This window comes from Roseovarius sp. MMSF_3350 (assembly GCF_030733425.1).
Taxonomy (GTDB): domain Bacteria; phylum Pseudomonadota; class Alphaproteobacteria; order Rhodobacterales; family Rhodobacteraceae; genus Roseovarius.
In genome coordinates this window covers 1-57,148 of the sequence record NZ_JASHIZ010000020.1, presented here as the reverse complement: position 1 = coordinate 57,148, position 57,148 = coordinate 1, and the positions used below count along the sequence as shown (strand labels likewise).

Here is a 57,148-nt window from a genome sequence, read left to right as displayed (position 1 = left end):
TATTCATGAAATGCCGCGCATTGAGGTTCTCGGTGATCGAGTTGCCGGCCCAGGTGCCGCCACCCATGGACAAGGTGAATTCCAGCGCGTTTTCGAAACTGCCTCCATTGCCCATGGTGTGCGCCTGGTTAACCAATACGCGCACCACGTCGATCCGCTCGGCCAGCATCTGCGCGTGGTCCGGCGTGGCGGTGTGGATGCCCACCGAATGCCCCTTGCCGCAGACATCGAGGATGCTGCTTAGCTGATCCACCGCGTCCTCCATGTCGGTGATCCGATAGACCGTCAGCACCAGCGACAGCTTCTCGTCCGTAAACAGGCTGTCGGGATCAGGGCGGCCCTCCTCGACCATAAAAAATCGTGCGCCTTTGGCCGCGTCGTCCAGTTCGAAGACCTCGCACAGGGTTTCCGCATCCTTGGCGATCACCCGGCGGTTCAGACTGCCGTTCGTCCAAAGCCTTTCGCGCACACGCTCCTTTTCCTCAGCCGAGCAGACATAGCCCCCCGCGCGGGCCAGTGCCGCGATGGCCTCGTCATAAACCGCCTCATGGATCAGCACCGAGTTTTCCGAGGAACAGGATGTGGCATTGTCAAAGGTTTTTGACTGGCAGATCTTGGCCGCCGCATCATCGAGATCGGCACTTTCGTCGATCACCACCGGCACATTGCCCGCGCCCACGCCGATCGCCGGGGTGCCCGAGGAATAGGCGCGGCGCACGTTGTTCTGCGACCCGGTGACGACCACGAGGTCCGCCTGCTCCATCAACTCCTGCGTCAGGGCCTTGTTAACCGGCTTGGGCAGGATTTGAACCAGGTCGGCCGGGAAGCCGCATTTTTCCAACTCCGCCCGCATGTGCCCGACCGCGGCGTTGGTGGCGCCCCAAGCCGAGGGGGAGGGTGCGATAATAACCGCATTTCGGCTTTTGACCGCGAACATCGCCTTGTTCACCGGCGTCGCAGTGGGGTTGGTCGAAGGCGTCACGGCGGCCACGACGCCCACGGGCTTGGCATATTTCACCATCCCGCGGTCGGGGTCGTCCTTGATCACGCCCACGCTTTTGACACGGGAAAGGTCACGCAGGCAGCCGAAGGTCTTGCGCTGGTTCTTGATGACCTTGCTTTCGATGTCGCCGAGGCCGGTCTGCTCCACCGCCAGTTCGGCCAGCGCGCGGGCGCGACGCGGTTCGTAGATGGCCCAGGCCAGCGCGGTGACGGCGGCGTCGGCGTCATCCTGAGTGGCGTTTGCGAACTTTGCCATGGCGTCGCGGGCCTTGGCGACAAGGCCGTTGATGATCGGTCCTGGATCGGATGCGTCCATTCTCTCCGTCCTCCTGATTATCACGCGAAGGCGCGGATGCCGGTCTGCGCGGCCCCCAGCACCAGCGAGTGTATGTCATAGGTGCCTTCCAGAGTGTTCTCGACCTCGAGATTCAGCATGTGGCGCACCACGTGGTACTCGTCGGATATGCCGTTGCCGCCATGCATGTCCCGCGCCGTTCGGCATATCTCCAGCGCCTTGCGCGCCGCGTTGCGCTTGACCAGCGAGAACATCTCGGGCGTGGCGCGCCCCTCGTCCTGCAGCCGCGACAGGCGCAGGGTGGCGTGCAGCGACAGGGCGATCTCGCTCTGCATGTCCGCGAGCTTGGCCTGCACCAGCTGGCTTGCCGCCAGCGAGCGGCCGAATTGCTGGCGCTCCATCACGTAGTCGCGCGAGGCCTGCCAGCAGAATTCGGCGGCCCCCATCGAGCCCCAGCAGATCGCCAGCCGCGCCCGGTTAAGGCAGGTGAGCGGCGCCGACAGGCCCTTGGCATGGGGCAGCATCTGGTGAGTCGGAACGAACACCTCGTCCATCGAAATCTCGCCCGTGGGCGACGCCCGGACCGAGAACTTGCCCTCGATCTTGCGCGTCTCCAGCCCCTTGGCACCCTTTTCCAGGATGAAGCCGCGCACCACGTCTTCGTCATCGCGCGCCCAGACCACCAGCACATCGGCGATCGAAGCGTGCGTGATCCACACCTTGTTGCCCGACAGGCGGTAACCACCATCGACGGGCCGGGCCCGCGCCCGCATTCGCGATGGGTCCGAGCCGGCGTCGGGTTCGGTCAGGCCGAAACAGCCGATCAACTCGCCCCGCGCCATGGGCGGCAGGTACTTTTCCTTTTGTTCGTCACTGCCGAAGCGGTGGATCGGCGTCATCGCCAGCCCGCCCTGCACCCCACACGCCGAACGAAAGGCGGCATCGACCCGCTCCAACTCCCGCGCGACAAGGCCATAGGCGGTGTAGCTTGCACCGGCACAGCCGTAGCCGTCGATCTGCATACCCAGGAACCCCATCTCGCCCAGTTCGCGCATGATCGCGGGATCGAAGGTCTCGTGCCGGTGCCAGTCGCGAATGAGAGGCATCAGGCGTTCCTGCGCGAAGTCATGGGCGGAATCGCGGATCATCCGCTCTTCCTCGCTCAGCAGGTCCTCGATCAGCAGCGGGTCGCGCCACTCGAAATGGGGTTTGCCGCCATCCGCCATCACAGCACTTCCATGACGACCGCGATACCCTGGCCCATGCCGATGCACATCGACGCCAACGCGTATTTCGCGCCGCGGCGCCTGGCCTCGTGAATGGCGGTCAGCGCGATGCGGGGGCCGGATGCGCCGAGCGGGTGGCCGATGGCGATCGCGCCGCCGTTGGGGTTCACCCGGTCGTCGTCTGACGACAGGCCCATGCCCTTCATGCAGGCCAGCGCCTGCGCGGCGAAGGCCTCGTTGATCTCGATCACGCCCATGTCGTCCATGCCGAGGCCTGCACGCTTCAGCGCCAGTTCCGAGGCCGGAACGGGGCCATAGCCCATCGTGCGCGGCGGCACGCCAGCAACACCGCTGGCTAAAATGCGGGCAATCGGGTCGCGCCCGATTTTCTCGCCCGCCGCCTTGTTACCCATCATCAGCGCCACGGCGCCGTCATTGAGGCCCGAGGCGCTGCCCGCCGTGGTCACGCCGTCCGTGTGGATGGCCCGCAGCTTGGCCAGCCCTTCCATATCGGTCTTGGGGCGGGGGTGCTCGTCGGTCTCGACCGTGACATCCTCGCGCCCACGTCCGCCGGGCACGGTGATCGGCGTGATTTCCGAGGCAAAGAAGCCGTGCGCGTGCGCCTTGGCCCAACCTTGTTGCGAGCGCAGGGCATAGGCGTCGCTGTCCTCGCGGCTGATGTCATGCTCCTTGGCCAGGTTGTCGGCAGTCTTGGGCATGGAATCGTTGCCGAATTCCTTTTCCAACTGCGGGTTGGGAAAGCGCGCACCCACCGCGCTGTCGAACCATTCGAGGTTGCGGGCAAAGGGGCGGGCGTGCTTGCCCACTACGAAGGGCGAGCGGCTCATGCTTTCGACACCACCCGAGATCAACACTTCGCCCTCGCCACATGTCAGAGCATGAGCGGCCGAGACCATCGCGCCAAGGCCGCTGCCGCAGTTCCGCTGGATCACCGTGCCCGGCACCGTTTCCGGCAGTCCAGCGCGAAGCAGGGCGTGGCGCGCAACACAGCGGCTGTCCTCGCCCGCCTGATTGCCGCAGCCGACGATGACGTCATCGATGGCGGCGCCGTCAATGTCGGCACGCTCCATCAGCGGCTTGATCACCTCGGCCAGCAGGTCATCTGGGCGGATGCCGGACAGCGCGCCGCCCGAGCGTCCGAAGGGGCTGCGCAGACCGTCATAGATATAGGCATCGAGCATCGTGGAGTTCCTTTCGAATGTCTTCTTTGTCTTGTCTGTTCGTCAGGGCGCAGGGCGGCTCAGCCCCGCGCCGGTGTCTCTTCGGTCGTTGCTGACATGCCGAGGGCGGCGCGGCGGCGCAGCCATGGACCGACGCGGTGGCGCGGATCGCCCGAGCATTCGGCCATCCCGTCGAGAATCTGCACGATCCGCGACACGCCCAGCACATCGGCGAATTCCAGCGGGCCGTTGGGATAGTTGAGGCCCAGCTTCACCGCGCGGTCGACATCTCCGGGCGTGGCGATCCTGTTCTGCGCCACGCTGGCGCCGATGGCGCAGATCATTGCGAGGATCCGCTGCGCGACGAAGCCGGGGCTGTCCTGGATGCGAGTGACAGGTGTGCCGTCTTGGGCCAGCATGGCATGCGCCTTGCGCATCGGCTCGGCGCCGGTGACTATGGTTTTCATCACCGTCCGGCGGCCCTTGAAGTCGAAAATGGGATCGACGGCGACCGTGCGCGCGGCGTCCAGTCCGGCCCGCGCTGCGTGAGTTGTGGCATCAAGGCCAAGGGGCATGATCAGAATGACTGCGTCCGCGCCGGGGCTGTCGCCGGTTTCCAACTCGGCGCCCGATGCAGTGACGATCTCTTTCAGGGCGTCGGCATCCTCTCCGGGTTCTACCCAGAAGGTGCCGCCCTCGAACTCCGGCGCGGCGGGTTCTTCGGGGCGTTGCTGTTTGCCGTCCTCGTAGACATAGTGACCCTGCTTGGTCTTGCGGCCCAAAAGGCCCGCCTGCATCCGCTGCCCCATCAGCATCGCGGGGCGGAAGCGCGGTTCGTGATAGGATTGCTCGTAGATCTCGACCGTCGCTGGGTGAGTTACGTCGAGCGCGGTCAGGTCCAGCAGTTCGAATGGCCCCATGCGAAAGCCCGCGGCGTCGCGCATGATGGCGTCCACGTCGGCGAAGGTCGACACGCCCTCGTCCACCAGGTTCGTGGCCTCCAGCGTGTAACCTCGCCCCACCTGATTGACCAGGAACCCCGGCGCATCGGCCACGCGAACAGGTGTGCGGCCCATGACCTTGCCCAGTTCGACCAGTCGGTCGATGATGGCGGGCTCGGTGCGGATGCCCGCGATGACCTCGACCAGCGGCATCAGCGGCACCGGGTTGAAGAAGTGAAAGCCCGCAACCCTGTCGGGCCGGTCGCAGGCCGCTGCCAGCCGGGTGATCGACAAGGACGACGTGTTGCTGGCCAGGATGCAGTCGGGACGCGTGGCTTTTTCCAACGCCGCAAAGACCTCAGATTTCAGTGCCATGTCCTCGCTGACCGCCTCGATCACCACGTCGGCCTCGGAGAAATCCGTCATGTCCCTGGCCGGCATCAGCCGGTCCTTTGCGGCGCCGGCCTCATCGGCGGTCATGCGCTCTTTCTTTATGGCGCGGTCCAGCATTCCGTTGATGAACTCGATCGCCTCGGTGGTGGCTTCGGCTCTCGCATCGTAAAGGATCACGCGGCAACCGCCAGTCGCCGCCACCTGTGCGATGCCGCGCCCCATGGCGCCTGCGCCGACGACGCCTACGGTTCGGCTTTCGCTGTCTGCTGCCATGGTCATTTTCCTTTGAAGTTCGGTTTGCGTTTTTCGATGAAGGCGTTCATGCCCTCTTCCTTGTCCTCTGTGTCAAACAGAGTGTCGAAGGTGCGCCGTTCCAGCATAAGCCCTGCGTCGAGCGACGTATCCTGACCGGCCAGCACGACCTCCTTGATGCGGCGTGCGGCCAGCGGGGGCAGGGCGGCGATCTGCTCGGCCAACTCCATCGCGCGGTCCAGTACCGCGTCATCGGCCACGCATTCGCTGGCCAACCCCATATCGAACGCCTCGCGCCCCGTTATGGGGTCGCCCGTCAGCATCATCTTCATGGCTTTGAACTTGCCGACCGCGCGGGTAAGGCGCTGGGTGCCACCACCGCCGGGCATGATGCCGACCTTGATCTCGGGCTGTCCGAACTTGGCACCTTCGCCCGCGACGATGATGTCCGCGTGCATGGCCAGTTCGCAACCGCCGCCCAAGGCAACGCCACGCACCGCAGCGATGAAGGGGATAGGGCAGTGCCCGATTACCTGCCACATCCGCCGGACGTTAGAGCGGGTAATCTCGGCCGTGCCCATGCGGGCCATGTCCTTCAGATCGGCCCCGGCGACGAATGCCTTGTCATCGCCCGTCACCACGACGCAGCGCGCGTCCAGGTCGTCGTAGAGCGCGGCAAACCGGTCGGTCAGGGCCTTCCGCAAATCCGGGCTCAAGGCGTTTCGGCTGTCAGGTTTGTTCAATGTCAGCAGGATCACGCCGCTCTTGCGGCGGTCTTCCAGGATCAGGTCCGGCATTCGTCTCCTCCCCTAAGGCCCGCATAATTAGGTGAAAACATCCTAATATTGGAATGACATAAAAACAATCACAATTTTCTGGACGGGTCGATCCTTTGTTTGCTAGCGTGATAGCAGCGATACACTGGCGGTGTGCCGGAGCAGCGCGACGAAACAAGGGATCGAAACGATGGACGTTCTGCGGAAAAGTCCCGGCAAGCTTTACCTCCACGTGGCGGATATCTTGCGCCAGCGGTTGCGCTCCGGCGAGTTGTCCCCGGGCGACAGGCTCAAACCGATTTCCGAATTGGCCGAAGAATTCAAGGTGGCCACTGTCACCATCCGTCAGGCGGTCGCTATTCTCGAGGATGAAGGCCGTCTGATGCGCCAACAGGGTGCAGGGACCTTTGTCACCGAGAGCGTGGGGGCCGAGGATACGTTTGCAGTCGGGCTAGATTGGCCAGAGCTCTTGGACATGGTTACCAAGACCGACCCGCGGCTCATTGAAAAGCGCGAGAACGTGGAGCTGAAGGCAGGCGACCTCAAGGGAGGAAACGCTGCCGACTCGTATGTCTTCCTGCGGCGTGTGAACGCTCTGAAGGGGCTCGATTGCCTCGTGGCCGATGCCTACATCGCCTCGGATCTCTACGCGCAATGCCCTGAGCGGTTCGATCACGAGACGATCATCCCGGTGATCGAGTCGCTGCCCGGCGTGACCATCGCCAAGTGCCACCAGACCCTGACCATCGGGCAGGCGGACATGGACAAGGCGTCGCTTCTGGGCTTGCCGCTCAGCTCTCCGCTTGGCGACATCCGCCGGATCCTGACGGACCCTTTGGGCCGCGTCCTTTACTTCAACGATGTCTCCTATCGCGGCGACATGGTGAAATTCGAGATCAGTCTCGATTTGACCGCAGGCAAGGCGGAGGAGCCGAACCGGCGGTCCTGACGGCACGCGCCTCTGGCGGGTGTCGACGAACGGGCGAAAACGCCCACGACAAATGTATTGGGAGGATACACATGACCAAGACCAGACTTCTTGCCGGGGTGGCCATAGCGACCGTGGCCGCATTGCCAGCGGTGGCGCAAGACTACCCGTCGCAGCCCGTGCAACTGACCGCACCTTACGGGCCGGGCGGCGCATCGGATCTCGCGGCGCGTAACCTCGCCAACGTGGCACCCGACTATGTGGGACAGCCTGTGCTAGTTACGAACCGTGCGGGCGCAGGCGGAGCTACCGGCTCGGCCTATGTCAAGAATTCCGACCCCGACGGATACAATCTGCTGTTGGCGCGTATCGGCTCGCACAGCATCTCGCCGGCGCTGAAGACGTCGATGCCCTACAACTGGGACGATTTTACCTATCTCAGCCTGCTCGAGGTCAACCCGGCGGCCTGCGCCACGGCGACTTCGAAACCCTACGAGACCCTCGATGACCTGAAGGCGGCGATCGAGGAAAGCCCTGGCGCCATCACCTACAGCTCGGCGGGCGTGGGCACGCTGCACCACTTGGGCGGCATCATGCTGCTGGACGAGTTGGGCTTTGAGAATCCCGGCACCGATGCCACGCATATCCCGTTCCAGGGCGGCGGTGCAGCCGCGGCTGCCGCGGCCACCGGTCAGGTAGATTTCGTCTGTTCCAACGTCTCGGCCATCATCAGCCAGATCGAGGGCGGCCAACTTCGTCCGTTGCTCGTGACCACGCAGGAACGGCTGGACTCGATGCCCGATGTTCAGACCGCGTCCGAGCTGGGCATTCCGGGGATGGAAGCCCTTGTGGGTTGGTCGGGTCTCGTCGGGCCGCCGAACATGGACGAAGCGGCCGTCGAAGCCTGGACCGAGGCGCTGCCGAAGATTGGCGAGGATGAACGCTGGGTGAACCAGACCATCTCGCTGGGGTCGATCCCGAAGATGCTTTCGCCCGAGGATACGGTGGCGTTCGTCGAGAACCAGTACAACACGTTCAGCAGCCTCGTCGACAAGCTGGGCCTGCAGATCGACTGATCTATTGACCGATCCGGGCGGGGCCATCGGGCGCCCGCCCGGCAATATCCACACCCGCCCCATCCGGAGGATTCTTCCCGTGAAGACCGCTCACAAGCGCGACTTCCTGCTCGGGCTCTTTGCCTGCGCGCTGGCGTTGATCATTCTTTTGGGTATCCTGCCCTGGGCCGTCAAGTCGCCAAAGGTAGTGCCCAATTTGGCCTTGTCGCCCACCTTCTGGCCGCGCATCATTCTAGTGAGCGTCGCTGGGTTCGGCGCGCTTCTGGCGGTTCGCGCCTTCTATGACAAAGTGCAGGACAACCAGCCGTTGCGCAGCGACGCCGAGGAGCCTCCTTTCGGCGAGAGCGACCTGCGCGTGATGCTCGCCGGAGGGCTGATGATCGCGTTCTGCGCGTTACTGAAACCGCTGGGCGTGGTGCTGCCCGGCATCGCGCTATTGCTTGCGATGATCATCCTGCATGAACCGCGCCAGTGGCCCAAGGCCATCGTCGTCTCGGTGATTTTCGTCGCGGCGCTCTACACGTTCTTCCGGTTCGTGGCCAAGGTTCCAGTGCCCCTCGGGCCGCTGAACAGCGTGTTTTGAGGTGCTGACGTCATGATCGAGAACCTGTCGGACGCTCTGGTCCTTTTTCTGAACATCTACAACGTGATTGCGCTTGCCGGCGGCATCGCAATCGGGGTGATCGTGGGCGCGATCCCGGGCATGACTTCGACCATGGCGGTCGCGCTTACGCTGCCCTTCACCTTCACGATGCCGCCTGTCACCGGCATCCTGTTGCTTCTGGGGGTCTACAAGGGCGGCGTCTACGGCGGCTCGATCCCAGCGATCCTGGTGCGCGCGCCCGGCACGCCCGCAGCTTCATGCTCCGTGCTCGACGGCTATCCGCTGGCGCAAAAGGGGCAAGCAGGCAGGGCGCTTGACATGGCGCTTTACGCCTCGTGCTTCGCCGACCTGGTGTCGAACCTGTCGCTGATCCTGCTGGTGGGGTGGCTGGCCGCGCTCGTGACCAGCTTTGGCCCGCCCGAGAACTTCACGCTGATCTTCTTCTCGTTGACCATTATCGCGTCCGTGTCGGGGGACAGCCTGTTACGCGGCTTCATTTCTGCCGGGGCGGGGCTCCTTCTGGCCACCGTGGGGCTCGACCTTATCTACGGAACGGACCGGTTTACCTTCGGCAATTCCGACCTGCTGGGCGGGCTGGCCTTCATTCCGTTGCTGATCGGTCTCTTTGCCATCCCCGAGATTCTAAACGGCTATGCCCGCCGGAATGAAACCGGCAAGATGGCCTCCGACCCGGCTGGCTCTCGTGCGACATGGGCCGACTTCAAATCCTGCTTCCGCTCGATCTTTCGAGGCAGCATCATCGGCGTCATCCTTGGCGCCATACCTGGTATCGGCGGCGCGCCCTCGGCCTTCGTGTCCTATTCCGAGGCCATGCGCCGCTCGCCCAACCGCAAAAATTTCGGCAAGGGAGAACTCGAGGGCGTCGCCGCCGCCGAAGCAGGCAACAATGGCGTGGCAGGCTCCACTATGATCCCGCTGCTGGCGCTCGGTATCCCCGGTGACGTCATCACCGCCGTCATTCTGGGCGCATTCATGGTCCACGGACTGCGGCCCGGGCCACTGCTTTTCGAGCAGAATATCGACCTGATCTATGCGCTCTTCATCGGTATCTCGATCAGTTCGCTGTTTCTGCTGATCATAGGCAAGACCGCGATTCACTTTTTCAAGCATATCGCCTCGATCCCTGCGACGTTCCTCTACCCTGTGGTAATGATCCTCTGCGTGTTTGGCGCTTATGCTGTGAACAACTCCTATTTCGACCTTTACGTCATGGTCGCCTTCGGTTTTCTCGGCTTCCTGATGATGCGGATGCACGTGCCTTCGGCGCCCTTCCTGATCGCCTTCATTCTGGGGCCGATGCTGGAGGACAGTTTTCGCCAGTCGTTGCTGATGTCCCAAGGCAGCATGACGATCTTCGTGCGAAGCTGGATCACCTGGATCTTCTGGGCGCTGACGTTCCTGTCGGTGGGGCTGATGATCCGGCGGCACATGGCCGGCAACGCACCCGAGGCGGCACTGCCTGACCCGGAGGCCGCGAAAGAAGAACGGCGATGACGGACAGCCTGCGGATCGACAAACGGGGGCGGGTGACGATCTTCACGCTCAACCGTCCCGACAAGATGAATGCCATCGACACCATACTGGCGCAGGCGCTGCAGGACGGTTTCGCCGCCTTTGACGCCGATGACGACCAGCGCGTCGCGATCCTGACCGGGGCGGGCGAGAAGACTTTTACCGCCGGTGCCGACCTTGCCGATTTCCCCGAGCTTTGGCGCTGTTTGCCCGGAATGGGCATCACCACCATGAAGCCAGTGATCTGCGCCGTTGACGGGCTTTGCATCGGCGGCGGGATTGTGATGGCAGCGCTGTCGGATCTCTGCGTCGCGTCCACCCGCGCGAAATTCGTGTATCCGGAGGGAAAGGTGGGCGTCACCGGCGGCTTCATCGCCACGCTGGCCGCCCGCCTGCCGCACAAGATGGCCATGGAAATCATGCTGCTGGGCCGTGCCGTCAGCGCAGACAGGGCGTTTCAGATGGGCCTCGTCAACGAAGTGACGAAGCCGGGTCAACATCTTGAAGCGGCACTCGCCATGGCGGAGGAAATGGCCGAGATGGCCCCGCTGGTTTTGCGAACCCTGAAACAGGCGGTGGTGGCCGAGATGCTGACGCCGGCGCCGGCCGAAACCATGGGCCGCGCCATTCGGGATCTCGACCGAGTGGAGACTTCCGAAGACAAGCGCGAGGGCCTCGCGGCCTTTCGCGAAAAGCGCAAGGCCGAATTCCGGGGCCGCTGACACGGAGCGCCCCCGGCGTGCTCCGTCAGTCCAGCGGCGCGTGCAGCTTGGTTTCCTTTGTGACGATGCCGCCGCGATTGCCGATCTCGATCGAGCCGTAGCGCTGCTTAAAACAGGCGGGCAGAGGGCGATCGCCCTCCAGCGACAGCCAAAGGCGCAACAGATGCCGCCGCTCGGACTTTTCGGGCCAGTCGAGGAAGCCTGTCCGGTCGTGCAACTGTGAATGGTTGTAGACGAACTGCATGTCGCCCGGCTCCAGGTCCATCGAGAAATTCAGCTCTGGATCGTCGGCCAGCGCGTCGAACATGTCCAGCGCCTCGACGTGCTTTGGCGTCAGCCGCATCGCGTCGTCAAACCGCTGCGCACTGTCGATATATTGCCGCTGGTAGAACACGGTCAGGTAGCCGTCCTTCCAGTTCAGCACCGGGATTTCCATGAAGGGCTTCTCGCCCTCGGGTACCTCGCCGCGCCGGTCGGTGGCAATGGGATCGAACAGCTTTTCCAGCAGGTCCGGCCGCTCGGCCCGCATCCGGTTATAGATGGTCTCGGCGCTCACCAGCAGGGACCGTCCGCCTTCCTTGGCCTTCTTCAGGCACAATAGGCCCACCACATCTGCGCTGTCGGTGTGAAAGGTCTGCCGGTCCGAGGTCTGGTAGATCCGACTGTTGGGATCGTTGGGGTCCGCGCCGATATCGCGAACATGACCCAGGATATGGCCCTGAGCGTTCTGCGACCGGGCGCTTCCGACATGCGCGCCGATCCCGCAGAAGACCGCGGCAGCGAATTCCTGGCTGTAGCCCTCGACCGGCAGGCCTCGCAACACTTCGACGCCGACACCGTCCAGCATCGTTTTGCGCAGTTCCTTCAGGTGTTCGGCAAACTGACCAAGCGGAAACGCTTCTTTGCTGATCTCGCCCACGTCTTTGCCGGTGTCCAGAAAGGCCTCAGCCGCCTGCTCCAAGTCGACGATATCCTCGTGGCTCAGCCGATACAGCCATTTTTCTGGGCTCTGAGCCATTTCACGACCAATCCAGGCCGACGGGCCCTTCAATTTCTCGGGTAGCTCCTGCAGGTCGATTACGGGCACTGTCATGGTGGCCTCCTCTGTTCTTCTATTCGCTGCATCATTCTCTAGACTAATTTACATGCACATAATAATGATTTGAAATCATGATGAGTTCTGCCCCCTCTCTAACCGTCCTACGGGCGCTGAAAAGTCTGGCCGTAACCGGCAACGTCTCGCGCACGGCGCAGGCGCTTGGCCTCACGCAGTCGGCGGTCAGCCGTGCTATTGCCAATTACGAAAAGACCATTGGCCTCACGCTTTTACAGCGAGAGGCGCGTCCCCTTACCCTGACAGAGGCGGGCCAACTCGTCGTCGCTCGGGCAACCGAGATCGACCATTCGCTGGATATGCTGAACGAACAACTGCTGGCGCTGAGGCAGAACCGCACCGGCTATCTGCGCATAGGCTCCTTCGGGCCCACCGCCTCGACTCGCATCCTGCCGGACTTGTTGAACCGGGTCGCCCGCGCCCATCCCGGCATCACCATCAGTATCCAAGAAGCCTCAGACGACACCACTCGGGAGGAGGTTGCACGCGGCCTGACCGACCTTGCAATTCTTTCCAACCCGGTGGACGAGTTCGACGCCATCGCGCTCGCTACCGACGAGTTGGTGGCCCTTGTGCCCGAGAATTCGGACACGCCGCCCTCGATGAGCGCTGCCGAACTCGCTGCCGCGCCGTTCATCATGACGCTGGCCGGTAGCGCGCCCACGATCCTTAGCTGGTTCCAAGCGTCCGGTCTGCAACCCGAGATCCAGCATCGCATTCAACAGACTCATTCGATTCTCGAGCTGGTCCGGTGCGGTCAGGGATTGGCTGTCGTCGCTGCGCTCGCGCTGCCGAGGCAGATCGACGGCGTGCGCGCGCTGCCCTTGCAACCGCCCTCAGAACGCGAAGTTTATTTGGTGAAGAAAACCGGTGTGCCTAGGTCGCCGGCCGTAACCGCGGTGTGGAATATTGCGACATCCTTCAGTACGCTTTGATTTGCGCAGAGACAAATAAGGCTCAACCGGCCAAGAACTCCATATCGCTTTAGATGTGGTGATAAGGTCACCTGCCCGGCAGGATGGGAACCCTTCTTAATCGAGGTAGAGGCCGCTATTGCCGCGGATTTTCTCGATTTCCCTGAGCCGGCCATCTGAACGTTCATCGCCGACTGACGCTGCTGTCGCCAGCAGCGTTTCAATCATGAAAAGAACGGAAACCAGAGAAGGGTAATAATGGGGGCTGGTTGTAGGTGCGTAGAAGACTGTGTCCGCGTAAGGCACGAGCGGCGAACTGGGCCGGTCGGTCACCGTGAAAATCTGTGCGCCCTTGGAATGGGCATATTCCACGGCGCGGATCGTCTGCAAAGAATAAGGCGAAACTGAAAATACCAACAAGCTATCGGACTCGTCGATCACGGCCAGGCGCTCTGTCAAATCCACGAGGCCCCCGTGCAGTGCTACGAAGTTCGGCAGCGCCATGCTGCCGGTGACTTCCATGAGGCCGGAAAGCCAGTAGAGAGATCCGGAAGCAAGCAAATAGGTGTACCTGCTTCGGTGTACCGATTTGGCGAAAGCGTCAATGGCTTCGGCGTCGAGAAGGTCGGCGGCAGTGGCGAGGTTGCATTGCACCGACTGCGTGAGCTCTCGGATCAGCTCGCTGCTGGACGTACCGCCGAAAGAGTTTCGAAGCCTGCCGACGCGGGCTCCGAACCCCGTATTGGCGGAAATGCTGGCCTGATATGCAGACCGCAGTGCGGCGTAGCCGTCGTAACCCAGTGCCTTGGCCAGCCTCTGCATGGTTGCCGGAGAAACGTCGCAATCTGACGCAATTGCGCGCATCGAATCGAAGGCCATTCTGTCAGGATTATCGAGAGCGAAGCGGGCGACTTGCGTCAGTTTCTTCGATAAATCGGATAGACGATCGTGAATAAGCTCCGTTGGGTTTTCCAAGTTCGGCCTCCTCTGATGCGAAAAAATACAAAACGATTTTCTCTGCTAAAAATATTACATTTGTTACACGTGACGGGTAGACAAAACATTTGGAATCACCTTCAGTGCTCTTAATGTCACGGCTTAGACCGTGCTCAATTACAACAGGAGGACGTACCAATGGGTCGTTTCATCACCACGACGTTGGCCGGCGCGGCGCTGGCTCTGATCTGCAGCCAGGCGCAGGCGGATCAGCTGGAAGACATCAAGCAGGACGGCGAGATCGTCGTCGGCGTCAAGCAGGACTATAAGCCATGGGGCTATCTGACGTCCGACGGCGAACTGGCCGGGCTGGAGATCGACCTGGCCCGCGACGTGGCAGAGCGTCTTGGGGTCGAACTGGAACTCGTCCCCGTGGTTGCATCGAACAGGATGCAGTTTCTCAGCCAGGGACGCATCGACCTGATCATTGCAACGATGGGTGACAACGAAGATCGCCGCGAGGTCGTCGGTATGATCCAGCCGAACTACTATGCCGGGGGCACAAATGTTCTGGCGCCGAAGTCCGTTGGGCTCGAAGAGTGGTCGGACCTGGACGGGCGTGACGTCTGTGCGCTTCAGGGCTCCTACTACAACAAGCGCGTGACGCAACTTTATGGCCCGAACCTCGTCGCGTTTGCCGGTATTCCCGAGGTTACCTCAGCACTGCAAAACGGGAACTGCGTGGCGTTCCTTTATGACAACACTTGGATCGAGTCACAGCTGGCTTCCGACGAACAATGGGCTGACTATGAGATGCCCTTCGAGACCGAGGACCCGCAGGCCTGGTCCATCGCCGTTCCGCTTGAAGAACTGGATGGGCCCTACGGCCAGAAAATGAGCGAGATCGTCACGGATTGGCACAAGACCGGCTTCCTGATCGAGCGGAACGAGGCGAACGGTATCGCGCCGAGCCCGTTCCTCCAGGAAATGCACGAAAAGTTTAAATAGCCCTTTTCGCCATTTGATCTTCCGGCGGCGAGTGCTTCGCCGCCGGTTCCATTTCAGGACGACGGCGGGCAATGGATTCTGCAAGCATCATAGAGTGGTTGAGGCCGGACTGGTTTTTTGACCTCACAGTCGTCAGCGATGAGTACAATCGCGGGCGTTACCTGGCAGGCTTGTGGATGACCGTGCAACTTTCGGTCATTTCAATTTTCCTGTCGCTAATCGTCGGAGCCGTGGGTGCGGCAGCGCAAGGCGCCCCGTCTCGGACCCTGAGGGTACTGGTCGGTTTCTTCGTGGCCTTTTTCCGCAACACGCCGCCGCTGGTCCAACTCTACTTTTTCTACTTCGCAATCGGCACCGTTCTGCAGATCACTGGCGACGATGGTCGGCCTGAACCACTTGTCAGCAATTTTGGCTGGGCAATCATTTCTCTTTCGCTCTTTGCCGGCGCCTTGAATGTCGAGATCTTCCGGGCCGGGATCGAGGCTGTTCCGAAATCTACTGTCGAGGCGGCTGAGGCACTTGGGTACAAGAGGTTGCAGATCTACAAGGACATCGTGCTGCCCTTGGCGGTGCGCATCTCGCTGCCCGCGCTTGGGACGAATCTTGTGAACCTGGTCAAGACGACCACGCTTGCCTACGCCATCGCGGTTCCGGAACTTCTTTATGTCGCGGCACAGATATGGTCGGAAGATCTGAATGTTCAGGAAATGATGAACGTCCTTTTGCTCTCGTACGTGGGGATTGTCGCCATACTCGTTTGGGTGCTGCACCACTGGGAGAAGAGATTGCGGATTCCGGGCTACGGGAGGTAAACATGCAGTATCTGAAAAAGCAGCCCGCACCTGTCAACGGGCACCTTCCCGTGCTCCTCCCGATGCGCAGTACAGGAGAGCCGCTGCCGCTCACTGACAGAATTTTCAATCTCTGGACAGCGTCGCTGCTCTTCGTGGCATGTGCTGCTGCGTTGGTTACGCCTGCGCTGGCACAGCAAGATGGCGAAAGCCAGCGCAGCATTCTCGAAATCCTTCTCGAGTGGACGCCGACGATTGGCTCCGGGTTCGCCTTCAACGTACTGATCTCGATCTGCTCGATGGCCGTCGGAACGGTGCTTGGTGTCGGGCTGGGCATCCTGCAGGTTTCGCCACTGAGGATTGTGCGCCAGGTTTCCTGGACCATTACGCAGTTCTTCCGGAATTCGCCTTGGCTGGTGCTTTTGTTCTACTGCATTCTGCTGATCCCGTTCCAGATCGAGATATTCGGTGCCGAAGTGCCGTTTCCAGGCTGGATAAAGGCTGTGCTGGGGCTTTCCCTTCCGGTCATGGCCTACATGTCGGAATATGTCCGGGGTGCGATCATGTCGATCCCGGTGGGGCAATGGGAGTCGGCGGAGTCTCTTGGTTTCAATCGGGCGCAGACGATGCGGGAGATCATTCTTCCACAAACCGTCAAGCGTATCCTGCCGTCCTGGATGAACCTATACGCCGTTCTTACAATGGCCACACCATTGGTTTCGATCGTAGGCGTGAATGACGTGATGGCGCTGACGCGCGCGGCCCTCAGTGCCGAAGGCCGCGTGGACCTGCTGATCCCGATGTATCTCTACATCCTTTGCTGGTTCTTTATCTATTGCTATCCGATCAGCGCGTTCACGCGCCGGCTGGAACGCAAATTCTCCGTGCAACTCTGAGGCGAGGCTCTTATGGCTTGGACAAGTGATCGACCGATCATTTCCCTGAAGAACGTTCACAAATCATTTGGGAAAACCGAAGTACTTCGCGGGATCACAATGGACGTCCGGAAAGGCGAAGTCGTCTGCATAATCGGGCCTTCCGGCTCCGGCAAATCGACCCTCATCCGATGCATAAACGCGCTCAACGACATACAATCGGGCTCCATCACCGTCGAGGGGCAGGAGGTCAGTGACCCGAAGCTGGACAAGCTCGAGCTTCGTAAAAAGGTCGGCATGGTATTCCAGCAATACAACCTCTTTCCACACAAGACGGCGCTTCAGAACGTGATGATGGCGCCAATCAAGGTGCTCAAACAGGATCGCAAGGCTGTCGAGGAACGTGCGCGTGCCTTGCTCAAGAAGGTGCGCCTCGAAGGCAAGGAAGACAATTATCCCGGCGAGCTGTCAGGGGGGCAACAGCAGCGGGTGGCGATTGCTCGCTCGCTTGCCATGAATCCGGATGTGATGCTGTTCGACGAGGTCACTGCGGCGTTGGATCCCGAAACGGTCAAAGAGGTGCTCCAGACCATTAAGACGCTCGCTTCGGAAGGGATGACCTGTATCCTTGTCACCCACGAGATGGGTTTTGCCCGCGAGATTGCGGACTGCGTCTATTTCACTGACCGGGGCGTGATTGTCGAGTCTGGTCCGCCTGCCACTTTCTTTGACGAGGCAAAAGACCCGCGTACGCGCGAGTTCCTCAGCCAAATCCTCTGACAGACGATAAGATGCTGGAACATGACGTCATGATGAAAGAGGTCGCCGACAGTCTCGGTCGGCTCGAGGTGCCCGTAGAAGCGCTTTACGGAGCAAGCGCGGCGCGCGGGGCGGAGAATTTCTGCGGGTTCGGTCCGGCCTTGTCGACCTATCCGGAGTTCATTTGCGCCGTGGCCAAGGTCAAGCGGGCCGCCGCACTCGCCAACCGCCGGGCCTCTGGTTTGTCCGTGCGCGAAGCGGACGCCATTATTGCGGCATGTGATGAAATCGTGGCCGGAGAGCACTGGTCACAATTCGTTGTCCCGATGGCGGAAGGCTCCGGCGGAACCTCGTTGAACATGAACTTCAACGAGGTCATCGCAAGTCGAGCGAACCAGATACTGGGCGAAGCGCAGTCCGACCCGATCCGATCCAACGATCACGTAAACCTTAGCCAGTCGACCAATGACGTAATCCCTACTGCGATCAAATTGGCCTGCGTGCTTCTTATGCCCGGTTTGAAAGACGCGGTTTCAGAACTGGTTGCGGAATTCCGCGCGAGGGCAGATGAGTCACGGAACGTGTTGAGAACAGGCCGGACCTGCATGCAAGCGGCCCAACCGATGACATATGGCCAATTGTTCGATGGCTATGCGGCGCTTTTGGAAATGTCTCTGAATACTCTGGAGCGTGCGGTTGACGATCTCAGGACTGTGCCGATGGGGGGTACTGCCATTGGGACTGGGCTTGGCCGTGTCGATGGATATGAAGCGCAAATCGTACCCGCTCTCGCGGAAAGCTTCGGCTTCGATGTCCAGGGACCAATTGACATGTTTGCCGCGATGCAAGGCACTGATGGGTTCCAGCGCCTGTCGGGTGAACTGACAGGTCTTGCCACCAATCTTGGACGCATCGCCGCCGACCTTGTCATCCTCAGCAGCGATGCGGCATCCGGGATCGGTGAGATTAATCTACCGCCCGTCCAGCCGGGTTCATCCATTATGGCGGGCAAAGTGAATCCGGTCGTGCCGATGCAGGTTCAGCAGGTCTCGTTTCAGGTGCACGGTTTGAACACCACTGTCGCGATGGCCTGCCAGGCCGGGCAGATGGAAATAAACCATTTCGAAACGGTCATCGCCCAATCACTGTTCGACCAGTTCGCGCTTTTGGCGCGTGCCAGTACTCTTTTTGCGCAAAAGTGTATTTCCGGATTGAGCGTTGATGAAGACCGTTCTTACGAAAATCTCGCTTCGTCATTTGGCGTCTCGACCATATTCCTGCACCATCTTGGCTACGAGAAGGTGGCGCAACTTGCCAAGCGCTCTCTAGAAGAAAAAACGTCATTGGCTCAAATTGCGATCGCGGAGGGTCTGTTGGCCAGGGGTGAAATCCGAGACGTTTTAATGGATGCAACCCAACCCTGATCCAACTTTAACGTGAAGTAAGATGGCTTTCTTCGCTGAACAGTTCATGCAAGGCGCGTTCGTAGAAGCGTTTCTCTGACGTTGGTCTTACGCCTTGAGAACGGTCGACACTTTCTGTGCCGGCAAGTTCGTTGCCGTTTTGCAGTTCCGCTTCGAGTTGCTGGACCGCAGTGACGGATTTTTCAATCGCACCTTTGGCTGCCGTTCGAGACAGCAAGCGCATCGATACAGGGTTGCTGAGCAGTACCTCTATGCGATCGTCATCGATGTAATGCCGGATCCGGGCCCCGAACAGTTCTTCGAGGTTCTTTGGTTTCAACGAATTGTCGGAAGTTCTCGTGCTGTGAACCAAGATGAGGAAGATCCCGCCGCCACGATAGGAAAAGACGCAGTCAAATTCCTCAGTGGCGCGCTGGATGGAATAGGCCAGGCTTTGGATCGCTTCACGAAACTTCGTGCTGCCAGCAAGGTCGAAAAAAAGTTTCGCGTCGCGCAACATCACCGAAACAGCGTACGATCCGAAGATCTTCGCGCGCGCCAGTTGGGAAATGTAGTTATCAAACTCGATATAGCGCAGAAAGGAGTCCGCGTCGCCAATTGAAATAGGGTCATCGAAGCTGAACTGATGAACCGTGGCGGACTTGAGCGTCAGCTTGCTCAGGACTTCAGTGCTTTTCGCGGCCGCTCGTCGTGCCTGAACAAGTTCGTGCGCACATTTGATGCGGCTGCGCAATTCGTGAAAATCGAACGGCTTGTTGATGAAGTCGGATGCGCCGGCGCGAAATGCGGCATCAATGTATTCTCGATCATTCATTGCCGTAAGCATTAACACGGGCGTTTCCGCGTATTCCGGTAAGGCACGCAAATCAGCGAGCAGTTCGATGCCGTCGATGTCGGGCATTTGGATATCCAGAAGCACGCAATCGAAGGGCACGTCTTCATCCAGGATGATTTCGAATGCGTCCGCGGCAGAGCTTGCTATCAGTACGTCATAGTCTTCCAACGTCTCAAGCGCGGTTTTGACCAATTCCAGAATGCTGGGTTCGTCGTCGACGACGAGCACGCGAAATACCGGCTCTTCATCAGCCGTCTTGTGCAGCAGTCGCTGAAAAGCGTCTTTGTCGTGATCTGAAATTGACATGTTTCATGCTCGCTGGGTTGTGATCTGCACGAACACCTTCCTCAATCAATTTGATCAATTTGGGGCATAAACACCGAAAAAATTAGACTAATGTGCCAGAATTAAGATGACAGATCGGCCCGTATCTGATGCTGAAGCGGCAATTATTACAAGGCGTGGTGCCCAACGCGCCTATACCGCGGGACCATTTACCGAGGATACGTATGGCATATTTGTGGCTGATATTTCAAAGCTTTGATATCTACGCAGCATGTCCAGGATATAGCTCCGTAACTCAGGTTTCTTTGCGGCGGATAGCAACGGATGTTCAGCGTTCTGATGCTTGGAAGACCTGTCGCCATGCGCGTATAGCCGTGAAAGCGCCCGAGTTTGGAAACGCAGCGAAAATCCGGTCGTTGCCGTCCTCTGCAATCAATGCCTGAACGTCCTGCGTGAGCGCGAAAGCCGAGCAGGATGGGCACGCCGTCTCAATGCGACAGGCAGTTTTGCGATTTTCGGCTTTCGACAAGACGATGTCTCGGAGGCTCTGCAGCTTTTCCATGAGTTCGACGTCAGAGCCATGTGTCAACATGCGACCATCGCTTGCCTGATAGATCCACCCCAAGCTCTGCGCATGCGACATCTTGAGAAAGGTCTTCAGTCGGTTTTCGAAACCTGGTTGATGGCTGAATTGGCCCATGTGCGTTGCGGTACAGGTCGTGCCTTGTGCCATTATGGCGGGCGCCCGTCCGGCAAGGCGCAACCGTATCGGGCCGGATCGAAGGAATAAGGCTTTGATCGCCTTTGCGTATTCTCGCGCGACGGCGCCCGCGTCGCGATATCGCTCCGCGTCGAGTTCGATCTTCTTCTCGCCGATCTTCAACTCGATCAAGCGTCGGTTGGAGACCACGATAGTTGCTTCTGTCCCGGTATCGGAACACAGGGCAAACGTGCGCGGCAGCACCGTTTCATCGATTTCCTGCGTCAGGCGGCGGATCAACCCGGTAAAGTCCCTCGCAGGCAAATCTTCGCTTTCGCGCAATGCTTCGCTTGGTGTCATCACACGGTCAAGCATGCTGCGCAGTAGGTGCGCCGTCACTTTGTCAGTCTTCGTGGGCGCGGTTTTCGAATGTCGTTTCACATCGCCCCCGCCATTTCCGTCAAGATTTTCTGAGCCGACCGAGTGGCAAGCGGAACGTCCGACACGTCTCCGCAAACGCAACACACGATGTCGGGACTACCCGCTTGGTATCGCACGAATATCCGGATCTCATCCGGCGTGGCCAGAACCACGAGATCGTTGTCGTTTGACATCAGATCCGATAGCTCGAAATTTGCCGACGCTTGGCGCATCACTTCGTCCAGGTATTCTTGCTTGTAAAGGTCGGACGCACTTGTGCGCAGAGCGAGCCCCGTCGAGATGTCGCCGAACGAGGCAAGCGTGCAGCTTGGCACCACCTGCCTCAGTTCATCGAGGCGCTCCGAAAGGTACATCGAGTGATCCATAGGGCTCTGGTGCTAGCCGGTTGCCATTTGGGACTTGGTGGGCCTTTCGGTCCGACCGCGCATCTGGGTCAGGACACGCACGCGCTTGGGCACTACGCCTACCGTCTGTCCGGTGGCTGACGAGGCCTCGGCCGCTTGGTTGCTATCGTCATCAGGCGACGTCTCTGCAGCGTTGCCATCGGACGCGAAAGGTTTTGCAGACTTGTCTTGCGACTGGACCAAAGCCGGTTCGGCAAATGACAACGCGGGGGCTTTCATCAGGTTTTCGACCAGATCATTGATGAAATCCGCGGCACCGCTGGCTTTCCACTTCGCCTCGTCCTCTCCGGCGGCAATCGCCTCGGTGATTGAAATGGGGAACGTTCCGCGGAACAGCCCTTGCGTTTCCTTGCGCACACGGGTCATCACACGATTGAGGTCTCTTTCGGAATGAAGCTTGTCGACTTGAGTCACAAGAAGAAAGTTCTCTCCATTTGTGCGTTCCGCAATCTGTTGCCACGTCGCGGCTTCCGATTGACGCCACGCCTGTGTCGCTTGCGTACACCACACGACGCTATCCACCTCGTCCATTACGGACATCCAGACTTCCGACGACATACTTGGATCCGAGATGCCAGGCATGTCGATCAGGTCGCAGATCTCCAGCGTATCGCACGGCTTGTAGAGCCGGATGAGGCGCGTCTCTTCCAATCTGACCTGTTCGATCTGGTCGATGTCGATGGGTGTCTCGACCCCGTCGTGACCCACGGCGTAGACAGCGTCCTCGCCGTGGCTGATGAGCACGGGGGGAAGGCGCGTCGCCGTGACCTTGATCGGAAGGGGGTTCTCGCCGAGAAAGAGCTTGATCAAAGTACTTTTGCCGGCACTGAACTCGCCCATAAGGGCCAGACGGGTCTTGCGGGGCTGTTTGAAAGATTGTTCGTGGGTCACCGGTTTCTCCTTCGTCATGTCGCATAGCGCCTGAACGTCTTGAGCGTGTCCTCGAGCTGTCGTTCGTGGCTTTCATGTTCCGACGCATCGAACAGGCGTTTGGCATTGCCTTGGCGTTCCGCGTCGGAGGTCAGGCTGGTCAGTATGCTTCTCTGCTCATCCAGAAAATGCTCCAGTTCTCCGAGTAGTTCTACTTTAATATCAGCGGTTTGGACGTCCTTCATCTGGATCATGAAGTCTTCGGTTTCTGCGCTGATGAGGTCGCCGAACTTCTTTGCGAAGGCCTTGTAGCCGCGCATCCTGCGCCACCAAAGCGACCACCAGCTATCATTGAAATCCAGCGCGATCGTTTGGCTTAGCGAGACAGGTGCGGGCACCTGGGGGACGTCCGGCACGGCAAGCTGGATGCCTTCCACTGCCGGGCCAAAGCTGCGGAACAAGAGTTGAGCGGTCTCGGTCACGGCTTGTTCGTAAATTGCCTTGGCGGATTTACGCGCCTGGATGCCCATGGCGGAATAGGCCGATCGCAGCAGCATGCGAAGACCGGTCGGATCGTATTCCCAGACATGTTCGTCGCCGTAGGTTTCAAGGTGGCCCAGCAACGAGTGTGTCGCGCGTTCAACGAAATTCGCATGGGCACGATCTGCGCGGAGCCTGTAATCGTCGAAGATGCCTGACAGCTGCGACTCAAGCGTGGCGACATTGTCCTGTGCCATGCGCTCGAACGCTGCCAGTATCTGCTCCGAACTCAGTTCGCCCGCGCTGCCTTCGCCCTCGACCCGCACCGTCCGGACCGCCTGTTGAGACGTTGCGATGGTGGTTGCGGAGGAGGCAACGCGTTTGAGGAACGGCGCGCCGAGGCTGGTCACGATTTGATCTGACACCGCCGCCATCAGTTGCGGCAGGCCCGACATTTCCCAGATCACGCCCACGGGTGTGTTGCGGGTGAACTTTTCGCCCAGCACCGCCCTGCTGAACGAGACGAGAGCATCGGCACTGGCCTTGTGCATGGACTGCAACTCGCCTGTAAGCACCATGTTTGCCCAGTACGCGCTTCCGAAAACAAGCTGCGCGTCCTCAGGACCGCCATTGAGCTTGAGCGTTGCACGGATGCTGTCCTCGATCTCGGACATCTGGCTTGCCGGGTCCGAAAGCTCGTCGATCCGGTTCACGAAAATTATCACGTCGCGCGATCTCAGGTTCGAGATCATGCGAAGAAGCGCCATGTCGACAGAAGTCAGGGCTTGGGTGGCCGACAGGACAACGACGCAGACACGGCTGTCGCGCAAAGCCTGTATAGTGACCAGTTCGCGCACCATGAAGGTGTCGTTCACACCGGGCGTGTCGCGAATGCACATGCGGAACGGAACGCTCTGACAATTGAGAAACAGATCGGCAGAACGCGTGATATCGGCAAAGCGCCCCTGGTCGTCGGAAATAGCGTCCTGTGTATCAACGTCGAAATCGTCGCCAAGGCAGATGTAGCGTTCCAGCAAATTCTTGTCGAAATAGCTGTAATTGTGCTCTTGGCCCATGAGCAGCTCGAAATTTCGGCCAAGACGAGCTTTCGACATCGCGCGCATCCGCTCGATCTGTTCCTGTATCTTGGCAAGTTCGCTGTCTGCCCCGGCCCGGTCTGCAAGTTCACCGATGCGTCCCCCCTTGGTGGTCAGACGCGCCCATTCGCCTTCAGTCATGAACCGGAACCGAGCGCCTTTCTCGGCGCGTTCTTTCGCCGGGGTCAGGTGAAGGGATGTCACCACGGAGGTCCAGGGGTTGACGTCAGACGGCAAAAGGTCGGACCAGCCGGCGATCGCGTTGATCAACGCCGTCTTGCCGGCTTTGACCTGACCGAGAACGGTCACGCGCGGCTCGAACGTGGCCAGCTCGTTCTTCAGGCGATCTATAGGTTTCCGGCTTTCTTCGCCTACGAGAGCGCCAAGGGCATCGATGGCGTCCTGAAGTGTCTCCGCCTCATGCGCAAAATCCGCGAGTTTCTCCATGCCAGCCCGCAGGTTGGACGGGCCCGTGGAGGCCCGGATTTCTGTCGCGGTATCAAACTTCGCTTCTATGTTCATCTAGGCACCTGTTGTTCGCGTCTTCACGGCGTTGTCTTTTGTGTCATCTCGCTCGGTGATTGTGCTCGGATAGAAATTGACCAATAATTGTGGTCTTAGTTGGACGCGGGTGCGAGAAAACATCGGTTCTCGCTAACCCCGGCCAGCCATTTTGCCTGTCAGTTCCTTACGCAGTTGAAGCACCAGCGCGACGGCGTCGACGGCTGCTTCTTCTCCCCGTTCAAGTTGAAAGAGCATGAGCATTTCCTCGCCGTCCTGCAGGTCGCCCTGCAACGCGTCCGTTGCGGCATTCCCTGTACCCGATCCCAAAAGATTGCCTACGGAACGGATGGCGTCGCTGCAGCAATCAATTATTTTCTTGCTGTCAACATCTTCGCTTTCATTGAGCGCATCGAACATCTGGTCCGCGTGGCGTTGCAGCACATCGACGGCCTCGGACAGAAGACCGATCGTCGCTTCGTCACGCGCCCCTCCATCAGGGGGTGTTTCATTCTGGGGTGCCCTGGCCGTGTGTGTTTCGGGCGCGCCCACAGGCTTGGGCGGCGCATTCGGGATCTCCGAAGGCTGCTCTGCGTCTTGTGGCATCTTCAGCGCGAGGCGATCGAGGAAGACTCGCGCCTGGTCGATGTCAGCGGTTCTGCCCTGCCGGATGTGCCGCGACACCAATTGCATCAGGCTCTTGCCCCCGCTGGCCGCCCACAAAGGGTCATTGACATGCTCTGCGCCGGTTTGTGCGGTGACACCCTGAATGGTCGCAACGGGGAACAGCCCAAGGAACTCGTCGCTGACGATGGGTTCCAGTCGCGCGATGTTGTCGTTCAACATATCACGCATCAACAGCTGATCCGCCTTTGTTAAAGCAAGAACACTGTGATCCTTGATATGATCCGGCACCGTGGACCAAAGCCTTTGCTCTTCCTCGGTGAAATCCTGGCTACACCAGATCACGAGGTCAGCACGCGCAATCACGGCTTCAAGCGCGCTTAGGCGTTCCGGCTCCGTGCTGCCCAGACCGATTTCAATATAATCCTGCTGAATGAGGTTCGGATCGGGCAGCTCCTGGCGAACGCGCACGGCGTCTTTGGGTATCTCGCAGTGCTTCAGAAACCCCCGCACCATCGACACGGAGCCGTCCGCGCGTTCGATCAGGGCCTGTTCGGTGTCGCCATACGAAAGTTCGAAGATTGGGACCGTTTGAGCATGTGCGACATCGGGATGTGCCGACATCATTTCAAGCAGCTTGGTTTTTCCGCTTCCCGCGAAACCGGTTACGACAACCTGCACCGGCCTGGTCAGGAGCGACAAAAGCCGCGCACCGCAGCGCGCGTAGGGAGGTGGCAGATTGCCACGGTCAAGCACGCGTCCAAGACGATCAATGACGGGGTCCAACTGCTCGGCGGTGTTCATTTTCTCTCCGATCTGCCTTACCCGGCCGCGGTCTTGGATCGCCTTACGCGAGCCAGGATCGTAAGTGTTTCCGTTTTGCCGTTATCGAGGCGTTCGACGGTTTCCTGCACGTCAGCAGGATCTGAAAATGCACCTTTCTTCAGCACTTTCACGACGCAGATCGCCAGATTGTCCTGAGCGGGATCATCCAGGTTCTTGATCTCTTCGGCCAGTATGGCGCTGATCCTTTGGGCAGAGTTCTTGTGCTGGAACCTCAGCAAGCTCTCGATCTGTTCTTCCGAGATGAACTGAAGCCCGTCACTCGCCGAGATCAGGATATCATCCTCGAAGAGCGTGAAAGGTACCTCGGGGCAATCTATCTGATTGATTTCCCTGCCGATGAGAACCGAGGTCAGACAGTTTTGGTCAGGGTGCTGCATCGCGTCCTTGCGGCTCATGAGCCCGGACTTGACAAGAAATTCGACCTGCGACGACAGCGCGTGGTTATCATTGAGGCGTGTCAGAGTTCCGTTGCGGAAAAGGTACAAAGGTGAGTCTCCGACGGACACCCAGTACAAGCGATCCTCTATGAAGATCGTCGCGAGCAGCGTTGCCCCCATGCCGGACGTTTCGGGATGGGAACGCGCGTAGAGGCCCACGCATTCATTGGCGTTCGATGCCGCCCCCTTGAGCGCGTCGCATACTCGGGCCTCGAGAAGCTCCGGGTCGCCGGACTGCAATTTCAGGCCACTGAAAACCTCGGTTACGACGATCTTGCTGGCAATGTCCCCAGCCTCGTGTCCGCCCATGCCATCCGCCAGCACGACAAAGCCGAATGGTTGGCCCGATGGGAAATCCGAGGCGAGCGCATCCTCTTGACGCTCGCGGCGGCCGAGCTCGATGACCATCGCGGAGTCGTAGGTGAAATCAGCCCTGGTTGGCATAGGCCCGGCCCGCACCTGTTTCCTGATCCCAGGAAAATTCCTGGCAGCAGAGAGGAACAAACCGCAGCGACGTTTCACCGATCGTGATCGTGTCGCCCGCGGCCAGTTCCTCGGTGCTCAAGACAGGTCTGTCGTTTCGGCGAACGATGTTCGCCTTGCCGCCGTGTCCGATGAAGAAGCCTTTCTGACGGGCATCGTACGCAATCGAGGCGTGGCCGGCGCGCGAAATGCTGTTGTCGCCAAAGTCGAGACGCACGGTCTGATCTTCGCCCCGGCCGATCGTGCTGACACCTTGAAACAAGGTGAACGCAGATCCGCGCCCGGGCCCGTCGACGACAATCAGCCAGCCAACCGGGAATGACGTAAAGGGCGCCACACCCGCCTTGTCGTTATCCGACATCGGATCCGCTTCTGTATCCATGCCTGTGTTGAAACCGAGCAGTCTTGTCTTGACGCGTCCATGACGGCTGGCGCCGCGGCCGACGGCCGGTTGCGGAACCTCGACAGCCGCGCGCGGTTCGGCGGCGGGTTGTGGGTTGCGAACGTCCTGCATCGTCGGCTCGGACGGAACGGCAGGAGGCGTGGGATGTCCGGGCATTTGCGCACTCGGGCGCGGCGCCGCATCACTGGCCCCCATGGGGACGGGGTCTTCATCGAATTGCCCTGCGCTGGCAATGGGTTCGGCAAGAGATGGCGTTTCGGTTTGCGTGACGTCATTCGCGCCGGTGAGACCCGACTGGTCCAGGTCCCTCATGAGTTTGTCGATCTGACCCGAAGTGACCTGCGTGGAGGACGCGTCCGCTGCCTTGTCGTCCTGAATGGACGGCGTCGGATCCGCGTCTGCAATATGGTCCGGTGTTGCCGTTTGGCCGGAATGCACGTCTGCGGCAGTTGTGCTGACCTCGGGACCGAAGACGTCCTCCTCGGCGTCCTCATATTCACCGAAGGAGTCGTCGTATTCGTCGAGAAAGAGGTTCGATTCATCGGTGGTGGCAAAGAACTTTGCGACCTCTTCGCTCATGCCGAGATCCGGATCGGTCGCGTCCTGCGGCAGTGCCGGAGGCTCAACCTCCGTGCCGGACCCGGACGCGTCGTATTCGGTATCAATGCGGGGCCTCGAAACAGCGGCGGAGGCGTCGGAAGATACGTCTGGCACCTGCGCCTCGGTTGCGGTGGCGGTCGCCTGGGGCATCCCGGAAAACGAGCCGTCCGCCTGCCGTTTCTCGCCGATGATATCGCGAATGAATTTCATGTTTTTTTTCCTTTCTTTTATCTTCTCAAGCCAACCTGCTGTTGCGTCTCTTCGCGAGTCGTCTCAATGCGCGCAGTAGCCCACTGCCTGTTTTCCGACGCGCGTTCGTATCCTCGACTGGGGCCGACTGAGGGGGCGCCGAAGCATCGCCTGATGCGGCTCGAGCCTGGTTGCGTATGTTTCGACCGTCGTTTTCTTCGAGCCAAACCTGCAGATCCTCGATCGGTTGCCCGAAGATATCGACCAGCGGCGAGGGTTCCTCAGGGACCTCGGCCACTGGTTCCACGTCCTGCTTCGAGGTTTTCGGTTTGACCTTGGTATTGGTGTCCTGAACCAGCCACGAGATCGTCGAAGCCAGTTCACGGTCATCTACAATCGCATTTTGACAGGGTGGGGCGGCCATCGTCACAGGCCGAGCAGGCGCCGCAATTGTCTGCAAACCGGCATCTCGATCGGTGGAGAAGTCCGGCTCAGGCTCGTTTACCGGGCCTCGTTCCAACCTGTCCAGCCATTCCTTCGCAGATTGGAAGCGATCTTTCTGCGCTACGGAAAGGGCCTTATCGATGGCCGACAGAAAGACCGTGTCAAACGCCCAGTTTCCTGCCGCGAGGGGCGTGTAGGGATCCGGCATGTCCGATGTCAGCGCTGCGACCCGCTTCTGACAATCGGGCGGCGCGCTGCCGGTGATCAGGTGATAGAACGTGGCTCCGACGGAGTATATGTCGCTTGACGGTTTCTGATCACCGTCCGTGTAGTAGAACTCATGCGGCGAATAGCCATCCTTCACGGCCATCATGTGTGACAGGGCCCGGGTCTGTCGGATCTTTTCTTCGCGCGCGGCCCCGAAATCGATCATGGTCAGCTTGTTGTCTGCATCGACCAGCAGATTGTCGGGAGATATATCGCGATGCAGCATGCCCATGCCGTGCAAGTAGTCCAAGGCACTCAGTGTTTCGCGGATAAGGCTTTCGACCAGCGCGTCGGTCATCCGTTCGGGTTCAATCTCGAGCAACGTGAGAAGGTCCATACCGTCCACGTAATCCATCGCGATGTAGGCGGTGTTGTTCTCCTGAAACACCTGATGGATCTTAACGATGTTAGTATGGTCGAACTTGGCCATTCGTAGCGCCTCACGCAGGAAGCTGCGAATGACTTTCTGGAACTGTTGCTGAAACTCGGGCTTGTGAGGTCGCACCTCACCATTCACTCGGCGACATATGATGCTGGGAAAACACTCCTTGATCACCACAACCCGATCCAGGCTATCGCGCGCAAGATAAGTCATTCCGAAGCCGCCGCCGATAAGGTGCCGCTCTATCTTGTACTGGCCGAGAAGCAGGGTCTGACCCGGCGAAAGATCGTCGGATTCGCAGTGACTCAAATTGGTCGCGTTGTTTTGCACGTAAGGACTTTCCCGGGGCTCTCGAAGACGTCGAAGAAATTCAAAACATTCGGACAGACGCGCTCACGTTGAGCGGTCATTGTGATGAAAACATGGCGCTAGTTGTCCAAAGACTTGGCATTACGCAGAAATACGTTCGATTGGCGGGCTGTTGTCGGCTCACAGACACGAGCGGCGTTTCAGAGAACCAGTATGAAAAACAGAAACGCGATGAGCGGCATAGTAAAGGCAGCTAGCCGCCATCGGATAGTAAGCCTCCCGAGTTCTATGGCCCCGGTTTGTCATGGCCCTCTGTTTGTCAAAGGCATGCCACGAACAGGAACAGCGCGCACTTTGCGAGACCGTGGGGCAGCGCCACCACCCACCGGCCAGGCCCAGTAAAATTAGCGTGGTGCCGAAGGCGCTTTCCGGCACGAGAACAATCAGGCCGAACAACCCGTGACGATAGCTCCGGACAGCACCGCAGAGCCTAACATCGAGTAATCTGGTCGACTTTTGCGGAGAATATTCCCAAAAGATGGGTTTAAAAGCTCTTGCCAGTCAGACCGAAGCGGAACTGCACCTAGCCTGATCAGAGCTGTTCGACCTCAAATGTCCAAGCTCCGGGAGCCATTTCGTTTCGCACGAGCTGCACGATGCGCGGGTCGATCTGATCGGGCTCCATAAGGCCGCATTGCGCCATAGCGCGGCGCGCATCGACATTCTGGCCGACGTAGTCAAGCACCACCCGTGACGCGGCGGGCTTGCGCCCCAATCGCAGCGGTCCGCCGGTCTGGATTCCGAGAAGATAGTCGATGCCTGACTGTAGGACGGGTAGAGGATCATCTGGGTGATCGAGGAGGACAGCGTCGCCTCGTTTTCGACGACGTTAATGCGATCCCCGAGGAAGAACGCCAGCCCTTCGTACTTGTATACTTCGTGCGCGCCGCCGTGCGGAACCGCGTCGCGTTCGATGTTCTTCCAGAGGTAATAGCCGTCCCTGCGAGTGATCTTGGCGTAGGAGCGTATGATGCGGCCGGGGTTGCTGTACGAGTGGAAGTACCTGAAATAGCTTCCACAATAACGTTCCAGCGGTTCCGAGAACTGGTTGAGCCGCCGCAGGGTCGGACCGACGGGCGTGGTCTCGACCTCGCCGCCCGGAAGGCGGCGCAGCGCGATCAGATCGGCAAAGCGTGCAGGTTCCATCAGCAATTCGCCCTCGGTGATGCCGAAGAACTCGCAGATCTTGCGCATGTTGTACCGCGAGGGGCGTACGCGGCCCGAAAGGTACTTGTTGAACTGCTGCCGGTTGATGCCGATCCGGCGGCAGACATGCGCGATGGAGGGCAGGAACGTGCAGGCGAAGGTGAGATTTGTGGAAAGAGGGTCGGACGTCATGCGCTGACGCTACCTGACGCACTTTCCATGTCAACATGCGTCATGCAGCGAAATTGTGAGGAGGCAACGCGCATGGCACGATATGCGCCGGAACCATGTAAGGATGCGCTGCATGAATCAATCTGGCCCGACGCCCGGGGTCATCGAGGAACGCCACGTCGAGATCCCGCTGTCCGATGGCTGCATCTTGGCGGCGCGTATCTGGCGCCCGGCCGATGGCACCGCGGTTCCCGCTATTTTCGAATTTCTGCCCTATCGCAAGGGCGACGTGACGCTGCCGCGGGATGCGGTGCGCGCGCCTTACATCGCGGCGCGCGGCTATGCCTATGTGCGCGCCGACCTGCGGGGCACGGGCGAATCCGAAGGGGTGATGGAGGACGAGTATACCGCGCAGGAGTTGCAGGACGGCTGCGACGTGATCGCATGGATCGCGGCCCAGGACTGGTGCGACGGTGCCGTAGGCATGGTGGGCATTTCCTGGGGCGGGTTCAACGGCCTGCAGGTGGCGGCGTTGCAGCCGCCCGCGCTGAAGGCGGTGGTCTCCGTCGCCTCGACCGACGACCGCTATGCGGATGACGTGCATTACATGGGCGGCACGATGGTGGTCGACCAGATCTCGTGGGCGTCGCACATGTTCGCCATCAACACGCTGCCGCCCGACCCCGACCTGGTGGGCGACAAGTGGCGCGAGATGTGGATGCAGCGGCTGACCGGCTCTGGCCTGTGGCTGAAGAACTGGGCCGAGCACCAGCGCCGCGACGATTTCTGGAAACACGGGTCGGTCTGCGAGGATATCGGCCGGATCCAGGTGCCGGTCTATGCGGTGTCGGGCTGGGCCGACGGGTATTGCCGGACGGTGTTCCGGCTGATGGAAAACCTGCAATGCCCGAAGAAGGGCCTGGTCGGTCCCTGGTCGCACAAATATCCGCATATCGGCGTTCCGGGGCCTGCGATCGACTGGCTGGGCGAGGAGTTGCGCTGGTGGGACCAGTGGCTGAAGGGGGTCGAGACCGGCATCATGGACGAGCCGCAGTTGCGGCTTTTCATGCAGGACCACGCCGAGCCTGCCAGCTATTACGCGGAGCGCGAGGGCCGCTGGGTGGAAGAGCCGTCCTGGCCGTCGCCCAACGTGACGCGGACGCCGTTCGCGCTGGGCCGCGACGGGACGCTGGGGCAGGACGATGCGCCCAAGGGGGCGCTGAAGATCCGCTCGCCGCTTGGAACCGGGATCGCGGGGGGCAAATGGTGTTCCTATGCCAATCCCGGTGACCAGCCGGTGGACCAGCGCCGGGACGACGCCGGGAGCCTGGTGTTCGAGACTGAGCCTTTGGAGACGCCGCTGGAGATTGCCGGCGACGCGCAGCTTGAGATCAGCTTCTCGGTCGATCAGCCGGTGGCGCAGGTGGCGGCCCGCCTCGTGGACGTGGCCCCCGATGGTGCGGCGACGCGCGTCAGTTACGGGTTGCTGAACCTGACCCATCGCGACAGCCACGAGACGCCGGAGGCGTTGGTGCCGGCTGAGACCTACACCGCCACGGTGCCGTTCAAGCACGTGGCGCAGACGTTCCGCGCCGGGCACCGGCTGCGGCTGTCGGTTTCAACCAGCTATTTCCCGGTGGCCTGGCCCGCGCCGGAGCCGGTGACGCTGCATCTCGATACCGGCGCCAGCCGTCTGGTGCTGCCGGTGCGCGACGGGGATGCGGTGACCCAGCCGCGCGATCTGGGCACGCCCAAGGGCGCGTCGCCGATGGAGAAGGAGGTGCTGGAGCCGGAGCACGCCGAATGGATCGTGCGCGAGGACCTGGGCACCGGCGAGACGGAGGTGCGGATCGTCGACTCGGACGGGCGCGTGCGCATCAAGGACAACGACCTGACCCGCGGTGCGACCTGCGTCGAGACTTATTCCTTCACCGGCACCGACTGGCGCTCGTTCAAGGGGCACGTGGCGTGGGACCTGGAGATGTCGCGCGGCGACTGGCGTATGTCGAGCCGCACGGAAACCGAGATGACCGCCACGGCCACGCATTTCGTCATCAACGCCAAGCTGGTCGCCAGGGAAGGCGATGCGATTGCCCACGAACAGACCTGGTCCTGCGAGATTCCGCGCGACCTGGCCTGACCCGCGTTCCGCGCCCCGCGTGGCGCGGGCCATCACTTTTCGTGCCGGGATCGTCCGGCGCCGAACACGAAAGGCCGAAACGGCCAAACAACTGGGAGTAACAAGAATGACCGATCAAATGACCGCCAACAAACCCGGCATCGGGCGTCGCGCGTTCCTGCGCGGGGCTGCAGCGACGGGCCTTGCCGCCACCACGATGCCGCTGGGCTCGCGCATCTGGGCGCAGTCGGGCAAGGTGCTGCGTGTCAGTTCCTATGCCGATATCGACGCGCTCGACCCCGGCTTTTACCAGAACGGCTATAACGTCGATGTCATGAACTGCATCTATTCCAAGCTAGTGCGCTACGTGCCCGGCCGTGAATGGGAGTGGGAGCTGGAGGCCGCGGAGTCCATCGAGCAGGTCGACGACACGCACATCACCTTCAAGCTGAAAGAGGGGCTGATGTTCACCGGCGGGCATGGCGAGATGACCGCAGAGGACGTCAAGTTCTCGTTCGAGCGCGTGCTGGAGCATGACAGCCCGGTCAAGAGCGACTGGGGTCCGCTGGACCATGTCGAGGTGACCGGCAAGTACGAGGGCACCATCGTTCTGAAAGAGCCGTTCCAGCCGCTATGGAGCATCACGCTGCCCTATGGCACGGGGCATATCGTGTCGAAGAAGGCGGTAATGGAGGCCACGGAGAGCGGCGGCAATTTCGGGATGGAGCCGCCGGCCTTTTCCGGCCCCTACATCCTGGAGGCGTGGAAGCCGAACCAGTACGTGCACCTCGTGCGCAATCCCGACTGGAAGGGCGAGGCGCCCGGGTTCGACGAGATCCGCATCCTGCCGATGGACGACACCAAGACCGCCGAACGTGCATACGAGGCCGGCGACCTGGATTATACCGAGATTACGCTGTCGTCGCTGGCGCAGTATCGCGGCAACGTGCCCGCCAACACGGTGATCGAGGAATACCCGTCGCTCTACTATGTCTGGCTAGGCATGAACCTGGACAACCCCGCGCTGGGCGACGAGAACCTGCGCAAGGCGATCCAGCACGCCATCAACGCCGAGCAGATCATCGACGCGGCCTATTTCGGCGAGGCGGCCCCGGCCACCGGCATGATCGCCCCCGGCCTGCCGGGCCACCGCGAGAATCCGTCGGTTCCGGTGGCGGGCGACCTCGAGAAGGCGCGCGAGTACCTGGAGGCCGCGGGCGGTCCGCCGGCCGAGCCGCTGACCATCGACGCGCTCAATGCCACGGTGTGGAAGACGATTGCCGAGGTGGTCCAGGCCCAGCTGGCGCAGATCGGCATCGAGACGGAGATCAATGTGCAGGATTCCGGCTCGTTCTGGACGCTGGGCATGGAAAGCGAGGGCGAGCGCTGGAAGGACATGCAGCTGGTGCTGAACCGGTTCTCGATGTTGCCGGACCCATACTATGCGACCAGCTGGTTCGTGACCGACCAGGTCGGCATCTGGAACTGGGAGCGGTTCTCGAATGCGGAATTCGACGAGTTGCACGCCAACGCGCTTAGCGAGGCCGACGGCGAGAAACGCGCCGAGATGTATCGCAAGATGCAGGACCTGATGGAAGCGACCGGGGCCTACAAGTTCATCACCCATGAAGGCACGCCGGTGATGTACCGCGAAGGGCTGGAACCGGCGCTGCGGCCTGACGGACGGCCGCTCTTCATCGACTTCGACGGCGAAGTCTAAGCCGACAGGGGACCGCGACCCGTGCTGTTATACGCCTCCCAAAGGCTTGTCCTTTCGGTCGTGATCGTGATGGTCGCGGTCTCTATCCTGACGCTCATGCTGCACGTGGTGCCGGGCGACCCGGCGGTAATGATCCTGGGCCCCCGCGCCACGCCGGAGCTGATCGAACAGACGCGCGAGGCGATGGGGCTGGACAAGCCCCTGCCGGTGCAGATCGTCACGTTCTTCGGCAACATCCTGCGCGGTGACCTGGGGCAGGACGTGTTCACGGGCCGCGAAGTGTCACAGATCGTGTTCGAACAGTTGCCCTACACGCTGATCCTGATCAGCGTCTCGATCCTCTGGGCGGCGGTGCTGGGCATCGCGCTGGGCTGCTATTCGGCGCTGCGGCGCAACACGTGGCTCGATACGCTGACCGGGGTGCTGTCGGTCGGCACGATCTCGATCCCGGCATTTGTCATGGCGCTCTACTCGGTGCTGGTTTTCGCGGTCTGGCTGCAATGGCTGCCGGCGATCGGTGCGGGCGAGGGGTTCTGGGACCGGGTCACGCACCTGATCCTGCCGTCCTTTGCCATCGGGGTGTCATGGGTGGGCTATGTGTCCCGGATCGTGCGGGCCTCGATGCTGGAGGTGATGGGCCAGCCGCATGTGCGCATGGCGCGCGCCTATGGCCTGCCGGACCGCTGGATCACCCGCTCGCACATCCTGAAGATCGCGGTGCAGCCCGCCGTGACCCTGATCGGCACGGGCGTGGCGCATCTTTTCTCGGCGGCGGTGTTCGTCGAGGTGATCTTTGCCCGGCCCGGGATCGGCGCGCTGATCGTGCAGGCGGTGAACGAACGCAACTATCCCATCGTGCTGGGCGCGGTCTTGGTCACCACTGGCATCATCGTGCTGGCGACGCTGATCTCGGACCTGGTGATCGCGTGGCTGGATCCGCGCCAGCGGGAGGACATGTGACATGACCGACGCCACGCAAGAGGCCGTTTCCGAACCGGGCGTGATGACCCGGACCTGGCGGGTTCTGTCGGCCAGCCCGACCGGCCTGATCGGTTTCGTGCTGGTGGCGCTGATCGTCGGGTCGGCCATCTTTGCGCCGTGGATCGTGCCCTATGATCCTGCGGCCATCATGACCGGCCCGCGCATGGCGCCGCCCTCGGCCGAGCACTGGCTGGGCACCGACAATATCGGGCGTGACATCTTCAGCCGGGTCATCGCCGGCGGGCGCATCGCCATGCTGGTCGCCGCGGCCTCGCTGGCCGCGGCGCTAAGCATCGGGCTGCTTCTGGGGCTGATCGCGGGGCTGGGGCCGCGCTGGCTGGACAATACCCTGCTGCTGATCTTTGACGCACTGCGCTCTTTCCCCACCATCGTCTTCGGCCTGGCGGTGGTGACCATCATCGGCCCGAGCCTGTTCACGGTGATGCTGGTGGTGGCGATCACCTCGGTGCCGATCTATGCCCGCATCGTGCGGACCCAGACGATGGCGCTGAAGAACGCCGAGTTCATCCTGGCCGAACGTGCCATGGGCGTGGGAATGCCGCGCCTTCTGTTCGTGCATGTGCTGCCCAACGTGCTGGGCCCGCTGCTGATCCTGGCGTCGATGGACGTGCCGCTGGTGATCGCGACGGAGGCGGGCCTCAGTTTCCTTGGCATGGGGGTGCGGCCGCCGACGCCGTCCTGGGGCGTGATCCTGAACGATGGCTACAATTTCATCCGCAACTCGCCCTGGCCGGTCATTGGCGGCTCGATCCCGATCATCCTGGTGACGCTTGGGTTCACCTTTATGGGCGAGGCGCTGCGCGACATTTTCGATCCCAAGCTCAGAAAGGCCGGCTGATGGTATCCAGCGTTGCGACAGAGCCGGACCGGCAACCGGAAGGCGGCACCGAGCCGCTGGTGCGGATCGACGGACTGTCGGTGGAGTTCGCCACGCCGCGCGGGGCGATCCATGCGCTGCGCGACATCACGCTGGACGTACCTCGGGGCAAGGTGCTGGGCCTTGTCGGGGAAAGCGGGTGCGGCAAGTCCACGCTGGCCTATTCGCTGATCGGCCTTCTGGCCGAGAACGCGCGGGTCGCGGGCGGGCGTATCGACATGGACGGCCAGAACCTTGCGCAGCTGAAGCCGAAGGAGTGGCGCGCGCTGCGGGGCAAGCGGATTTCGATGATCTTTCAGGACCCGATGACCTCGCTCAACCCGGTGACGACGATCGGCCAGCAGATGATGGACATCCAGTATCGTGAAAAGGTCGGGCGGGCCGAGATGCGGGCAAGGGCCGTCGAATTCCTGGAGCAGGTGCAACTGCCGGATGCGGCGTCGAAGCTCGATGCCTATCCGCATCAGCTGTCGGGCGGGATGCGCCAGCGGGTGTGCATCGCCATGGCGCTGCTGACGCGGCCGGACCTGTTGATTGCGGACGAGCCAACGACGGCGCTGGATGCGACGCTGGAGATGCAGATCGTCACCCTGCTGCGCGAGTTGCAGGAGAAATTCGGCTGCTCGGTCCTGTTCGTGTCGCACCACCTGGGGACGGTGGCCGAGCTGTGCGACGAGGTGGCGGTGATGTATGCGGGCGAAGTGGTGGAGCGGGGCGACGTGGCGCAGGTGTTCCGCGACCCGTGCCACCCCTATACGCAGGCGCTGTTCGAGTGCGACCCGGCCCGCATTCGCGAGGCGACGCGCCGGCTGCCGACCATTCCCGGCACCTTGCCGGACCTGCGCCGCCCGCCCGCGGGATGCGCGTTTCGCGCCCGCTGTCCCAAGGCGTTCGAGCGCTGCATGACCGATCATCCGCCGCTTTACGATGCCGGCGGGGGGCAGGCGGCGCGGTGCCACCTGAACGACCCGGCGGAGGACAGGGCATGAGCCTTCTGGAAGTCGAGGACCTGCGCATCCGGTATGCGCGGCAGGGGCGTCTGAAGGCCGCGCTGCGCCGCGAGAGCCATGATTTCGAGGCGGTGTGCGGCGTGTCCTTCACGCTGGGCGCGGGCGAGACTCTGGGGCTGGTGGGCGAAAGCGGCTCGGGCAAGTCCACCATCGCGCGCACGCTGATCGGGCTGAAGAAACCCTCGGGCGGGTCGATCCGCTTTGACGGGGCGGAAATATCGGAGGCCTCGGCCCGCGAGTGGTCCCGCCTGCGCACCGATATGTCGATGATGTGGCAGGACCCGGTGGGGTCGCTGTCGCCCCGGCTGACGGTCAAGTCGCTGGTGACCGAACCGCTGCGCATTCACGGGCTGCGCGCCGGCCGCGACGAGGCCGAGCGCCTGCTGGGCCTCGTGGGGCTGCCGGCCGAGTTTGCCACGCGCTATCCCCACCAGCTGTCGGGCGGACAGGCGCGGCGGGTCGGAGTGGCGCGGGCGCTGGCGCTGGACCCCAGGTTGCTGATTGCAGACGAGCCCACCGCCGGATTGGATATGTCCGTGCAGGGCGAGGTACTCAACCTGCTCGCCGATGTGCAGACCCGCAGCGGCGTTGCGATCGTGATCATCACCCACAACCTCAACCTCGTGCGCCACGTCACTGACAAGATGGCAATCATGTATCTGGGCCGTTTCGTCGAACAGGGGCCCACAAATCAGATATTCGCCCAACCCTGTCATCCCTACACCAAGGCGCTGCTCGAGGCGAACCCGCAGCCCGATCCTGAAGCGCGGCACGATTTCGTAGCACTGAGCGGTGAGGTGCCGAGCCCGGTCAACCGCCCCTCGGGCTGTGACTTTCACCCACGCTGCCCTCGGGCGCGCAAGACCTGCGCCACAACAGAGCCGAATTGGACTGAAGACGCCAGCCGCGGATATAGGTGCCTGTTTCCATTGTGAAATGCTCTTCACGAAAAGAGAACGGATATGCCGCTTGTCGGTGCATCCAAGCTTTCTCGACTGGAATAACGCTTCAAGAAATTATCGAGCAACATCTAGAACGCTTCCAGTAGTTGTTCCTTGTGCTCTTAATAGCTGTCGCTCCGTCGGTGCTAGGCTAGCATCAATTGTTCACGTGCTAATCATTACTGACTAAAGGGCCGCCTTTGTTCCATCTACGGCTCGCCTAGGTTTCGAATTTGTTCCTCGCATGCTTCAAGAGCCGCGAAAAGATTTTGCTGCACAAGTTTACGAAACAGATAAATACTTGAGATTTGCGTCTTGGATAAGTTGCTTTTTGACTGGATCCGCAGCTGACCTAATCTCAGTCTAAGCGTGCAAAAGTTCCCAAGTTTAAAGGCTTTCGAGTACGCTACATTGACCGCGTCGGGCGCTGGTGTTTAGTTTAATGCTCTTATCCTCGATGAACTGGTAGACAGCAAATAACGGAAGGAAGGCAATTCGTGAAACATGCATTGATGACCGTTGCCCTTATGGCCTTGGTCTCTAACGCAGCCTTTGCAGATCAGGACGCGACAGAAGAAGTTCGTGACGCTGATGTCGAGGCCGGTGAAAGCCTCTATCAGTCAGTCTGCAGAAACTGCCACGGCCCCAAGGCTCAGGGCGTTGCGAGCTATCCGCGGCTGTCCGACAAAGATACGGGTTATTTGACCAACAAACTGGAGCGTTATCGCGAAGGCGAGAAGATAGGCCCGAACTCGATGCTGATGATCCCGCACGCCAAGAATCTTTCGGACCAGGATATCCTCAATATTACGACGTATATCACCACGGAATTCCAGTAAATGCGCCTATACGGCGGTTCGATCTGTCAACGGTCTTTCGCCGACCGAGACCTATTGCCGTAACGCCCCCTCCTTCTACCTTTATCGAGACGGCGCGGATCGCCCGAGCAGATGCTGGTTGTGTCGTCACAAAGCAGCCAAGGGAGGAAAACATGCTAAAGAGCTCATTCAAACCATTCGGTTTCCCCGTTCTGCCGCTGGTGGCTGGACTGTCCATGTGTATGGCGTCTGCCGCAGTCGCGCAGTCCGGGATGAACACCACCAGTCTTCAGCACGAGGAAGTGTTGTCGGATTTGGAAAACCCGTGGGACATGGCCTTTCTCAACGATGGCACGATGCTTTTTACCGAGAAATGCAAAGGCCTGTCGGTGCGGATGCCAGACGGCACCGTGACCGCACTTTATGGCGTAGGCGAGACCGAGGGCTATGCCGCCAGCGGCGAGGACCTGTTCTGCGAAGGTCAGGCAGGAATGATGGGGGTGGCTTTCGACCCCAACTTTGACGAGAACCGTCGGATCTACGTCTACTCGACGTCGGACATGTCGGACCCGCACACCAACCGGCTGATGCGGTTCACCGTAAACGAGGATTTCACGGGCGTTTCGGACCGGACGGACATCGTCGATGACGTGCCTTACAAAATGGAGGCCTCGGAGCACCCGTTTGGCGGGCCCGGCGCACATAACGGCGGGCGTGTACGTTTTGGGCCGGATGGTGCCCTATGGCTGACGACGGGCGACAATCACAATCCTGAAATCCCCCAAAGCCCGACGATGATGGGCTCCAAGGTTCTGCGGATGGACACGGATGGCAACGCGCATCCAGACAACACCCCGCCAGAGGGCTTTGACGATCGCATATACACCTACGGGCACCGCAACGTTCAGGGCATCGCATTCCATCCGGAATCCGGCGCAGCGATCACCGCCGAACACGGGCCGTGGCATTCCGACGAAATCACCATTCTGGAAAACGGCGGTAACGCCGGCTGGGACCCGCGCGATAACATGGCTGGACGTGGCGACTGCCCGGATGGCTATTGCGGCTACATGCCGAATCAGGATGAAGGCATGAACCGTTATGAACGCGCGGCCTTCATGCCGATGACTGATTTCGAGACCTATCCCGACGCGATGCCGCCGGTCTGGACCAATAATGGATGGTCCCAAGGTACAGGCTCGGCTGCGTTCCTCGAAGGTGAGGAATGGGGCAGCTGGGACAACGCGATGGTCGTCGGCATCATGGGCATTGGCTTTGGCGGCACGCCGATCGGCCAACGGATTGATGTGATCGAGTTCAACGAAGACGGAACCGAGGTTCTCGACGTGACCGAAATGACCCTGCCGATGGAGGCCGGCCGCTTCCGCTCTGTCGTGCTCGGACCGGATGGCAGCCTCTATACGGCAGTCGATGAAGGTATGATCCACAAGCTGACACCGGGTAGCTAGGACCCTCATAGGGCCGTGCGGGGAATCCGACGCGGCCCTATTGCTGGTGGCTGGAATGGATCAAGTCAGGCCAGACGCCTGATGAGATTGCCGTGGTGAAAAAAACCACGATGAATCGCGTTCAACAGACGCTGAACATCGCCTTCCGTGCCTCTGATATCGTGTGCGACGTTCTCGCCGGCAAAAAGCCAATAGGTCTGACTTCCACCCGGGTTGCGACACATGAGCTTCCCGCAGTCTGGAAAGAACAGCGGTCGTTGATCGCAAGACCTTGAGTCCACACCAAACTGGTAAGACAAAAATGCGCCACTGAGACAGTCGGGCATTTTACCGACAGATTGTTTGGCCATTTCCGTCTCTGCAAATCCAATGAGCTCGTAACTCACCGGATTTTCGCGATATTATTGCGCAAACTGATGACGGCTCAGTATGTCGGGTGTGGTGGCAGCCCGTAGGGGAATCGAACCCCTCTTTCCAGGTTGAAAACCTGGCGTCCTAACCGATAGACGAACGGGCCATACCGTGGCGTGAGCGTGTACCTATGAAAAACCCGCGACCGGCGCAAGGGGATTCTTGCATAATTTTGCGGGTATCGCGGAGGTCGTGCCGGGTGCATGGCTCAGGTGGCGGGGGAGGCGTCTTCGAGGCGGAGTTGGACGGTCTGACGCCCGCCCCAGGTGTTGATGTCGAGGCGGCCGGCGAGATGGAACCGCGCGCCGCCGTGCTGTTCCAGCGCCTGGCCAAGGCCGGTGTCGTAGGCGCTGAAGGCGATGGCGTCGAGGCTGGGGCCGGTGCCGTCGCCAAAGCGGATCTTGAGGTGGCTGTCGCCAACGCGTTTGGCGAAGGTGATCCCGATGTCGCAAAACGCATAGCGCGGGGCGGGGGCGCCGGCGCCGAAGGGGCCGGCCTGTTCGATCTGGCCGACGAGTTCCGGCGTGGCCGCGCCGGGCATCAGCAGCCCGTCGAGGGCGAGGTCGGCGGGGCCGGACCGGCCCGCGCCCTGACGTGCGAGAAGGTCGGAGAGGCGCGCCATCGCGGCCTCGAGCTTGTCGCGGGCCACGGTGAGGCCCGCGGCCATCCTGTGCCCGCCGCCCTTGAGCAGAAGGCCCTCGGCGGCGAGGCGCTGGATGGCGTGGCCGAGGTCGACGCCGGAGACCGAGCGGCCCGAGCCCTTGCCCTCGTCACCGTCGAACCCGATGACGATGGCTGGGCGGTTGGTGGCTTCCTTGAGGCGCGAGGCGACGATGCCGACGACGCCGGGATGCCAGCCTTCGCCCGCGGCCCAGACCAGCGGTGCGTCGAGACCGCGCGCCTCGGCCTGGTCGAGCGCGGCGGCGCGGACGGCGGCCTCGACGTCGCGGCGTTCGGTGTTGAGTTCATCCAGCTTCTCGGCCAGCGCCATCGCCTCGGTCGGGTCGTTGCAGGCGAGCAGGCGCGCGCCGAGGTCGGCGCGGCCGACGCGGCCGCCGGCATTGACGCGCGGGCCGAGGACAAAGCCGAGGTGATAGGCGGTGGGTGCGGTATCGAGCCGTGAGACGTCGCCCAGCGCCACGAGGCCGGGACGGTCGCGGCGCGACATGATGGCAAGGCCCGCGCGCACGAAGGCACGGTTAACGTCGCGCAGGGGGGCCACGTCGGCGACGGTGGCCAGCGCCACCAGATCAAGCATCGCCATGAGGTCGGGGCCCTGCCTGCCGGCCTCGCGCAGCTGGCGGCCGGCCTCGACCAGCATGAGAAAAACCACTGCGGCGGCGCAGAGATGCGAAAGGTCGCCGCTTTCGTCCTGGCGGTTGGGGTTCACCACGGCCAAAGCGGGGGGCAGCGTTTCGCCGCCCAGGTGGTGATCGAGCACGACCACATCGGCGGCGGTGGCGGCGGCCAGCGCCTCGTGGCTGAGGGTACCGCAATCGACGCAGAGGATGAGGTTATGCGCGGCGGCCAGTTCGGCCATTGCGGGCGCGTTCGGGCCGTAGCCTTCGTCGATACGATCGGGAACGTAGAGCGTGGCGTCCAGGCCCATCCGGCGCAGCCAGTCGATCAGCAGGGCGGCCGACGCGCCGCCGTCGACATCGTAATCGGCGAAGATCGCGATCTTCTCGCGCCGCTCTACCGCCTGGAGGAACCGCGCGGCGGCGGTTTCCATATCCTTGAGGCTGCGCGGGTCGGGCAGCAGGTCGCGGAGCTTGGGCTCGAGATAGGCGGCGGCGTCGCAGCTGGCTACGCCGAGGCGCGTCAGGGTCTGGCAGAGGGCGCGGGGCAGGGTGGTGTCCTGCACCATCGCCTCGGACAGGCGGTCCGTTTCGGGGGTGGGACCGATCCAGCAGCGCCCTGTGAGGGAGCGCGCGACGCCGAGGTAGCTCATGAAAGGTCGCGCAGGATCGCGGCGACGGAGCGGGCCTGGCAGAACTCGCCATGCAGGTGCGAGACGGCGGTGGCGTGGATCGGCTCGGGGTCCATCGGCGACAGATCGGGGTTCCAGCCGGTGTCGGCGGAAAAGGAGAAGGCGGCACAGGCGTCGTGCGCCAGCGTCACGTCATAGCCGATATTGTCGGCCCAGCGGACATTGGTCGAGACGCAATGCGGCGTGGTCAGGCCGCACATCACCAGTTCGGTCGCGCCGAGATATTGCAGGTGCGCATTCAGCGCGGGATCGACGAAGGCGGAGTTGGTGGATTTCTCGAACACCGGCTCGCCGGTCAGCGGCATCATCTGCGGCTTGAACTCGCATCCGCCGGAATCGGGGTGGATGGGGCTGCCGATGACCTTGCTGAGATGCAGGACGTGGCAAATGGGGCCGCCACGCTCGCGCCATGCCGACAGCAGTTGCGCCGCGCGATCCTCGGCCTCGGGGTTGTTGCGCGCGCCCCAGAAATCGGCCTCGAAGCCGGTTTGGTAGTCGATAAGGACAAGGGCAGGTAACATCGGGTTCAAATCGGGTGGCGGCAGGTCATGATGCGGCGTTCTCCTGTAGAGGAACGCAGAAGGAGCGTTTGGGTTTCGATATTGTCGCCATGCGGCCTGAGCCCGGCGACGAGCGAGCCTTGCGTCACGCCGGTGACGGCGAAGATCACGTCGGACGACACCATCTCGTCGCGGGTGTAGACGCGGTCGAAATCGGTGATGCCGGCCTTTTCGGCGCGGCCCCGCTCGTCATCGTTGCGGAAGAGCAGTCGGCCCCAAATCTGGCCGCCGAGGCACTTGAGTGCGCCCGCCGCCAGCACGCCTTCGGGCGCGCCGCCGGAGCCCATGTACATGTCGATGCCTGTCGCCTCGGGATCGGCACAGTGCATGACGCCGGCCACGTCGCCGTCGCCGATCAGGTATATCGCCGCGCCGGTGGCACGCAGTTCGGCGATCATCGCCTCGTGCCGGGGTCGTTCAAGCACGCAGACGGTTATGTCCGAGGGGTCGACGCCCCTGGCCTTGGCAAGGGCCTGAACGCGTTCGGTGGGGGACATGTCGAGCGACACCACGCCTTCGGGATAGCCCGGGCCGACGGCCAGCTTGTCCATGTAGACGTCGGGCGCGTGCAGCATGGTCCCGCGGGGCGCCATCGAGATGACGGTGAGGGCGTTGGGCATGGCCTTGGCGGTGATGGTGGTGCCTTCGAGCGGGTCGAGCGCGATGTCGACCTCTGGGCCTTGGCCGGTGCCCACTTCCTCGCCGATGTAGAGCATCGGGGCCTCGTCACGCTCGCCTTCGCCGATCACGACGGTGCCGGCGATGTCCATCGCTCCCAGTTCCTGGCGCATGGCGTTCACGGCGGCCTGGTCGGCGGCCTTCTCATCGCCGCGGCCAATGAGCGGGCGGCAGGCCAGGGCGGCCTGTTCGGAGACACGGGCGAGGGCGAGCGAGAGGAGGGCGTCATTGAAGGGAGCGGGACTGGACATCTGGGAGCGGCCTTGGTTGGACATGGTCGAGGGTTGTCTAAAGCGTCCGACGACAAACATGAAGCCCAGATTTCCCGTAACCGCGACAGAGCGCCGACATGCGCGCCGCGCTCATGCCCTGTTCGTGCCCTGCTTGCGGCCGCTTACGAGAAGATGCAGTGGCGCAGGTAGGCGGCAAACCGTCCGGTCCATCGTGGCGCTGTCAGTGCGTCCGTACAGGCATGCATGCGTTGCGTGCCGCTGTCGAACGGAGCGGGAAGCAGATGCAGGTAATCCGCCCCTTCGCCGGGGCGATTGCGCACGTAGAAGAGACCGCGCAGACGCTCTTCGATGAAGTCTTCGGCGGTGTGGTAGCGGGTAAGGACGGAGCCGTCCAGCGCCGCGCCGTCGTAGACCAGGAAGCCCGAGGGCAGTTGATCGATCACTTCGCCCTTGTAGGCGTCCCGGTCGGTGCCGTCACAGCGGCGCAGCGCGGCCAGATCCATATCGAGAAAGACGAAACCATTCTGCTGTGCCAGGAGAAAGTCGCCCAGCCCGCGGCGCGCCGCCGCGCTGTCCGCGGCGGTGCATCCGGCCATCGTCATGAGGTGGATCGGCGCGACGCGGCGCGCAACGAAGATCTCGAATAGGGCGAAGAGCGTCGCGACGACCGCCAGGGCCTCGAAGACCAAGGTCAGCCAGCGGCGCAGGCGTGACCTTGCAACCGGTCCGGCCTGCACCGGTTCAGACGCTTTCGATGCGCAGGGCGACGGGGGCCGCGGCGACGACATCGATCTGGCCCAGAGCCTCGAGCGCGGAGGCGAGGGCGGAGGGCGCAGTCTTGTGCGTGACGATGAGAACCGGCGCTGTGGCCTCTTCGTGGCGGTACTGGCGCATCCGGTCGATGGAAACGCCGGCGTTGCCGAGGATCGTCGCCACCTTGGCCAGCGCGCCGGGTTTGTCGTGCAGCGCCATGCGCAGGTAGTAGGGCACCGCCGCAGCCTCGGACGCGCGGGCGGGTGTCTCTAGGTCGGTGGCGGGAATGCCGAAGGTGGGGATGCGCAGGCCGCGGGCGATGTCCATCACGTCGCCCATCACCGCGCTGGCGGTGGGGCCCATGCCGGCGCCGGGACCGCGCAGGACGATCTGTTCCACCGCGTCGCCTTCGAGTACGACCATGTTGGTGCCGCCCTCGAGTTGGCCCAGGGGCGAATTCTTGGGTACGAGGCAGGGCGACATGCGCTGTTCCAGCCCACGGCCGGTCATCCGTGCGACGCCCAGGAGTTTGATGCGATAGCCCATGTCGGCGGCCTGCTTGATGTCGGCGATGGTGATGTTCTGGATGCCCTCGAGGCTGATCGCGTCGAAATCCACCTGCGTGCCGAAGGCGATGGCGGCGAGGATCGCTAGCTTGTGACCGGCGTCGATGCCGCCGACGTCGAGATTGGGGTCGGCCTCGAGATAGCCCAGCTGGTTGGCCTCCTCGAAGACCTCGTCATAGGGCAGGCCGGCTGATTGCATCCGTGTCAGGATATAGTTGCAGGTGCCGTTCATAACGCCCATGACGCGGGTGATCTCGTTGCCGGCCAACCCCTCGGTCAGCGCCTTGATGACCGGGATGCCGCCCGCGACGGCGGCCTCGAAGCGCAGCGTGCGGCCGGCGGCCTCGGCCCGTTCGGCGAGGGCCTGGCCGTGGACGGCCAGCATCGCCTTGTTGGCGGTGACCACGTCCTTGCCGGCGTCGAGGGCGGCCTCGGTCGCGGCCTTGGCGGGGCCGTCGGAGCCCCCCATGAGTTCGACGAAGACATCGACGTCGTCGCGGGTGGCCAGCGCCACCGGGTCATCCTCCCAGGCGTAGCCGGAGAGGGACACGCCGCGGTCCTTGTCGCGGGTCCGGGCGGAGACGGCCGAGATCTCGATCGTACGGCCGGTGCGCGCGGCCAGCAGGTTGGCCTTCTGGCGGACGATCTTGACGACGCCGGTGCCGACGGTGCCGAGCCCGGCGATCCCGAGGCGAAGGGGGGTGGTCATGGGCAGTTCCTTGAGACTTTGTCGAGGCGGGTTGGCCGGGGTTTAGCCGGTTGCGACAGGCCTTGCAACGCGGGTTTTACGGTGGCCGGGGGCGTTTTCTTGGAAAGAAAACGGAACGAAATCCATGATGGATTTCGGGCGCGCGGGGTGGCGGGCGTTATTGCGACACGTCGATGGTGATCTTTCGGTCGAGCCGGGCGCGCGAGGCGCCGTCGATTACCGAGCCGCGCAAGCGGGCGGCACGAGCGCGCAGGGCGGCCACGCGGGCCTCGAGCGACGGGGCCGTCCGATCGGTCACGCGTGGTTCGGCCACCCGCGCGCGCAGGTCCTCGACCGGTAGAAGGGCGGGGTAGGGTGCGTTGCGCGTTTCGCGCGACGTGGCGCCATCCAGTTCGGGGAACTGGGTGCAGGCCGACAGCGCGAAGGCTAGTGCGAGGGCCGGAAGGCGGCGTATGAGGCGGCGCGGGCATGTCATGGTGCGTCTCTCTTGCCACTGATCGCGGTCGGCAGGCAAGCGGGGCTTTTATCTGAACGATCGTTCAGTTATTCATATCGCATGGCACGCACACAAGGTTCGCATTCCGAAATCACCGGCCCGCGGGTGCGCGAGGCCGCGATGCGGCTGTTCGCGCAGCACGGTTTCGCTGCCGTGTCCATGCGGCAGATCGCGACCGAGGTGGGCGTGCAGGCCGGCGCGCTGTACAACTACACCCCCGACAAGCAATCGCTGCTTTTCGATTTGATGCGCGAGCACATGGACGCGTTGCTGGAGGCCTGGCAGACCGAGGACCCCGGCGGGGCGGACGCCCGCGCCCGGCTGGAGGCGTTCACGCGGTTCCACATCCGGTTCAACACGCGGCGGGCCGACGCGGTTTTCGTGTCCTACATGGAACTGCGCAATCTGACGGAAGAGAACTTTGCCGCCGTCACCGAACTGCGCCGGGTCTACGAAACCCGGCTGGAGGAGATCCTGCGCGCCGGGCAGGACGCGGGGATCTTTACCCTGGCCGAGCCACGGATTACGGCGATGGCGGTCATCGCGTTGCTGACCGGGGTCAATACCTGGTACCGCGATGCGGGGCGGCTGAACCTCGACGAGGTCGAGACGCTGTATTGGGACATGGTGCGCCGGCTGGTGGAGGGATAGAGGGCATCTTTTCGCTCTCGCGCCGGGGGCGCAATCGGGCTATCAGGCCGGCATCCGAACGCGACGGGGAGACGGGCGGCGATGGGCGACGACGACGAGGTACTGGCGGTCATGCAGGCATCGACCGGGCGGCGCATCCTGGGCGTGGGCTGTCTGGGCCTTCTGGGCGCGGTGCTGATCTGGATCGGGCTGACGCGCAGCTTCGACGCGCTGGGCTGGCAGCTGTTCCTGGTCGTGCTGGGCGCGGCGGCGGTCTGGATGGGCGATGCGATGCGCCGCGCCACGGCGCAGAAGATCGAACTGACGCGGGCGGCGGTGCGCAGCAGCGACGGCGAGGTCATCGTGGGAATCTCGGATATCGATACGATGGACCGGGGCCTTTTCGCCTTCAAGCCGTCGAACGGCTTTCTGATCAAGGCGAAAACGAAAGCCCCGACGCGGTGGCGGCCGGGTCTGTGGTGGCGGATGGGCCGCCGCATCGGGCTGGGCGGGGTCACGCCCGGGCATCAGTCCAAGATGATGGCCGAGATGATCGCCGCCCTGATGGCAGACCGCGCAGGAGGCGCGGATCAGTTCTGAAGCCCGCAAAGTCCTTCGTAGCATATTTGGGGCGCGAAGCGGATCGCGCTGAAAACCCGCGTGCCGATGGTCACGTCGTCGAGTCCGACATTGAAGAGTGGCTGGTAGGACGAGGTGGATTCGACCAGGATGATCTCTTCGCCGTCGGCAACGTCGGGCAGGGTCTCGTGCGAGTCCTTGACCTGCGCGCTGGTCAGCTTGACCATGGGCCCGGTGCCGCGCACCTCGGACCAGACGATGCCGTATTCATCATCGTCGGCATCGTAGGACACGACCGAGACGCGGATCTGGTTGACGCCGTCGTCGTTTGTGATCTCGTCGAACAGGATCTTGGCATTGTCGAGATAAATTGAGGTCAGGCCCGCCGCTCGGGTCTCGCGCGAAATCATGTCCGCGATGGTGAACGTGCCCTTTTCGCGGACGCTCTTGTAGCGGTGGATCTCGAAGAAGTCGAAGGTGGCGGCCATGCTCCAGAAGAGCAGCGGCAGCGACAGCACGGCCTCGACCGTGAGCGAGCCGCGCGTTCCTTCGATAAAGCTGCGCAGGGAAACTTTGAGTCGGGCCATCAGCATCAGTTCGGCTCCTGTACGAAAGCGGTCATGGAAACGATCGAGGCTTCGCCGCTGCCATCCTTCTCGAGCGCGGAGCCGAGGACTTCCTTCGGAAAGAAGGGCTCGTACTTGTAACAGGCGCGCATCAGCATCAGCTGGTTGGCGACACCGGGGGTGAAGGAGCGCACGGGCTTCGCCGGTTCGGCCTTGTCGGTGCAGTCGGCGGTGGTGTCCAGGGTCTGCAGGGCGAAGATGTTGGCCGGGCGCATTTCCAGACGCAGCTTTTCCTTGCAGTTCAGGACCATTATCGCGTTGTCGCAGACGAGATCCTTGATGTCGTCGTGCTGGGGCGCCGTGCCGGTGCCAAGGCGTACCTCGCGCACCGCGATGTCCAGGCCGCGTTCCAGCAGGGTGTGGCGCATGGTCACGAAACCCAGCTCGATCGACATAAGCATGAACGAGAGGTAGACTGGGAAGATGATGACGAACTCGACCGATGCCGAGCCGCCCTCATCCCATATCAGGCGACGGAACGCGTCTTTGAGCCTGGTGATCATTGTGTCAGCCTCAGAGCTTGGACGTTGCCGGCGATGGAGCCGAAGGCGTCGGAGATATCGAGCCCGTCCACGCTGTAGTAGTAGGCCGTGCTCTTTTCGATGGGGTCATAGCCAGTGGCACATTTCTTCAGCGACGTTTCGGCGGTGCCGTTCTTGGGCACTTCGTAGCCGATGGTATAAATGACCACGCCGTTGTTCTTGGCCGCGCCGCAGACATTGTCCATGCGGGTGTTCTTCTGCGAGCCGGAGACGTTGGAGTCCATGTTCTCGTATTCGTAATAGGCGTCGTAGATGCCGGTGATGTCGCCGTATTCGCGCGGTGACATCATGCCCCACGCCTCTTCCCATGAGTAGCGTTCGCGCAGGATGAAGCCGGGCTCCTCATCAAGGTCGACGAAATCGATCCCGTTCATCCACTCGCCCTCGTCGATGTTGTAGTACATATAGTCGTCCATCATCGCGTCCCAGAGCGAATCCTCTATGGTGCTGCAGTTGTGGTTGTCCCAGTCCGCCGGGTAGTCTTCCGGCGGAACGGATCCCTCACTGCCGTAGCCTTCGCCGACCAAGGCGGCGCACGTAGTCGCGCTTACGGTGTTGCCGAGCGACGCCACGACGCTTGCAACCGTCGTCAGCAGGCCGGGGCCGTAGGTGTATTCCGGGTCGCGCATGAAGTAGTTGGCCTTGGTCACGCTTTCGTATTCGCAGTCGGCATACCACTCGCTACAGCGCCATTCGTTGCTCGAGCCATACCAGCGGTAGTTCGAGTTATAGATGTAGTAGGCGTACTTGAACTGCTGGTCGGCGTACTCGGTGTAGAACAGGTCCGAATTCTCGCCGCGATACTGACTGTCCTCGGGGAAGAAGTACGTGGTTGTGTTCTCGCCGTCGCCCATCATCACGATGATCTTCATCGTTTCGCTGTCCGAGTAGTCGACGGGCACGATGGTGCCGGTCACGTCTCGGAAGGAGGGATCAAGCAGGGCCGCGCCCCATTTCACGCCCAGCGAGCCGGTGGTGTTGCCGTCGGCGATCATGCTGTCGATTTTGGCGTGCAGGTCGGCCTCGGAGGACGAGAACTGCATGATGCGGTAGCCGTCCTCGGTATAGCATGAGCGCCAGGGCTGGTTCAGCGCGTCGAATTTGCCGTAGCGCGAGGTATAGATCGCCTGTTCCAACGGGATCAGCGAGATGTCGTTCGCGGCGGCGGCATCGGTGGCCAGCGCGGTGCTGTTGTAGTCGTCGTCGTCAAAGACCAGGCAATTGGAATATCGGTGCTGTTCGTCGACCAGCAGGGCGTCGTAGATTTCCTGGCTGGGAGCAACAGAGGTCGAGAAGGGCACGATCGAGATCGTGGCGTTGCCGGGATCGGCCGAATCGATGATCGTGGTGACGAACTCTTTGGCGGCCTTTTGCAGGTTCTCCATCTTGGTCTTGCGGTTGGTGCCGTTCTCGTTCATCGAGTTGGACACGTCGAGGACCAGAGCGATTTCCAGCTTCGGCACACGCGTCTGGGCGGTGGCCCGCGCGGCCGCCGACAGCTGCTCGACGCCGGACAGTTTCATCAGGTAGGTGTCCATGTCGAGCTTGGCGCTGGCGCTCACGTAGGTCGCGTTGAGGCCGATGTCGATGTCTTCCTCGCGGATGGCGTTGAGATATTCCGCCATGCCCGATTTGGCGAAGTAATCCTCGACCACGTGCTTGGCATCTTCGTCGGAGGAGGCGCCGGCCCCCGCCAGAACGGCGGAGTCGAGCGTCGCCTGCAGGTGGGCGCGGTGCATCTCGTGGCGCATCGAATCGATGCCGAGGCCGGCCATCACCAGCATGAAGATGAAGATGAAGAGCGTGAGGATGATCAACGACCCGTCCTCGTCTTTGCGGAACATCGAAAGGCGGCGGCGCGCCGTAGTGTATGCTGGCAGGCAAGTGCGTAGCGACGACCGGATTTCAAATCTCGACACGTTCATTTCTTTAATACCTCTTTGGACGTTCCCGCCCCCAGGAACGGATTCAATCCCGGATGTTATCGGGAAGCCTTATGGTCAAAATATGGCGAAACCGGGAAGAAATTGGCCGTATTGACGACGGAAAAGGGATAAATCTTTCAAATATTCCCGACTGTTACGAAACGATTAACAAAGACCTGTTTTTCGCTCTGGCGGTGCATCGTGGCGGCGGCCGGGACCCGGCGGGCATCTATGGTGGACAATCGGGACACTTCCCTTAACCATTGCGACATGCATGGGGGCTATGGGGAGTCGTGCCACATGCGCCAGAAGAGGGAGACCCGACCATGAATGCACCGATCAAGGAGCCGACATTCCGCGAAAGCGTGGACCTGATGTTCAACCGCGCGGTATCGCTGATGGACCTGCCGCCGGGACTGGAGGAGAAGATCCGGGTCTGCAACGCGACCTACACGGTACGCTTCGGAGTGCGTCTGCGCGGTCAGATCCACACGTTCACCGGCTATCGCAGCGTGCATTCCGAGCACATGGAGCCCGTGAAGGGCGGCATCCGCTATTCCATGGCGGTGAACCAGGACGAGGTCGAGGCGCTGGCCGCACTGATGACCTACAAGTGCGCGCTGGTCGAGGCGCCGTTCGGCGGCTCGAAGGGGGGCTTGTGCCTCGATCCGCTGGAATGGGACGAGCATGAGCTGGAACTGATCACACGGCGGTTTGCCTATGAACTGGCCAAGCGCGACCTGATCCACCCGGCGCAGAACGTGCCCGCCCCGGACATGGGCACGGGCGAACGCGAGATGGCCTGGATCGCCGACCAGTACCGCCGGATGAACACCACCGACATCAACGCGCGGGCCTGCGTGACCGGCAAGCCGGTGCATTCGGGGGGCATCCAGGGCCGGACCGAGGCGACGGGACGTGGCGTGCAATACGCGTTGCAGGAGTTCTTCCGCCATCCCGAGGACATCAAGGCGGCCGGGCTGAGCGGCACGCTGGATGGCAAGCGCGTGATCGTGCAGGGCCTGGGCAACGTCGGCTATCACGCGGCCAAGTTCCTGTCCGAGGAGGACGGCTGCAAGGTGATCGCCGTGATCGAACGCGACGGCGGCCTTTTCGACGAGAACGGGCTGAACATCGACGAGTTGCGCAACTGGATCGCCAAACATGGCGGCGTCGACGGGTATCCGTCGGGCAACTACATCAAGGACGGCGCCAAGTATCTGGAGCACGAGTGCGACATCCTTATCCCGGCCGCGATGGAAGGGGTGATCAACCTCGGCAATGCCGACCGGATCAAGGCGCCGCTGATCATCGAGGCCGCCAATGGCCCGGTGACCGCGGGCGCCGACGAGACCCTTCGCGGCAAGGGCACGGTGATCATTCCCGACATGTACGCCAACGCGGGCGGTGTGACGGTGTCGTATTTCGAGTGGGTCAAGAACCTGAGCCACATCCGGTTCGGCCGGATGGGGCGCCGGCAGGAGGAGGCGCGGCACGAGCTGATCGTGCGCGAGCTGAGCCGGTTGGACGATCACCTTGAAGGCGCGTGGTCGATGACGCCGGACTTCAAGCAGAAGTACCTGCGCGGCGCGGGCGAGCTGGAACTGGTACGCTCGGGCCTCGACGACACGATGCGCGCGGCCTACCAGGCGATGCGCGAAACCTGGCACGGCCGCGAAGACGTGACCGACCTGCGTACTGCGGCTTATCTGGTGTCGATCGGCAAGGTCGCAACCAGTTATCGCGCCGCGGGCCTCTAGGCGCAAGCAGGTGGCCGCGACGGTGCGGAAGACCTGCCGCTGCGGCGCGGTCGAGGTGATGCTGGCTGTGCCCGCCCGTGGGGCGGGCACGCGCGTAACGTGCTATTGCAACGACTGCCAGACCGCGGCGGGCCTGTTCGGTCATTCGGACGAATTCTTGTCGCCCGGCGGCGGCAGCGAGATCTGGCAGACGACGCCCGACCGGCTGACGCTGACGGCCGGGGCGGAGCACCTGGAGATCCTGCGCCTGTCGCCCAGGGGCCTTTACCGCTGGCACGCGCGCTGCTGCGGCACGCCCATGTTCAACACCATGTCGCGGGTGCACTTGCCTTTTGTGGGCGTGGTTCTGCGGCAGGATGAGTTGGCGGGCCCGGCAGCCGGGTTGGGAGCGTCGCGCTGCCGCGCCTTTACCAAATACGCGAAGCCGGAGCCGGGCGCGCCCGTGGCCGATTGCGGCTTTGCCGGTGCGGGCCTTCAGGTTCTGCGCAGAATGGCGGGCGCGTGGATTGGCGGGCGCGCAACGTCGAACGCCCTTCTGGGGGACGACGGCGCACCGGTCGCGCCAGTGACGGTCATCCCGCTGGAACAGCGACAGGCGGCGGTGCCGGCGCATTTGCGATAGGGCGCGGAGCCCGTTGCACTCGCGGGCGGAAGTTGCTTCACTCTGCCCAAGGTCGATGGAGAAATCACACCATGCGTTTTTCGGGGCTGCGCGTCCTCAGGGAAGGCCTGACCGGCAATCGCGGCTGGCAGGCGCATTGGCGCGATGCCAGCCCGAAGGATGCCTATGACGTGGTGATCATCGGGGGTGGCGGACACGGGCTGGCTACCGCCTATTACCTGGCGCGCGAGCACGGGATCACCAATGTCGCGGTGCTGGAGAAAGGGTACCTAGGCGGCGGCAACGTGGGGCGCAACACCACCATCGTGCGGGCGAATTATTTCCTGCCCGGCAACTCGGAATTCTACAGCCATTCGCTGAAGCTTTGGGAAGGGTTGGAGCAGGAGCTGAACTACAACGTGATGCATTCGCAGCGCGGGCAGATCGTACTGTTTCATTCCGACGGACAGCGCGACGCGGCGATCCGCCGGGGCAACGCGATGCGCAACCAGGGCGACGACGCGGAACTGCTGAGCGTGGCGCGATTGAAGAAGGTGTTGCCGTACCTGGATTACGAGCAGGCACGGTTTCCCATCTATGGAGGGCTGTTGCAACGGCGCGCGGGCACGGCGCGGCATGATGCGGTGGCTTGGGGCTATGCCCGCGGGGCGAGCGAGCGGGGCGTGGATCTGATCCAGAACTGCGATGTGACGGGGATCGACATCGAGGGTGGCGCGGTCAAGGGGGTGCAAACCTCGCGCGGTGTGATCCGAGCCAAGAAGGTCGCGGTGATCGTTGCAGGCCGGTCGAGCCAGGTGGCGGCGATGGCCGGGATGCGCCTGCCGATCGAAAGCCACGTGTTGCAGGCCTTTGTGACCGAAGGGTTGAAGCCCTGCATCGACCACGTGGTCAGTTTCGGCATGGGGCATTTCTATATCAGCCAGTCCGACAAGGGCGGGCTGGTCTTTGGCGGCGACCTCGACATGTATGCCAGCTATGCCGCGCGGGGGAACCTGCCGCTGGTGGAGCATGTAATGGAGGCGGGCATGACCCTGATGCCTATGATCGGACAGGCCAAGGTCCTTCGGTCATGGGGCGGAATCATGGACATGAGCCCGGATGGCAGCCCGATCATCGACAAGTCGCCGGTAGAGGGGCTCTACCTCAATTGCGGCTGGTGCTATGGCGGGTTCAAGGCGGTGCCCGGCTCTGGGCATTGCATGGCGCATCTGCTGGCGACGGACCGCCCGCACGCGGCGGCGGCACGGTTGCGGCTGGACAGGTTCCGCACCGGGCGCGGATTGATGGACGAGGAGGGGACCGGTGCGCAGCATAACCTGCATTGAGGCGCTCGTGGCGGAGTTCGGGCCATGAGTATTTCTGGCAAGAAGAAGCCGGGGGAGGCGGCATGAGGCTGCCCTGTCCGATCTGCGGCGAGCGCGATCGCCGGGAATTCTACTATGCCGGGCACGCGGTGGCGCTGGAACGGCCCTGCGAGGACGCAGGTGCCGAGGCGTGGGACGACTACGTGCACAACCGAGAGAACCCTTGTGGCGAGACGCGGGACCTGTGGTTTCACGAGAGCGGCTGCGGCGCGTGGATCGTGGTGACGCGGGACACCTCGAGCCATGCGGTTCTGAGCGCGGTGCTGGCGGAAGAGGCGGCGCGATGAGGCTGGACGGCGATGGGCTGATCGACCGGTCGCGGCGACTGGCCTTTACCTTCGATGGGCGGCAGCACCTTGGGTTCGAGGGCGACACGCTGGCCTCGGCGCTGATGGGCGCGGATGTGCGGGTGGTGGCGCGGTCGTTCAAGTATCACCGGCCGCGGGGCATTTTCACTGCGGGCAGCGAGGAGCCTAATGCGCTGGTCACCCTGGGGCATGGCGCGGGGAAGGAGCCCAATGCGCGGGCCACGATGGTGGAACTGCACGAGGGGCTGGAGGCGTTCGGGCAGAACGCGTGGCCGTCGGTGGCGTTCGACCTGATGGCCGTGAACGACCTCGGCGCGCCATTTTTGGGGGCGGGCTTCTACTACAAGACCTTCATGTGGCCGAAGGCTTTCTGGGAAAAGCTTTACGAGCCGGTCATTCGCCGGGCGGCCGGGCTGGGCACCCTGTCGCGCGCGGTGGGTCCGGAGCAGTGGGAGCGGGCCTTTGCGCATTGCGACGTGTTGGTGATCGGTGCCGGTCCGGCAGGGCTGATGGCGGCATGGACGGCGGCAGAGGCCGGGGCGGATGTGATCCTGGCCGACGAGGACACGCGTCTGGGAGGCCGGCTGAATGCCGAGGTCGAGGAGGTGGACGGGCAGGCAGGCGCCGCCTGGGCCGACGTGATGCGAGGGCGGCTGGCGGCGATGGAGAATGTTCGGGTGATGACGCGCACCGCCGTGGTGGGGGCCTATGACCAGGGCACATACGGTGCGCTGGAGCGGCTGGCTCCCGAAGCGGGTCGCGCCTTAAAGGGATGTTTCTGGCGGATCGTCGCGAAACGCGCGGTGCTGGCGGCGGGGGCGATCGAACGGCCCGTGGCCTTTGCCAGCAATGATCGGCCCGGCGTGATGATGGCGGGGGCGCTCAGGGCCTATGTGAACCGCTGGCGGGTCTGCCCCGGACCCCGCGTGGCGGTTTTTGCCAACAGCGACGCCGGACACCGGACGGTGCGGGACTTGCAGGCGGCGAGGGTGCATGTGGCGGCGTTGATCGACGCGCGGCCGGATGCGGTCTGTGACCTTGATGTGCCGTTCTACGCGGGCGCGCAGGTCTGCGGCACCGGCGGTCGCAAGGCGTTGGAGGCGGTGAGCTTTCGTCAGGGCGAGTGTATCGAGACGGTGCAGGCCGACGTGCTGGCCATGTCGGGCGGGTGGAACCCGAGCGTGCATTTGAGCTGTCACATGAGCGGGCGGCCCGTTTGGGACAAAGGGCTGGCCGCTTTCCTGCCAAAAGAGGGCGCGGTGCCGGGGATGCGCTATGCCGGGGCGGCGATGGGCGTCTTCTCGACCCGCGGATGTCTGGAAAGCGGTGCTGCGGCGGGCACGGCGGTGGCGGAGGACCTTGGGCTGAGCGTAGTCGACGCGCCTGTGCCAAGAGCGGAAGACGGGGCCTACGAGATAACGCCGCTGTGGCATGTGCCGGGCAAGGGGCGGGCGTGGCTGGACTTTCAGAATGACGTGACGGTGAAGGATGTGAGGCTGGCCGCGCAGGAAAATTTCACATCGGTCGAGCACATGAAGCGTTACACCACACAGGGCATGGCGCCGGACCAGGGCAAGAACAGCAACATTGCGGCGTTGGCCGTGCTGGCCGATGCCTCCGGGCGCGGGATCGCCGAGACCGGGACCACCACCTATCGCCCGCCTTACGTTCCGGTGCCGATCGCGGCGATGGGGGCAGGGGCGCGGGGCAAGGGGT

General features: G+C 62.2%; 53 protein-coding genes and 1 tRNA gene (1 of these 54 cut by a window edge). 26 read left to right on the top strand and 28 right to left on the bottom strand.

All coding sequences use genetic code 11. From position 1 onward, the window contains the following. The 5 genes in view from RBB31_RS16940 to RBB31_RS16920 are tightly spaced (at most 59 nt apart) and all read right to left on the bottom strand, a layout consistent with a single transcriptional unit that may run on beyond the window. A protein-coding gene (locus RBB31_RS16940) for an aldehyde dehydrogenase family protein (RefSeq protein ID WP_306130439.1) crosses the window boundary here: on the bottom strand, positions 1-1,318 show its 5' portion. Its footprint begins 86 nt before the window's first position; only the first 1,318 of its 1,404 coding nucleotides appear in the window; the start codon lies at positions 1,316-1,318; its stop codon lies off the left edge, out of view. 20 nt (positions 1,319-1,338) lie between these two features. Further along, positions 1,339-2,523, bottom strand: coding sequence for an acyl-CoA dehydrogenase (locus RBB31_RS16935; protein ID WP_306130438.1), 1,185 nt, complete (start codon positions 2,521-2,523; stop codon positions 1,339-1,341). Continuing rightward, entirely contained in the window at positions 2,523-3,725 is a 1,203-nt protein-coding gene (locus tag RBB31_RS16930) for an acetyl-CoA C-acyltransferase (protein ID WP_306130437.1), read from the bottom strand. Before RBB31_RS16930 ends, RBB31_RS16935 begins: the two co-directional genes overlap by 1 nt. A gap of 59 nt (positions 3,726-3,784) precedes the next feature. Next, the gene (locus RBB31_RS16925) at positions 3,785-5,311 is read right to left on the bottom strand and encodes a 3-hydroxyacyl-CoA dehydrogenase (protein WP_306130436.1); all 1,527 of its coding nucleotides are present in this window, start codon (positions 5,309-5,311) and stop codon (positions 3,785-3,787) included. A 2-nt stretch (positions 5,312-5,313) separates the two neighbouring features. Continuing rightward, the gene (locus tag RBB31_RS16920; RefSeq protein ID WP_306130435.1) at positions 5,314-6,087 is read right to left on the bottom strand and encodes an enoyl-CoA hydratase-related protein; all 774 of its coding nucleotides are present in this window, start codon (positions 6,085-6,087) and stop codon (positions 5,314-5,316) included. 169 nt (positions 6,088-6,256) lie between these two features. Between RBB31_RS16920 and RBB31_RS16915 the strand changes: the two genes are divergently transcribed. The 5 genes from RBB31_RS16915 (at position 6,257) to RBB31_RS16895 (ending at position 10,929) form a co-directional block, all read left to right on the top strand. Further along, the gene (locus tag RBB31_RS16915; RefSeq protein WP_306130434.1) at positions 6,257-7,015 is read left to right on the top strand and encodes a GntR family transcriptional regulator; all 759 of its coding nucleotides are present in this window, start codon (positions 6,257-6,259) and stop codon (positions 7,013-7,015) included. 71 nt (positions 7,016-7,086) lie between these two features. Beyond that, positions 7,087-8,070 carry a tripartite tricarboxylate transporter substrate binding protein gene (locus tag RBB31_RS16910; RefSeq protein ID WP_306130433.1) on the top strand — a complete coding sequence of 328 codons (984 nt, stop codon included), beginning with the start codon at positions 7,087-7,089 and terminating at the stop codon, positions 8,068-8,070. Positions 8,071-8,074: 4 nt separating this feature from the next. Beyond that, complete coding sequence (locus RBB31_RS16905; protein ID WP_306130432.1) at positions 8,075-8,653, top strand: tripartite tricarboxylate transporter TctB family protein; 579 nt, start codon at positions 8,075-8,077, stop codon at positions 8,651-8,653. A gap of 12 nt (positions 8,654-8,665) precedes the next feature. Beyond that, on the top strand, positions 8,666-10,189 hold the full coding sequence (locus RBB31_RS16900; protein WP_306130431.1) for a tripartite tricarboxylate transporter permease: 1,524 nt from the start codon (positions 8,666-8,668) through the stop codon (positions 10,187-10,189). Further along, on the top strand, positions 10,186-10,929 hold the full coding sequence (locus RBB31_RS16895) for an enoyl-CoA hydratase/isomerase family protein (protein WP_306130430.1): 744 nt from the start codon (positions 10,186-10,188) through the stop codon (positions 10,927-10,929). Before RBB31_RS16900 ends, RBB31_RS16895 begins: the two co-directional genes overlap by 4 nt. A 25-nt stretch (positions 10,930-10,954) precedes the next feature. Here the strand turns inward: RBB31_RS16895 and RBB31_RS16890 are convergent, their stop codons facing one another. After that, positions 10,955-12,022, bottom strand: coding sequence for a TauD/TfdA family dioxygenase (locus RBB31_RS16890; protein WP_306130429.1), 1,068 nt, complete (start codon positions 12,020-12,022; stop codon positions 10,955-10,957). A gap of 80 nt (positions 12,023-12,102) precedes the next feature. Between RBB31_RS16890 and RBB31_RS16885 the strand changes: the two genes are divergently transcribed. Next, positions 12,103-12,978 carry a LysR family transcriptional regulator gene (locus tag RBB31_RS16885; RefSeq protein ID WP_306130428.1) on the top strand — a complete coding sequence of 292 codons (876 nt, stop codon included), beginning with the start codon at positions 12,103-12,105 and terminating at the stop codon, positions 12,976-12,978. Positions 12,979-13,074: 96 nt separating this feature from the next. Here RBB31_RS16885 and RBB31_RS16880 read toward each other — a convergent pair whose 3' ends face one another. Then, positions 13,075-13,932 (bottom strand): MurR/RpiR family transcriptional regulator, encoded by an 858-nt coding sequence (locus tag RBB31_RS16880; RefSeq protein ID WP_306130427.1) that lies wholly within the window; start codon positions 13,930-13,932, stop codon positions 13,075-13,077. Between the two features lie 159 nt (positions 13,933-14,091). On the opposite strand from RBB31_RS16880, the gene RBB31_RS16875 reads away from it, so the two are divergent. The 5 genes from RBB31_RS16875 (at position 14,092) to RBB31_RS16855 (ending at position 18,750) form a co-directional block, all read left to right on the top strand. Continuing rightward, entirely contained in the window at positions 14,092-14,901 is an 810-nt protein-coding gene (locus RBB31_RS16875; protein WP_306130426.1) for a transporter substrate-binding domain-containing protein, read from the top strand. A 71-nt stretch (positions 14,902-14,972) separates the two neighbouring features. Then, positions 14,973-15,713: an amino acid ABC transporter permease gene (locus tag RBB31_RS16870; RefSeq protein ID WP_306130425.1), complete on the top strand. Its 741-nt coding sequence runs from the start codon at positions 14,973-14,975 to the stop codon at positions 15,711-15,713. A gap of 2 nt (positions 15,714-15,715) precedes the next feature. Continuing rightward, positions 15,716-16,588: an amino acid ABC transporter permease gene (locus tag RBB31_RS16865; RefSeq protein ID WP_306130424.1), complete on the top strand. Its 873-nt coding sequence runs from the start codon at positions 15,716-15,718 to the stop codon at positions 16,586-16,588. Positions 16,589-16,600: 12 nt separating this feature from the next. Further along, entirely contained in the window at positions 16,601-17,347 is a 747-nt protein-coding gene (locus tag RBB31_RS16860) for an amino acid ABC transporter ATP-binding protein (protein WP_306130423.1), read from the top strand. 11 nt (positions 17,348-17,358) lie between these two features. Then, positions 17,359-18,750 (top strand): lyase family protein, encoded by a 1,392-nt coding sequence (locus RBB31_RS16855; RefSeq protein ID WP_306130422.1) that lies wholly within the window; start codon positions 17,359-17,361, stop codon positions 18,748-18,750. A gap of 7 nt (positions 18,751-18,757) precedes the next feature. On the opposite strand, the gene RBB31_RS16850 is transcribed toward RBB31_RS16855, so the two are convergent. The 10 genes from RBB31_RS16850 to RBB31_RS16805 form a co-directional block, all read right to left on the bottom strand. Then, entirely contained in the window at positions 18,758-19,891 is a 1,134-nt protein-coding gene (locus RBB31_RS16850) for a two-component system response regulator (protein WP_306130421.1), read from the bottom strand. A gap of 307 nt (positions 19,892-20,198) precedes the next feature. Next, positions 20,199-20,945 (bottom strand): hypothetical protein, encoded by a 747-nt coding sequence (locus tag RBB31_RS16845; RefSeq protein WP_306130420.1) that lies wholly within the window; start codon positions 20,943-20,945, stop codon positions 20,199-20,201. 62 nt (positions 20,946-21,007) lie between these two features. After that, positions 21,008-21,364 (bottom strand): hypothetical protein, encoded by a 357-nt coding sequence (locus RBB31_RS16840; RefSeq protein ID WP_306130419.1) that lies wholly within the window; start codon positions 21,362-21,364, stop codon positions 21,008-21,010. A gap of 24 nt (positions 21,365-21,388) precedes the next feature. Further along, positions 21,389-22,324, bottom strand: a complete 936-nt coding sequence (locus tag RBB31_RS16835) for a dynamin family protein (RefSeq protein WP_306130418.1) — start codon at positions 22,322-22,324, stop codon at positions 21,389-21,391. Further along, positions 22,321-24,384: a dynamin family protein gene (locus RBB31_RS16830; protein WP_306130417.1), complete on the bottom strand. Its 2,064-nt coding sequence runs from the start codon at positions 24,382-24,384 to the stop codon at positions 22,321-22,323. The genes RBB31_RS16835 and RBB31_RS16830 overlap by 4 nt, the downstream gene beginning before the upstream one ends. Before the next feature lie 132 nt (positions 24,385-24,516). After that, the gene (locus tag RBB31_RS16825) at positions 24,517-25,791 is read right to left on the bottom strand and encodes a GTP-binding protein (RefSeq protein WP_306130416.1); all 1,275 of its coding nucleotides are present in this window, start codon (positions 25,789-25,791) and stop codon (positions 24,517-24,519) included. A 17-nt stretch (positions 25,792-25,808) separates the two neighbouring features. Continuing rightward, complete coding sequence (locus RBB31_RS16820) at positions 25,809-26,678, bottom strand: PP2C family serine/threonine-protein phosphatase (RefSeq protein ID WP_306130415.1); 870 nt, start codon at positions 26,676-26,678, stop codon at positions 25,809-25,811. A 19-nt stretch (positions 26,679-26,697) separates the two neighbouring features. Further along, complete coding sequence (locus tag RBB31_RS16815; protein ID WP_306130414.1) at positions 26,698-27,966, bottom strand: FHA domain-containing protein; 1,269 nt, start codon at positions 27,964-27,966, stop codon at positions 26,698-26,700. A gap of 25 nt (positions 27,967-27,991) precedes the next feature. After that, the gene (locus RBB31_RS16810) at positions 27,992-29,368 is read right to left on the bottom strand and encodes a serine/threonine-protein kinase (RefSeq protein WP_306130413.1); all 1,377 of its coding nucleotides are present in this window, start codon (positions 29,366-29,368) and stop codon (positions 27,992-27,994) included. Between the two features lie 540 nt (positions 29,369-29,908). Further along, the gene (locus tag RBB31_RS16805; RefSeq protein WP_306130412.1) at positions 29,909-30,745 is read right to left on the bottom strand and encodes a helix-turn-helix transcriptional regulator; all 837 of its coding nucleotides are present in this window, start codon (positions 30,743-30,745) and stop codon (positions 29,909-29,911) included. Positions 30,746-30,857: 112 nt separating this feature from the next. Between RBB31_RS16805 and RBB31_RS16800 the strand changes: the two genes are divergently transcribed. The 8 genes from RBB31_RS16800 (at position 30,858) to RBB31_RS16765 (ending at position 40,680) form a co-directional block, all read left to right on the top strand. After that, positions 30,858-32,864: a CocE/NonD family hydrolase gene (locus RBB31_RS16800; protein ID WP_306130411.1), complete on the top strand. Its 2,007-nt coding sequence runs from the start codon at positions 30,858-30,860 to the stop codon at positions 32,862-32,864. Positions 32,865-32,970: 106 nt separating this feature from the next. Continuing rightward, positions 32,971-34,563, top strand: a complete 1,593-nt coding sequence (locus RBB31_RS16795) for an ABC transporter substrate-binding protein (RefSeq protein WP_306130410.1) — start codon at positions 32,971-32,973, stop codon at positions 34,561-34,563. Between the two features lie 21 nt (positions 34,564-34,584). Beyond that, positions 34,585-35,523, top strand: a complete 939-nt coding sequence (locus tag RBB31_RS16790; protein WP_152496282.1) for an ABC transporter permease — start codon at positions 34,585-34,587, stop codon at positions 35,521-35,523. A 1-nt stretch (position 35,524) separates the two neighbouring features. After that, positions 35,525-36,403, top strand: coding sequence for an ABC transporter permease (locus RBB31_RS16785; RefSeq protein WP_306130409.1), 879 nt, complete (start codon positions 35,525-35,527; stop codon positions 36,401-36,403). After that, positions 36,403-37,431, top strand: a complete 1,029-nt coding sequence (locus RBB31_RS16780) for an ABC transporter ATP-binding protein (protein WP_306130408.1) — start codon at positions 36,403-36,405, stop codon at positions 37,429-37,431. The genes RBB31_RS16785 and RBB31_RS16780 overlap by 1 nt, the downstream gene beginning before the upstream one ends. Then, positions 37,428-38,387 (top strand): ABC transporter ATP-binding protein, encoded by a 960-nt coding sequence (locus tag RBB31_RS16775; RefSeq protein WP_306130407.1) that lies wholly within the window; start codon positions 37,428-37,430, stop codon positions 38,385-38,387. The genes RBB31_RS16780 and RBB31_RS16775 overlap by 4 nt, the downstream gene beginning before the upstream one ends. Positions 38,388-38,890: 503 nt before the next feature. Beyond that, positions 38,891-39,232: a c-type cytochrome gene (locus tag RBB31_RS16770; protein ID WP_306130406.1), complete on the top strand. Its 342-nt coding sequence runs from the start codon at positions 38,891-38,893 to the stop codon at positions 39,230-39,232. Positions 39,233-39,384: 152 nt separating this feature from the next. Next, a complete protein-coding gene (locus RBB31_RS16765; RefSeq protein WP_306130405.1) occupies positions 39,385-40,680 on the top strand; it encodes a sorbosone dehydrogenase family protein in 1,296 nt (431 codons plus the stop codon). A 65-nt stretch (positions 40,681-40,745) separates the two neighbouring features. Here the strand turns inward: RBB31_RS16765 and RBB31_RS16760 are convergent, their stop codons facing one another. The 8 genes from RBB31_RS16760 to RBB31_RS16725 form a co-directional block, all read right to left on the bottom strand. Further along, a complete protein-coding gene (locus RBB31_RS16760) occupies positions 40,746-41,066 on the bottom strand; it encodes a hypothetical protein (RefSeq protein ID WP_306130404.1) in 321 nt (106 codons plus the stop codon). Between the two features lie 56 nt (positions 41,067-41,122). Continuing rightward, a tRNA-Glu gene (locus RBB31_RS16755) sits at positions 41,123-41,197 on the bottom strand. A 102-nt stretch (positions 41,198-41,299) separates the two neighbouring features. After that, the gene (gene recJ, locus RBB31_RS16750; protein ID WP_306130403.1) at positions 41,300-43,042 is read right to left on the bottom strand and encodes a single-stranded-DNA-specific exonuclease RecJ; all 1,743 of its coding nucleotides are present in this window, start codon (positions 43,040-43,042) and stop codon (positions 41,300-41,302) included. Then, positions 43,039-43,602 carry an isochorismatase family protein gene (locus tag RBB31_RS16745; protein ID WP_306130402.1) on the bottom strand — a complete coding sequence of 188 codons (564 nt, stop codon included), beginning with the start codon at positions 43,600-43,602 and terminating at the stop codon, positions 43,039-43,041. The genes recJ and RBB31_RS16745 overlap by 4 nt, the downstream gene beginning before the upstream one ends. 5 nt (positions 43,603-43,607) lie before the next feature. Continuing rightward, positions 43,608-44,570: a class II fructose-bisphosphatase gene (glpX, locus tag RBB31_RS16740; RefSeq protein ID WP_306130401.1), complete on the bottom strand. Its 963-nt coding sequence runs from the start codon at positions 44,568-44,570 to the stop codon at positions 43,608-43,610. A gap of 143 nt (positions 44,571-44,713) precedes the next feature. Then, positions 44,714-45,289, bottom strand: coding sequence for a hypothetical protein (locus RBB31_RS16735; RefSeq protein ID WP_306130400.1), 576 nt, complete (start codon positions 45,287-45,289; stop codon positions 44,714-44,716). A 4-nt stretch (positions 45,290-45,293) separates the two neighbouring features. Continuing rightward, the gene (locus RBB31_RS16730; protein ID WP_306130399.1) at positions 45,294-46,580 is read right to left on the bottom strand and encodes a homoserine dehydrogenase; all 1,287 of its coding nucleotides are present in this window, start codon (positions 46,578-46,580) and stop codon (positions 45,294-45,296) included. A gap of 157 nt (positions 46,581-46,737) precedes the next feature. Further along, a complete protein-coding gene (locus tag RBB31_RS16725) occupies positions 46,738-47,055 on the bottom strand; it encodes a hypothetical protein (protein WP_306130398.1) in 318 nt (105 codons plus the stop codon). Between the two features lie 81 nt (positions 47,056-47,136). On the opposite strand from RBB31_RS16725, the gene RBB31_RS16720 reads away from it, so the two are divergent. After that, positions 47,137-47,727 carry a TetR/AcrR family transcriptional regulator gene (locus RBB31_RS16720; protein ID WP_306130397.1) on the top strand — a complete coding sequence of 197 codons (591 nt, stop codon included), beginning with the start codon at positions 47,137-47,139 and terminating at the stop codon, positions 47,725-47,727. Positions 47,728-47,808: 81 nt separating this feature from the next. Next, positions 47,809-48,306: a hypothetical protein gene (locus RBB31_RS16715; RefSeq protein ID WP_306130396.1), complete on the top strand. Its 498-nt coding sequence runs from the start codon at positions 47,809-47,811 to the stop codon at positions 48,304-48,306. On the opposite strand, the gene RBB31_RS16710 is transcribed toward RBB31_RS16715, so the two are convergent. The 3 genes from RBB31_RS16710 to RBB31_RS16700 are packed head-to-tail and all read right to left on the bottom strand — an operon-like array spanning position 48,297 to position 51,297. Then, positions 48,297-48,872, bottom strand: coding sequence for a TadE/TadG family type IV pilus assembly protein (locus tag RBB31_RS16710; protein ID WP_306130395.1), 576 nt, complete (start codon positions 48,870-48,872; stop codon positions 48,297-48,299). The genes RBB31_RS16715 and RBB31_RS16710 overlap by 10 nt on opposite strands. A 5-nt stretch (positions 48,873-48,877) precedes the next feature. After that, on the bottom strand, positions 48,878-49,414 hold the full coding sequence (locus tag RBB31_RS16705; protein WP_306130394.1) for a TadE/TadG family type IV pilus assembly protein: 537 nt from the start codon (positions 49,412-49,414) through the stop codon (positions 48,878-48,880). After that, positions 49,411-51,297 carry a Tad domain-containing protein gene (locus tag RBB31_RS16700; protein WP_306130393.1) on the bottom strand — a complete coding sequence of 629 codons (1,887 nt, stop codon included), beginning with the start codon at positions 51,295-51,297 and terminating at the stop codon, positions 49,411-49,413. The genes RBB31_RS16705 and RBB31_RS16700 overlap by 4 nt, the downstream gene beginning before the upstream one ends. 407 nt (positions 51,298-51,704) lie before the next feature. Between RBB31_RS16700 and RBB31_RS16695 the strand changes: the two genes are divergently transcribed. The 5 genes from RBB31_RS16695 to RBB31_RS16675 all read left to right on the top strand — a co-directional run. Beyond that, positions 51,705-53,138, top strand: coding sequence for a Glu/Leu/Phe/Val dehydrogenase (locus RBB31_RS16695; RefSeq protein WP_306130392.1), 1,434 nt, complete (start codon positions 51,705-51,707; stop codon positions 53,136-53,138). A gap of 10 nt (positions 53,139-53,148) precedes the next feature. Beyond that, positions 53,149-53,760, top strand: a complete 612-nt coding sequence (locus RBB31_RS16690) for a DUF6151 family protein (protein WP_306130391.1) — start codon at positions 53,149-53,151, stop codon at positions 53,758-53,760. Between the two features lie 71 nt (positions 53,761-53,831). Further along, positions 53,832-55,085 (top strand): sarcosine oxidase subunit beta family protein, encoded by a 1,254-nt coding sequence (locus RBB31_RS16685; protein WP_306130390.1) that lies wholly within the window; start codon positions 53,832-53,834, stop codon positions 55,083-55,085. Positions 55,086-55,147: 62 nt separating this feature from the next. Next, on the top strand, positions 55,148-55,411 hold the full coding sequence (locus RBB31_RS16680; RefSeq protein WP_306130389.1) for a sarcosine oxidase subunit delta: 264 nt from the start codon (positions 55,148-55,150) through the stop codon (positions 55,409-55,411). Then, positions 55,408-57,148 (top strand): 2Fe-2S iron-sulfur cluster-binding protein (locus RBB31_RS16675; protein WP_306130388.1); only part of this gene is annotated, 1,741 nt, incomplete at its 3' end. The genes RBB31_RS16680 and RBB31_RS16675, both read left to right, overlap by 4 nt.

Excerpts from the sequence above, each read along its gene's own strand:
- RBB31_RS16800 (WP_306130411.1), top strand. The coding sequence starts at position 30,858 with ATGAATCAATCTGGCCCGACGCCCGGGGTCATCGAGGAACGCCACGTC.
- RBB31_RS16695 (WP_306130392.1), top strand. The coding sequence starts at position 51,705 with ATGAATGCACCGATCAAGGAGCCGACATTCCGCGAAAGCGTGGACCTG.
- RBB31_RS16685 (WP_306130390.1), top strand. The coding sequence starts at position 53,832 with ATGCGTTTTTCGGGGCTGCGCGTCCTCAGGGAAGGCCTGACCGGCAAT.
- RBB31_RS16820 (WP_306130415.1), bottom strand. The coding sequence starts at position 26,678 with ATGGTCATCGAGCTCGGCCGCCGCGAGCGTCAAGAGGATGCGCTCGCC.
- RBB31_RS16730 (WP_306130399.1), bottom strand. The coding sequence starts at position 46,580 with ATGACCACCCCCCTTCGCCTCGGGATCGCCGGGCTCGGCACCGTCGGC.
- RBB31_RS16825 (WP_306130416.1), bottom strand. The coding sequence starts at position 25,791 with ATGAACACCGCCGAGCAGTTGGACCCCGTCATTGATCGTCTTGGACGC.
- RBB31_RS16745 (WP_306130402.1), bottom strand. The coding sequence starts at position 43,602 with ATGTTACCTGCCCTTGTCCTTATCGACTACCAAACCGGCTTCGAGGCC.
- glpX (WP_306130401.1), bottom strand. The coding sequence starts at position 44,570 with ATGTCCAGTCCCGCTCCCTTCAATGACGCCCTCCTCTCGCTCGCCCTC.
- RBB31_RS16710 (WP_306130395.1), bottom strand. The coding sequence starts at position 48,872 with ATGGCCCGACTCAAAGTTTCCCTGCGCAGCTTTATCGAAGGAACGCGC.
- RBB31_RS16815 (WP_306130414.1), bottom strand. The coding sequence starts at position 27,966 with ATGAAATTCATTCGCGATATCATCGGCGAGAAACGGCAGGCGGACGGC.
- RBB31_RS16700 (WP_306130393.1), bottom strand. The coding sequence starts at position 51,297 with ATGTTCCGCAAAGACGAGGACGGGTCGTTGATCATCCTCACGCTCTTC.
- RBB31_RS16910 (WP_306130433.1), top strand. The coding sequence starts at position 7,087 with ATGACCAAGACCAGACTTCTTGCCGGGGTGGCCATAGCGACCGTGGCC.
- RBB31_RS16720 (WP_306130397.1), top strand. The coding sequence starts at position 47,137 with ATGGCACGCACACAAGGTTCGCATTCCGAAATCACCGGCCCGCGGGTG.
- RBB31_RS16725 (WP_306130398.1), bottom strand. The coding sequence starts at position 47,055 with ATGACATGCCCGCGCCGCCTCATACGCCGCCTTCCGGCCCTCGCACTA.
- RBB31_RS16845 (WP_306130420.1), bottom strand. The coding sequence starts at position 20,945 with ATGCTTGACCGTGTGATGACACCAAGCGAAGCATTGCGCGAAAGCGAA.
- RBB31_RS16885 (WP_306130428.1), top strand. The coding sequence starts at position 12,103 with ATGAGTTCTGCCCCCTCTCTAACCGTCCTACGGGCGCTGAAAAGTCTG.
- RBB31_RS16840 (WP_306130419.1), bottom strand. The coding sequence starts at position 21,364 with ATGTACCTTTCGGAGCGCCTCGATGAACTGAGGCAGGTGGTGCCAAGC.
- RBB31_RS16765 (WP_306130405.1), top strand. The coding sequence starts at position 39,385 with ATGCTAAAGAGCTCATTCAAACCATTCGGTTTCCCCGTTCTGCCGCTG.
- RBB31_RS16930 (WP_306130437.1), bottom strand. The coding sequence starts at position 3,725 with ATGCTCGATGCCTATATCTATGACGGTCTGCGCAGCCCCTTCGGACGC.
- RBB31_RS16795 (WP_306130410.1), top strand. The coding sequence starts at position 32,971 with ATGACCGATCAAATGACCGCCAACAAACCCGGCATCGGGCGTCGCGCG.
- RBB31_RS16715 (WP_306130396.1), top strand. The coding sequence starts at position 47,809 with ATGGGCGACGACGACGAGGTACTGGCGGTCATGCAGGCATCGACCGGG.
- recJ (WP_306130403.1), bottom strand. The coding sequence starts at position 43,042 with ATGAGCTACCTCGGCGTCGCGCGCTCCCTCACAGGGCGCTGCTGGATC.
- RBB31_RS16680 (WP_306130389.1), top strand. The coding sequence starts at position 55,148 with ATGAGGCTGCCCTGTCCGATCTGCGGCGAGCGCGATCGCCGGGAATTC.
- RBB31_RS16875 (WP_306130426.1), top strand. The coding sequence starts at position 14,092 with ATGGGTCGTTTCATCACCACGACGTTGGCCGGCGCGGCGCTGGCTCTG.
- RBB31_RS16785 (WP_306130409.1), top strand. The coding sequence starts at position 35,525 with ATGACCGACGCCACGCAAGAGGCCGTTTCCGAACCGGGCGTGATGACC.
- RBB31_RS16895 (WP_306130430.1), top strand. The coding sequence starts at position 10,186 with ATGACGGACAGCCTGCGGATCGACAAACGGGGGCGGGTGACGATCTTC.
- RBB31_RS16925 (WP_306130436.1), bottom strand. The coding sequence starts at position 5,311 with ATGGCAGCAGACAGCGAAAGCCGAACCGTAGGCGTCGTCGGCGCAGGC.
- RBB31_RS16855 (WP_306130422.1), top strand. The coding sequence starts at position 17,359 with ATGCTGGAACATGACGTCATGATGAAAGAGGTCGCCGACAGTCTCGGT.
- RBB31_RS16915 (WP_306130434.1), top strand. The coding sequence starts at position 6,257 with ATGGACGTTCTGCGGAAAAGTCCCGGCAAGCTTTACCTCCACGTGGCG.
- RBB31_RS16705 (WP_306130394.1), bottom strand. The coding sequence starts at position 49,414 with ATGATCACCAGGCTCAAAGACGCGTTCCGTCGCCTGATATGGGATGAG.
- RBB31_RS16865 (WP_306130424.1), top strand. The coding sequence starts at position 15,716 with ATGCAGTATCTGAAAAAGCAGCCCGCACCTGTCAACGGGCACCTTCCC.
- RBB31_RS16900 (WP_306130431.1), top strand. The coding sequence starts at position 8,666 with ATGATCGAGAACCTGTCGGACGCTCTGGTCCTTTTTCTGAACATCTAC.
- RBB31_RS16935 (WP_306130438.1), bottom strand. The coding sequence starts at position 2,523 with ATGGCGGATGGCGGCAAACCCCATTTCGAGTGGCGCGACCCGCTGCTG.
- RBB31_RS16775 (WP_306130407.1), top strand. The coding sequence starts at position 37,428 with ATGAGCCTTCTGGAAGTCGAGGACCTGCGCATCCGGTATGCGCGGCAG.
- RBB31_RS16890 (WP_306130429.1), bottom strand. The coding sequence starts at position 12,022 with ATGACAGTGCCCGTAATCGACCTGCAGGAGCTACCCGAGAAATTGAAG.
- RBB31_RS16860 (WP_306130423.1), top strand. The coding sequence starts at position 16,601 with ATGGCTTGGACAAGTGATCGACCGATCATTTCCCTGAAGAACGTTCAC.
- RBB31_RS16805 (WP_306130412.1), bottom strand. The coding sequence starts at position 30,745 with ATGACGTCCGACCCTCTTTCCACAAATCTCACCTTCGCCTGCACGTTC.
- RBB31_RS16830 (WP_306130417.1), bottom strand. The coding sequence starts at position 24,384 with ATGAACATAGAAGCGAAGTTTGATACCGCGACAGAAATCCGGGCCTCC.
- RBB31_RS16920 (WP_306130435.1), bottom strand. The coding sequence starts at position 6,087 with ATGCCGGACCTGATCCTGGAAGACCGCCGCAAGAGCGGCGTGATCCTG.
- RBB31_RS16780 (WP_306130408.1), top strand. The coding sequence starts at position 36,403 with ATGGTATCCAGCGTTGCGACAGAGCCGGACCGGCAACCGGAAGGCGGC.
- RBB31_RS16835 (WP_306130418.1), bottom strand. The coding sequence starts at position 22,324 with ATGACGAAGGAGAAACCGGTGACCCACGAACAATCTTTCAAACAGCCC.
- RBB31_RS16850 (WP_306130421.1), bottom strand. The coding sequence starts at position 19,891 with ATGTCAATTTCAGATCACGACAAAGACGCTTTTCAGCGACTGCTGCAC.
- RBB31_RS16870 (WP_306130425.1), top strand. The coding sequence starts at position 14,973 with ATGGATTCTGCAAGCATCATAGAGTGGTTGAGGCCGGACTGGTTTTTT.